The sequence below is a fragment of the Enterobacter cloacae complex sp. IR5412 genome, from assembly GCF_049237385.1.
GTDB classification, from domain to species: domain Bacteria; phylum Pseudomonadota; class Gammaproteobacteria; order Enterobacterales; family Enterobacteriaceae; genus Enterobacter; species Enterobacter intestinihominis.
Genome location: NZ_JBMKHQ010000005.1, coordinates 313,573 through 369,873, shown reverse-complemented (window position 1 = coordinate 369,873; position 56,301 = coordinate 313,573). Strand labels below are relative to the sequence as shown.

General features: G+C 57.6%; 55 protein-coding genes, 1 other RNA gene and 1 pseudogene (1 of these 57 only partly in view). 20 read left to right on the top strand and 37 right to left on the bottom strand.

Annotated features, from left to right (window positions below; translation table 11 throughout):
- Positions 1-154: 154 nt before the first annotated feature.
- Positions 155-814: a PAQR family membrane homeostasis protein TrhA gene (gene trhA / locus ACOTX2_RS12320; protein WP_022649307.1), complete on the bottom strand. Its 660-nt coding sequence runs from the start codon at positions 812-814 to the stop codon at positions 155-157.
- Between the two features lie 266 nt (positions 815-1,080).
- Here trhA and ACOTX2_RS12315 point away from each other — a divergent pair, with 266 nt between their 5' ends.
- The 6 genes from ACOTX2_RS12315 to ACOTX2_RS12290 all read left to right on the top strand — a co-directional run bounded on the left by ACOTX2_RS12315 (position 1,081) and on the right by ACOTX2_RS12290 (position 6,998).
- A complete protein-coding gene (locus ACOTX2_RS12315; protein ID WP_022649308.1) occupies positions 1,081-1,812 on the top strand; it encodes a MurR/RpiR family transcriptional regulator in 732 nt (243 codons plus the stop codon).
- A gap of 116 nt (positions 1,813-1,928) precedes the next feature.
- The gene (gene bglA / locus ACOTX2_RS12310) at positions 1,929-3,362 is read left to right on the top strand and encodes a 6-phospho-beta-glucosidase BglA (RefSeq protein WP_022649309.1); all 1,434 of its coding nucleotides are present in this window, start codon (positions 1,929-1,931) and stop codon (positions 3,360-3,362) included.
- 124 nt (positions 3,363-3,486) lie between these two features.
- Complete coding sequence (locus ACOTX2_RS12305) at positions 3,487-3,846, top strand: hypothetical protein (RefSeq protein ID WP_063147414.1); 360 nt, start codon at positions 3,487-3,489, stop codon at positions 3,844-3,846.
- Positions 3,847-3,894: 48 nt separating this feature from the next.
- Positions 3,895-5,904, top strand: coding sequence for a protein-disulfide reductase DsbD family protein (locus ACOTX2_RS12300; RefSeq protein ID WP_063147413.1), 2,010 nt, complete (start codon positions 3,895-3,897; stop codon positions 5,902-5,904).
- A gap of 1 nt (position 5,905) precedes the next feature.
- A complete protein-coding gene (locus ACOTX2_RS12295) occupies positions 5,906-6,508 on the top strand; it encodes a DsbA family protein (protein WP_045623005.1) in 603 nt (200 codons plus the stop codon).
- A complete protein-coding gene (locus tag ACOTX2_RS12290; protein WP_032626112.1) occupies positions 6,498-6,998 on the top strand; it encodes a protein disulfide oxidoreductase in 501 nt (166 codons plus the stop codon). The genes ACOTX2_RS12295 and ACOTX2_RS12290 overlap by 11 nt, the downstream gene beginning before the upstream one ends.
- A 2-nt stretch (positions 6,999-7,000) precedes the next feature.
- On the opposite strand, the gene ACOTX2_RS12285 is transcribed toward ACOTX2_RS12290, so the two are convergent.
- From ACOTX2_RS12285 to ACOTX2_RS12250, 8 genes are all read right to left on the bottom strand, one after another.
- The gene (locus ACOTX2_RS12285; protein ID WP_100148847.1) at positions 7,001-7,744 is read right to left on the bottom strand and encodes an SDR family oxidoreductase; all 744 of its coding nucleotides are present in this window, start codon (positions 7,742-7,744) and stop codon (positions 7,001-7,003) included.
- A 70-nt stretch (positions 7,745-7,814) separates the two neighbouring features.
- A complete protein-coding gene (gene gcvP / locus ACOTX2_RS12280) occupies positions 7,815-10,688 on the bottom strand; it encodes an aminomethyl-transferring glycine dehydrogenase (protein ID WP_045308801.1) in 2,874 nt (957 codons plus the stop codon).
- 127 nt (positions 10,689-10,815) lie between these two features.
- Positions 10,816-11,205, bottom strand: coding sequence for a glycine cleavage system protein GcvH (gcvH, locus tag ACOTX2_RS12275; protein WP_006811885.1), 390 nt, complete (start codon positions 11,203-11,205; stop codon positions 10,816-10,818).
- Between the two features lie 23 nt (positions 11,206-11,228).
- Positions 11,229-12,323, bottom strand: coding sequence for a glycine cleavage system aminomethyltransferase GcvT (gcvT, locus tag ACOTX2_RS12270; RefSeq protein WP_023298548.1), 1,095 nt, complete (start codon positions 12,321-12,323; stop codon positions 11,229-11,231).
- A gap of 397 nt (positions 12,324-12,720) precedes the next feature.
- A complete protein-coding gene (ubiI, locus tag ACOTX2_RS12265; RefSeq protein ID WP_022649317.1) occupies positions 12,721-13,923 on the bottom strand; it encodes an FAD-dependent 2-octaprenylphenol hydroxylase in 1,203 nt (400 codons plus the stop codon).
- A 12-nt stretch (positions 13,924-13,935) separates the two neighbouring features.
- Entirely contained in the window at positions 13,936-15,114 is a 1,179-nt protein-coding gene (ubiH, locus tag ACOTX2_RS12260) for a 2-octaprenyl-6-methoxyphenyl hydroxylase (RefSeq protein WP_063147412.1), read from the bottom strand.
- Complete coding sequence (gene pepP, locus ACOTX2_RS12255; RefSeq protein ID WP_100148849.1) at positions 15,111-16,424, bottom strand: Xaa-Pro aminopeptidase; 1,314 nt, start codon at positions 16,422-16,424, stop codon at positions 15,111-15,113. Before pepP ends, ubiH begins: the two co-directional genes overlap by 4 nt.
- 31 nt (positions 16,425-16,455) lie before the next feature.
- Positions 16,456-17,034 (bottom strand): YecA family protein, encoded by a 579-nt coding sequence (locus ACOTX2_RS12250; RefSeq protein ID WP_133118987.1) that lies wholly within the window; start codon positions 17,032-17,034, stop codon positions 16,456-16,458.
- Between the two features lie 167 nt (positions 17,035-17,201).
- Between ACOTX2_RS12250 and zapA the strand changes: the two genes are divergently transcribed.
- The 3 genes from zapA (at position 17,202) to ACOTX2_RS12235 (ending at position 18,377) form a co-directional block, all read left to right on the top strand.
- The gene (gene zapA / locus ACOTX2_RS12245; protein ID WP_003860096.1) at positions 17,202-17,531 is read left to right on the top strand and encodes a cell division protein ZapA; all 330 of its coding nucleotides are present in this window, start codon (positions 17,202-17,204) and stop codon (positions 17,529-17,531) included.
- 41 nt (positions 17,532-17,572) lie between these two features.
- A non-coding RNA gene (gene ssrS, locus ACOTX2_RS12240) (6S RNA) lies at positions 17,573-17,756 on the top strand.
- A 24-nt stretch (positions 17,757-17,780) separates the two neighbouring features.
- Positions 17,781-18,377 carry a 5-formyltetrahydrofolate cyclo-ligase gene (locus tag ACOTX2_RS12235; RefSeq protein WP_063147411.1) on the top strand — a complete coding sequence of 199 codons (597 nt, stop codon included), beginning with the start codon at positions 17,781-17,783 and terminating at the stop codon, positions 18,375-18,377.
- Between the two features lie 204 nt (positions 18,378-18,581).
- Here ACOTX2_RS12235 and serA read toward each other — a convergent pair whose 3' ends face one another.
- Together serA and rpiA are read right to left on the bottom strand one after the other, a co-directional pair.
- The gene (gene serA / locus ACOTX2_RS12230; protein ID WP_022649321.1) at positions 18,582-19,814 is read right to left on the bottom strand and encodes a phosphoglycerate dehydrogenase; all 1,233 of its coding nucleotides are present in this window, start codon (positions 19,812-19,814) and stop codon (positions 18,582-18,584) included.
- Between the two features lie 265 nt (positions 19,815-20,079).
- A complete protein-coding gene (rpiA, locus tag ACOTX2_RS12225) occupies positions 20,080-20,739 on the bottom strand; it encodes a ribose-5-phosphate isomerase RpiA (RefSeq protein WP_022649322.1) in 660 nt (219 codons plus the stop codon).
- 127 nt (positions 20,740-20,866) lie between these two features.
- On the opposite strand from rpiA, the gene argP reads away from it, so the two are divergent.
- Positions 20,867-21,760 (top strand): DNA-binding transcriptional regulator ArgP, encoded by an 894-nt coding sequence (gene argP / locus ACOTX2_RS12220; RefSeq protein ID WP_003860089.1) that lies wholly within the window; start codon positions 20,867-20,869, stop codon positions 21,758-21,760.
- A gap of 42 nt (positions 21,761-21,802) precedes the next feature.
- Here argP and ACOTX2_RS12215 read toward each other — a convergent pair whose 3' ends face one another.
- The 7 genes from ACOTX2_RS12215 to tkt all read right to left on the bottom strand — a co-directional run bounded on the left by ACOTX2_RS12215 (position 21,803) and on the right by tkt (position 30,191).
- Positions 21,803-22,525 carry an oxidative stress defense protein gene (locus ACOTX2_RS12215; RefSeq protein WP_022649323.1) on the bottom strand — a complete coding sequence of 241 codons (723 nt, stop codon included), beginning with the start codon at positions 22,523-22,525 and terminating at the stop codon, positions 21,803-21,805.
- Positions 22,526-22,617: 92 nt separating this feature from the next.
- Positions 22,618-23,253 (bottom strand): arginine exporter ArgO, encoded by a 636-nt coding sequence (gene argO / locus ACOTX2_RS12210; protein ID WP_003860085.1) that lies wholly within the window; start codon positions 23,251-23,253, stop codon positions 22,618-22,620.
- A 143-nt stretch (positions 23,254-23,396) separates the two neighbouring features.
- Positions 23,397-24,251, bottom strand: coding sequence for a small-conductance mechanosensitive channel MscS (locus ACOTX2_RS12205; protein ID WP_022649325.1), 855 nt, complete (start codon positions 24,249-24,251; stop codon positions 23,397-23,399).
- A gap of 188 nt (positions 24,252-24,439) precedes the next feature.
- Positions 24,440-25,519 (bottom strand): class II fructose-bisphosphate aldolase, encoded by a 1,080-nt coding sequence (gene fbaA, locus ACOTX2_RS12200; protein WP_063147410.1) that lies wholly within the window; start codon positions 25,517-25,519, stop codon positions 24,440-24,442.
- A gap of 92 nt (positions 25,520-25,611) precedes the next feature.
- Positions 25,612-26,775, bottom strand: coding sequence for a phosphoglycerate kinase (gene pgk / locus ACOTX2_RS12195; protein WP_023298554.1), 1,164 nt, complete (start codon positions 26,773-26,775; stop codon positions 25,612-25,614).
- Between the two features lie 49 nt (positions 26,776-26,824).
- The gene (gene epd, locus ACOTX2_RS12190) at positions 26,825-27,844 is read right to left on the bottom strand and encodes an erythrose-4-phosphate dehydrogenase (protein ID WP_022649326.1); all 1,020 of its coding nucleotides are present in this window, start codon (positions 27,842-27,844) and stop codon (positions 26,825-26,827) included.
- A gap of 355 nt (positions 27,845-28,199) precedes the next feature.
- Positions 28,200-30,191: a transketolase gene (gene tkt / locus ACOTX2_RS12185; RefSeq protein WP_041908344.1), complete on the bottom strand. Its 1,992-nt coding sequence runs from the start codon at positions 30,189-30,191 to the stop codon at positions 28,200-28,202.
- Between the two features lie 272 nt (positions 30,192-30,463).
- On the opposite strand from tkt, the gene ACOTX2_RS12180 reads away from it, so the two are divergent.
- Positions 30,464-31,222: a M48 family metallopeptidase gene (locus ACOTX2_RS12180; RefSeq protein WP_003860073.1), complete on the top strand. Its 759-nt coding sequence runs from the start codon at positions 30,464-30,466 to the stop codon at positions 31,220-31,222.
- 45 nt (positions 31,223-31,267) lie between these two features.
- On the opposite strand, the gene ACOTX2_RS12175 is transcribed toward ACOTX2_RS12180, so the two are convergent.
- The 14 genes from ACOTX2_RS12175 to ACOTX2_RS12110 form a co-directional block, all read right to left on the bottom strand.
- Complete coding sequence (locus ACOTX2_RS12175) at positions 31,268-32,908, bottom strand: thiamine pyrophosphate-binding protein (RefSeq protein WP_063147409.1); 1,641 nt, start codon at positions 32,906-32,908, stop codon at positions 31,268-31,270.
- A 13-nt stretch (positions 32,909-32,921) separates the two neighbouring features.
- Entirely contained in the window at positions 32,922-34,391 is a 1,470-nt protein-coding gene (locus ACOTX2_RS12170; RefSeq protein WP_063147408.1) for an aldehyde dehydrogenase, read from the bottom strand.
- A gap of 9 nt (positions 34,392-34,400) precedes the next feature.
- Positions 34,401-35,171: an aspartate dehydrogenase gene (locus ACOTX2_RS12165; protein WP_023306904.1), complete on the bottom strand. Its 771-nt coding sequence runs from the start codon at positions 35,169-35,171 to the stop codon at positions 34,401-34,403.
- Between the two features lie 9 nt (positions 35,172-35,180).
- Complete coding sequence (locus ACOTX2_RS12160) at positions 35,181-35,975, bottom strand: SDR family oxidoreductase (RefSeq protein WP_058646124.1); 795 nt, start codon at positions 35,973-35,975, stop codon at positions 35,181-35,183.
- The gene (locus ACOTX2_RS12155) at positions 35,959-36,729 is read right to left on the bottom strand and encodes an alpha/beta fold hydrolase (protein WP_063147407.1); all 771 of its coding nucleotides are present in this window, start codon (positions 36,727-36,729) and stop codon (positions 35,959-35,961) included. The genes ACOTX2_RS12160 and ACOTX2_RS12155 overlap by 17 nt, the downstream gene beginning before the upstream one ends.
- Positions 36,730-36,738: 9 nt before the next feature.
- Positions 36,739-37,269: a cupin domain-containing protein gene (locus tag ACOTX2_RS12150; protein ID WP_022649339.1), complete on the bottom strand. Its 531-nt coding sequence runs from the start codon at positions 37,267-37,269 to the stop codon at positions 36,739-36,741.
- A 10-nt stretch (positions 37,270-37,279) separates the two neighbouring features.
- A complete protein-coding gene (locus ACOTX2_RS12145) occupies positions 37,280-38,536 on the bottom strand; it encodes an MFS transporter (RefSeq protein WP_022649340.1) in 1,257 nt (418 codons plus the stop codon).
- A 25-nt stretch (positions 38,537-38,561) separates the two neighbouring features.
- Positions 38,562-39,749 (bottom strand): NAD(P)/FAD-dependent oxidoreductase, encoded by a 1,188-nt coding sequence (locus ACOTX2_RS12140; RefSeq protein ID WP_063147406.1) that lies wholly within the window; start codon positions 39,747-39,749, stop codon positions 38,562-38,564.
- On the bottom strand, positions 39,746-40,672 hold the full coding sequence (locus ACOTX2_RS12135) for a VOC family protein (protein WP_038416706.1): 927 nt from the start codon (positions 40,670-40,672) through the stop codon (positions 39,746-39,748). Before ACOTX2_RS12135 ends, ACOTX2_RS12140 begins: the two co-directional genes overlap by 4 nt.
- Positions 40,673-40,750: 78 nt before the next feature.
- Positions 40,751-41,539, bottom strand: coding sequence for an IclR family transcriptional regulator (locus tag ACOTX2_RS12130; RefSeq protein ID WP_032671673.1), 789 nt, complete (start codon positions 41,537-41,539; stop codon positions 40,751-40,753).
- A gap of 12 nt (positions 41,540-41,551) precedes the next feature.
- Positions 41,552-42,301, bottom strand: a complete 750-nt coding sequence (locus tag ACOTX2_RS12125) for an SDR family oxidoreductase (protein ID WP_063147405.1) — start codon at positions 42,299-42,301, stop codon at positions 41,552-41,554.
- Complete coding sequence (locus ACOTX2_RS12120; RefSeq protein ID WP_017692695.1) at positions 42,301-43,323, bottom strand: aromatic ring-hydroxylating oxygenase subunit alpha; 1,023 nt, start codon at positions 43,321-43,323, stop codon at positions 42,301-42,303. The genes ACOTX2_RS12125 and ACOTX2_RS12120 overlap by 1 nt, the downstream gene beginning before the upstream one ends.
- A gap of 10 nt (positions 43,324-43,333) precedes the next feature.
- A complete protein-coding gene (locus ACOTX2_RS12115) occupies positions 43,334-43,642 on the bottom strand; it encodes a recombinase-like helix-turn-helix domain-containing protein (RefSeq protein ID WP_022649346.1) in 309 nt (102 codons plus the stop codon).
- On the bottom strand, positions 43,639-43,962 hold the full coding sequence (locus ACOTX2_RS12110) for a Rieske (2Fe-2S) protein (RefSeq protein ID WP_003860044.1): 324 nt from the start codon (positions 43,960-43,962) through the stop codon (positions 43,639-43,641). The genes ACOTX2_RS12115 and ACOTX2_RS12110 overlap by 4 nt, the downstream gene beginning before the upstream one ends.
- 415 nt (positions 43,963-44,377) lie before the next feature.
- Between ACOTX2_RS12110 and ACOTX2_RS12105 the strand changes: the two are divergent.
- A pseudogene (locus ACOTX2_RS12105) lies at positions 44,378-44,710 on the top strand (MFS transporter); the annotation flags it as partial.
- Between the two features lie 76 nt (positions 44,711-44,786).
- On the opposite strand, the gene speB reads toward ACOTX2_RS12105, so the two are convergent.
- The 4 genes from speB to ACOTX2_RS12085 form a co-directional block, all read right to left on the bottom strand.
- Entirely contained in the window at positions 44,787-45,707 is a 921-nt protein-coding gene (gene speB / locus ACOTX2_RS12100; protein ID WP_017382921.1) for an agmatinase, read from the bottom strand.
- Positions 45,708-45,916: 209 nt separating this feature from the next.
- Positions 45,917-47,893: a biosynthetic arginine decarboxylase gene (gene speA / locus ACOTX2_RS12095; RefSeq protein WP_022649348.1), complete on the bottom strand. Its 1,977-nt coding sequence runs from the start codon at positions 47,891-47,893 to the stop codon at positions 45,917-45,919.
- 8 nt (positions 47,894-47,901) lie between these two features.
- Positions 47,902-48,033 carry an acid stress response protein YqgB gene (yqgB, locus tag ACOTX2_RS12090; RefSeq protein ID WP_057979949.1) on the bottom strand — a complete coding sequence of 44 codons (132 nt, stop codon included), beginning with the start codon at positions 48,031-48,033 and terminating at the stop codon, positions 47,902-47,904.
- Between the two features lie 94 nt (positions 48,034-48,127).
- Positions 48,128-48,268, bottom strand: a complete 141-nt coding sequence (locus ACOTX2_RS12085) for a hypothetical protein (protein WP_418251239.1) — start codon at positions 48,266-48,268, stop codon at positions 48,128-48,130.
- A gap of 425 nt (positions 48,269-48,693) precedes the next feature.
- Between ACOTX2_RS12085 and metK the strand changes: the two genes are divergently transcribed.
- The 8 genes from metK (at position 48,694) to ruvX (ending at position 55,834) form a co-directional block, all read left to right on the top strand.
- A complete protein-coding gene (gene metK / locus ACOTX2_RS12080; RefSeq protein ID WP_003860037.1) occupies positions 48,694-49,848 on the top strand; it encodes a methionine adenosyltransferase in 1,155 nt (384 codons plus the stop codon).
- Positions 49,849-50,264: 416 nt separating this feature from the next.
- The gene (gene galP, locus ACOTX2_RS12075; protein ID WP_023306911.1) at positions 50,265-51,662 is read left to right on the top strand and encodes a galactose/proton symporter; all 1,398 of its coding nucleotides are present in this window, start codon (positions 50,265-50,267) and stop codon (positions 51,660-51,662) included.
- 59 nt (positions 51,663-51,721) lie between these two features.
- The gene (locus ACOTX2_RS12070) at positions 51,722-52,219 is read left to right on the top strand and encodes a SprT family zinc-dependent metalloprotease (RefSeq protein ID WP_032621896.1); all 498 of its coding nucleotides are present in this window, start codon (positions 51,722-51,724) and stop codon (positions 52,217-52,219) included.
- 94 nt (positions 52,220-52,313) lie between these two features.
- The gene (gene endA, locus ACOTX2_RS12065; RefSeq protein WP_023306912.1) at positions 52,314-53,021 is read left to right on the top strand and encodes a deoxyribonuclease I; all 708 of its coding nucleotides are present in this window, start codon (positions 52,314-52,316) and stop codon (positions 53,019-53,021) included.
- Positions 53,022-53,072: 51 nt separating this feature from the next.
- The gene (gene rsmE, locus ACOTX2_RS12060) at positions 53,073-53,804 is read left to right on the top strand and encodes a 16S rRNA (uracil(1498)-N(3))-methyltransferase (protein ID WP_003860033.1); all 732 of its coding nucleotides are present in this window, start codon (positions 53,073-53,075) and stop codon (positions 53,802-53,804) included.
- A gap of 31 nt (positions 53,805-53,835) precedes the next feature.
- Positions 53,836-54,783: a glutathione synthase gene (gene gshB, locus ACOTX2_RS12055; RefSeq protein WP_003860032.1), complete on the top strand. Its 948-nt coding sequence runs from the start codon at positions 53,836-53,838 to the stop codon at positions 54,781-54,783.
- 74 nt (positions 54,784-54,857) lie between these two features.
- Entirely contained in the window at positions 54,858-55,418 is a 561-nt protein-coding gene (locus ACOTX2_RS12050; RefSeq protein ID WP_022649353.1) for a YqgE/AlgH family protein, read from the top strand.
- Positions 55,418-55,834: a Holliday junction resolvase RuvX gene (ruvX, locus tag ACOTX2_RS12045; RefSeq protein WP_006811925.1), complete on the top strand. Its 417-nt coding sequence runs from the start codon at positions 55,418-55,420 to the stop codon at positions 55,832-55,834. The genes ACOTX2_RS12050 and ruvX overlap by 1 nt, the downstream gene beginning before the upstream one ends.
- Before the next feature lie 10 nt (positions 55,835-55,844).
- Here the strand turns inward: ruvX and ACOTX2_RS12040 are convergent, their stop codons facing one another.
- Positions 55,845-56,301, bottom strand: the 3' portion of a protein-coding gene (locus ACOTX2_RS12040) for a type IV pilus twitching motility protein PilT (protein WP_032676501.1). Its footprint extends 524 nt past the window's final position; only the last 457 of its 981 coding nucleotides appear in the window; the start codon falls outside the window, past its right edge — the gene reads right to left on this strand; its stop codon occupies positions 55,845-55,847.

Sequence of the window (56,301 nt, the reverse complement as noted above, 5' to 3'; positions counted from 1 at the left end):
CGGAATGACCACCACCGCCGTATGTTCCCCTCACCCTAACCCTCTCCCCGGAGGGGCGAGGGGATTGCTCAGTGCTCGCATTAATTTGTGGGGAACCCTCAGCCCACCGGGAGAGGGTCGGGGTGAGGGCATCAGACCGCACCTTACAAAAAAACTACACCTGACCAACATACAGATAAATTGCCAGAAAGTGGCACACGCTGCCGCCCAGCACAAAGCCGTGCCAGATGGCATGGTTGTACGGGATACGCTTGCAGACGTAGAAAATCACTCCCAGCGAGTAGATCACTCCGCCCACCGCCAGAAGCGTCACGCCCCCCACCGCCAGCTTAATGGCTAACTGATACACCACAATCAGCGACAGCCAGCCCATTGTCAGATAGGTGACCAGCGACAACACTTTGAACCGGTGCGCGATGGTCAGCTTGAACAGGATCCCCAGCAGCGCCAGGCTCCAGATTACAATCATCAGGCCACGCGACAGCGGTGAGTTGAGCCCCACCAGCAAAAATGGCGTGTAAGTGCCTGCAATGAGAAGATAGATTGCGCAGTGGTCAAATTTCTTGAGCCATATCTTCGCCCGTTGATGCGGAATAGCGTGATACAGCGTTGAGGCAAGGAAAAGCAGGATCATACTCCCGCCATACAGGCTGTAGCTGGTAATGGCCATCGCGCTGGCGTTGGTATCTACCGCCTGCACCAACAGCAATACTAAGCCGACAATCCCAAACACCAGGCCAATGCCATGGCTTATACTGTTGGCTACTTCCTCAGCCAGCGAATATCCCTGTGCGATTAATGGTCTGCTCACCATACTTAACTCCGGGAAAACAAAAGATGATTATTCATCGCCAGTCTATGCTAACTGAGAATGATTCCAGTGAACACCTGTTAGCTAAAATAAATCCGCAATCAATATTTATCCTTACAAATCAGTATAATGAAAAATAAATCCACCGCACAGGTGTAAATGATTTCATTAACACCTGAGTAATCAAGGAGATAAATCCGTCTCTCACCCTTCGTCATCATGGTATGCTTCAGGGATAGTGTCCGACAGCGAGTTTAGCCATTGTGAGTATGTTCAGCCATTCCGCCATTGCCAGCCTCAACAATCTGGAAATGATGGTCTACAACTATGTCATTAAGAACCGTGACAAAGTGATGTACATGACCATCCGCGAGCTGGCGGATGCGGCGGGAGTCTCTACCACTACTATCCTGCGCTTCTGCCGAAAGCTCAACTGCGAAGGCTACTCGGAATTTCGGGTGCGCTTTAAACTCTATCTGGAGCAGAACGAGCCGCAGCAGGCGAATTTTGGTGCCAGTGAAATTATCAGCTTCTTTAAAAGCGTAAATAACGAAGAGTTCGATGCGTTATTAGATAAAGCCGTCGATATTATTTTATCATCTGAACGAATTATTTTTGTTGGCGCAGGCACGTCCGGATCGCTGGCAAAATATGGCGCACGTTTCTTTTCAAATATTGGGAAATTCAGCAACCATATCGACGATCCTTATTTCCCGGTCACTAACGATATGGCTAAAAATGCGCTGGCCATTGTACTTTCCGTCTCCGGAGAAACCGAGGAAATCCTGCGCTTCGCCAGCCAGTTCAGCCTGCATCGCTGCAAGGTGCTCTCTGTCACCAGCCACGAACATTCTCGTCTCGCGAAGCTGGCGGACTTTAATCTCTCCTGGCATGTCCCCCAAACGCGCATAGGCGGCGTTTACGATATAACCACCCAAATTCCCGTCATCTATATTCTGGAATCATTAGGCCGGAAACTGGCGAAGAAATTAACAGAATAAAACATCCTGTTTTTTTGATGTGACAAATTACAATTTCCGCAAAATGTTATATCGTGACATTTATTTCCGCTTTGCTAGACTCGAAATCAATAAGTCCTGAATTGAGAATAGCAAAGATGAAAAAACTCACTTTACCGAAAGATTTTTTATGGGGCGGCGCGGTGGCGGCGCACCAGGTTGAAGGCGGCTGGAACAAAGGCGGCAAAGGGCCAAGCATTTGCGACGTGCTCACCGGCGGCGCACACGGCGTTCCGCGTGAAATCACGCAGGAAGTGATTGAAGGCAAATATTACCCGAACCACGAAGCCGTCGACTTTTACGGCCATTACAAAGAAGACATCAAGCTGTTTGCCGAGATGGGCTTCAAATGTTTCCGTACCTCTATCGCCTGGACGCGCATCTTCCCGAAAGGCGACGAAACTCAGCCAAACGAAGAGGGGCTGAAGTTTTACGACGACATGTTCGATGAACTGCTCAAGTACAACATCGAGCCGGTGATTACCCTCTCCCACTTTGAAATGCCGCTGCACCTCGTTCAGGAATACGGCGGATGGACCAACCGTAAAGTAGTCGATTTCTTTGTACGCTTCTCGGAAGTGGTATTTGAGCGCTACAAAAATAAGGTCAAATACTGGATGACCTTCAACGAAATCAACAACCAGCGCAACTGGCGTGCGCCGCTGTTCGGCTACTGCTGCTCTGGCGTGGTCTATACCGAGCACGACAACCCGGAAGAGACCATGTACCAGGTGCTGCACCACCAGTTCGTGGCCAGCGCGTTGGCGGTGAAAGCCGCCCGCCGCATTAACCCGGAGATGAAAGTCGGCTGCATGCTGGCGATGGTGGCGCTCTATCCGTACTCCTGCAAGCCAGAAGATGTGATGTTCGCTCAGGAATCCATGCGCGAGCGCTACGTCTTTACCGACGTACAGCTGCGCGGCTACTACCCGTCTTACGTGCTGAACGAGTGGGAACGCCGTGGCTTCTCCATCAAAATGGAAGCAGGCGACGAGCAGATCCTGCGTGAAGGCACCTGCGATTACTTAGGTTTCAGCTACTACATGACCAACGCGGTCAAAGCGGAAGGCGGCACCGGTGACGCCATTTCCGGCTTCGAGGGCAGCGTGCCGAACCCACACGTCAAGGCGTCCGACTGGGGCTGGCAGATTGACCCTGTGGGCCTGCGTTATTCGCTGTGTGAACTGTACGAGCGCTACCAGAAGCCACTGTTTATCGTGGAAAATGGTTTCGGCGCCTACGACAAGGTGGAAGAGGACGGCAGCATCAACGATGACTACCGCATCGACTACCTGCGCGCCCATGTGGAAGAGATGATGAAGGCGGTGACCTGGGACGGTGTGGATCTGATGGGCTACACCCCGTGGGGCTGCATCGACTGCGTCTCCTTCACCACCGGCCAGTACAGCAAGCGCTACGGCTTTATCTACGTCAACAAGCACGACGACGGCACCGGTGACATGTCCCGCTCCCGTAAGAAGAGCTTTGAGTGGTATAAAACCGTCATTGCCAGTAACGGCGAAACGCTGTAATGGCTTGCCCTCTCTGCAAGCGGAGAGGGCAAACTGCTTATCTTCCAGACACTTCTTTACAGCTTTTGCATTGCCAAAATATGTTCGCCCGATAATATAGGCATCCTGAATATTTGAGGCGAACATGATTAAGCGACAACGCAACGCTATCCTGCTTGTAGCCCTGGCCTGCCTGGTGGTGCTGATATGTACCGCCCAGCGGATGGCCGGGATGCACGCGCTTGTCATGAACGTCACCGCCACGAGCCAGTCTGTTCAGCAGGGGCAGGAGAGTGCCGACGCACCGGTAACCCCGTGTGAGCTAAGCGCCAAGACGCTGATGTCGGTCCCGCCTGTTTTGTTTGAAGGCGCCCTGATTGCCGTCACCCTGCTGCTGGCGTTGCTGGCAGCCAGTCCACCGCGCCGCGAACGGCAGTGGCCTCCCCGCGTTATCTCCCCGCCCCGGTTAAGGGTGCATCTGCGATTATGCGTCTTCCGTGAATGAGCCTTCGCCTGTTACTTCAGGTTAATTCATCATTTACGGAGAAAATTTATGTTTACTGTATTCAGGCGACTGCTGGTCTGCCTGCTTTGGCTATGGCTGCCCCTCAGCCAGGCTGCCGACAGCGGCTGGCTGCGCGCCGCCGATAATCAGCACGCCAGCGTCAGGCTGCGTGCGCAACCTGAAAGCACTGGCGAAACCCGCCTGCTGCTGGACGTCGCCCTGCAAAAAGGCTGGAAAACCTACTGGCGCTCGCCGGGTGAAGGCGGCGTCGCACCCGCGATTAAATGGCATCAGCCCGTCGAGGCGATCTGGCGCTGGCCTGTGCCGCAGCGTTTCGACGTCGCGGGCATCACCACGCAGGGCTATCACGGCGATGTCAGCTTTCCCCTCACTCTGCGGGGCGACGTCCCGACGATCCTGAGCGGCGTGCTGACGCTCTCCACCTGTAGCAACGTCTGTATTCTTACCGACTACCCGTTTTCGCTGAACATGACCGCATCCGCAGGCGCCAGTTTTGATTACGATTTCAGTCGGGCCATGGGCACCCTTCCCCTCAGCGGCGGGTTGACCTCAACGCTTAACGCCACCTATGCCCCCGGCAAGCTGACCGTAACGGCGCAGCGTGACGCAGGCTGGCAGGCGCCGTCGCTGTTTATCGACGGTATGGATGATGTTGATTTCGGCAAACCGGCCCTCACCGTGCGCGGTGATTCGCTGGTCGCCACCGTGCCCGTGACGGACAGCTGGGGCGAGGCCGCGCCCAACCTCAGCGGCAAAACCCTGTCGCTGGTTCTGGCCGATAGCGGGCAGGCGCAGGAGTCCAGCCTGAGCATTCAGCCGGGGAACGCCGCGCCGACGCTCCCGTTAGGCTGGGTGCTGCTGATGGCGCTTGCTGGCGGTCTGATCCTTAACGTCATGCCCTGCGTACTGCCCGTGCTGGCCATGAAGCTGGGCACGCTGATGCAAACCGAACGGCAGGCGCGCGGTCAGGTACGCCGACAGTTTCTTGCATCGGTAGCCGGGATCGTGATCTCATTCCTCGCACTGGCGCTGATGATGACGGTATTACGTTTAGGCAATCAGGCGCTCGGCTGGGGGATCCAGTTCCAGAACCCGTGGTTTATTGCCGCGATGGCGCTGGTAATGGTGCTCTTCAGCGCCAGCCTGCTGGGGTTGTTTGAAATCCGTCTCCCTTCCGGCGCCAGCACCTTCCTCGCCACGCGCGGCGGCAACGGGCTTGCGGGTCATTTCTGGCAAGGCGCGTTTGCCACGCTGCTGGCGACACCCTGCACCGCGCCGTTCCTGGGGACGGCGGTCTCGGTCGCGCTGGCGGCACCGCTTCCCCTGCTGTGGGGGATCTTCCTGGCGATGGGTATCGGCATGAGCCTGCCGTGGCTGCTGGTGGCGGCCTGGCCGGGGCTGGCCCAGCGGTTGCCGCGTCCGGGGCGCTGGATGAACGTTGTACGCGTAGTGCTGGGGATGATGATGCTCGGCTCATCGCTGTGGCTGCTGAGCCTGCTGACGGTGCACATTGGCAGCCTGCCGGTCATTACGCTGGGCGTGCTGCTGATCCTTGCGCTGCTGCTGGTCACCGCCTGGCGCTACCGCTGGCAAACGGCACTGCGCGCCGGGGTATTAGCTGTACTGGTGGCCGGGGCGGTCGCGTTTGTTTCCGGCTCCGGCGGCGAGGGCTCCCGCCGCGATCGTATTCACTGGCAGCCGCTCAGCGAGCAGGCCATTGCCCGCGCGCTGGCGGAGAACAAACGGGTGTTCGTCGACGTGACCGCCGACTGGTGCGTGACCTGTAAAGCCAATAAATACAACGTTCTGCTGCGCGACGACGTGCAGGATGCGCTCTCCGCCCCGGACGTTGTCGCCCTGCGCGGCGACTGGAGCCGCCCCTCAGATACCATCAGCCAGTTTTTAACCACGCGCGGCAGCGCCGCCGTGCCGTTTAACCAGATCTACGGACCGGGATTACCGCAGGGCCACGTGCTGCCTGCGTTGTTAAGCCGCGAAGCGGTGCTGAGCACCCTGTCCGATGCAAAAGGAAAATAACATGAGAGCCTTTGTTGCCTTACTTCTGCTGTCGTTATCAACGTTCGGTTTCGCCGCACCGTCAGATGACGCTTCCAACGACCAGCTGGCAAAACTGCTGTTTAACGACCCCAACAGCCCGCGAACCGGCGCGACATCGCCGAAGCTCACCATCGTCTCCTTCACGGACTACAACTGCCCGTATTGCAAGCAGTTCGACCCAATGCTGGAGAAAATCGTGCAGGAAAATCCCGACGTGCAGCTCATCATCAAACTGCTGCCGTTCAAGGGGCAAAGCTCGGTAAATGCCGCGAAAGCGGCGCTCTCAACGTGGCAGCAGGCGCCGGATCAATTCTGGGCACTACACCAGCGGCTGATGATGAAAAAGGGCTATCACGATGACGCCAGCATCGCCGCCGCGCAGGTGAAGACCGGGACGGACAGCATTAAAACCGATGATAAAACTATGGACAGCGTAAAGATGAACCTGATCCTGGCGCAGGTGCTGAATATTCAGGGCACCCCGGCGACCATCATCGGTGACCAGATGGTGGCGGGCGCAATCCCGTATGACGATCTGGAGGGGCTGGTCAAAGAACAGCTGGCAAACGCCCGTGGCAAGTAAGCTTCCGCGCCTGCTGCGCGAGCTGGCCGTGTGGCTGCTGATTGGCGTAGCCGTGAGCCTGGCGGTGGACTATTTCCGCCAGCCCGCGCTGCCGCAGAATTTCTCCGCGACGGCACTGCACACCCTCGATGGTCAGCCCGTCGATCTTATCGCCATGAGTAAGGAGCGACCGCTGCTGGTCTACGTCTGGGCGACATGGTGCGGCGTCTGCCGCTACACCACGCCGTCGGTGGCGGCGATTGCCGCGGACGGGGGTAACGTGATGTCGGTTGCGCTGCGCTCGGGCGATAACGCGACGCTCGAAACATGGATGAGAAAGAAGAAGGCGATGATGCCCACGGTCAACGACGCCAGCGGAGAACTGGCGCGTCAGTGGGACGTTCAGGTGACGCCAACGCTTGTGGTGATCTCTCACGGTGAAGTGAAGTCGATCACCACCGGCTGGACCAGCGGCTGGGGAATGCGCCTGCGGCTGTGGCTGGCGTCGTAGCGTTACTTCCCGCCAGCCAGCTCCAGGAAGCTACCGGTGACATAGGAGGCTTTGTCGCTCAGCAGCCAGGTAATGGCCTGGGCGACCTCCTTCGGCTGACCGCCACGCTGCATCGGTAACATCGACTTCACCCGATCCACACGCCCCGGCTCGCCGCCGGAGGCGTGAATATCGGTATAAATCAGGCCTGGCCGCACGCAGTTAACGCGAATGCCCTGCGCCGCCACCTCCAGCGCGAGGCCGGTTGTCAGGGAATCCACGGCCCCTTTGGAGGCAGCATAATCCACATACTCCCCCGGTGCGCCCAGTCGTGAGGCCGCCGAGGAGACATTCACAATCGCGCCGCCCTTGCCGCCGTGTTTATGCGACATGCGCTTCACCGCCTCACGGCAGCAGAGAAAATAGCCAGTGACGTTGGTGGACAGCACGCGGTTAATACGTTCAGCTGAGAGGTTTTCGATGGAGGATTGTTCAAACAAAATCCCGGCGTTGTTCACCAGCGCGGCGAGCGGCTCACCTTCGCGATCGATGCTGTCGAACATCGCCATCACCTGCGATTCATCGCTGATATCCGCGCGCACGGCAAAGGCCTTACCGCCCGCGTCCACGATCTGATTAATGACCTCTGTCGCGGCTTTGATGTTGTGATGAAAATTCACCGCAACGGTGTAGCCTTCGCTTGCCAGCTGTAGCGCGGTGGCTTTACCAATACCCCGGCTGGCGCCGGTGACCAATGCAATTGCCATTCTTTTCTCCCAATAAAAAAGCCGGGTGGCGGCTTCGCCTTACCCGGCCTACGTTACTACAGGAACAACGTTACTGGTATTCGCTCATCGGTACGCAGGAGCAGAACAGGTTACGGTCGCCGTAAACATCATCAAGACGTTTCACGGTTGGCCAGTATTTGTTTGCTACACCTGCCGGGAAGACAGCCAGCTCGCGGGTATAACCGTGGTTCCACTCTGCCACCAGTTCGTTCTGGGTATGCGGCGCGTTGACCAGCGGGTTATCTTCCAGCGTCCATTCCCCGCCTTTCACGCGGTCGATTTCGCTGCGGATCGCCAGCATCGCGTCGATAAAGCGATCCAGCTCCACCTTGCTTTCAGACTCGGTCGGCTCAACCATCAGCGTTCCTGCAACCGGGAAGGACATGGTTGGCGCGTGGAAGCCGTAGTCGATCAGACGCTTGGCAATATCCAGCTCGCTGATGCCCGTCTCTTCTTTCAGAGGACGAATATCGAGGATGCATTCGTGCGCCACGCGACCATCGCGGCCGGTGTAGAGCACCGGATAGGCGTCTTTCAGACGTGTTGCGATGTAGTTGGCGTTGAGGATCGCCACCTGGCTGGCCTGCTTGAGCCCTTCCGCGCCCATCATGCGGATGTACATCCAGCTGATTGGCAGGATAGAGGCGCTGCCGAACGGTGCCGCGGAGACCGCGCCCTGACGGGTCAGCATGCCTTCAATCTGCACCACGCTATGGCCTGGCACAAACGGTGCCAGGTGCGCTTTGACGCCGATTGGGCCCATGCCCGGGCCGCCGCCGCCGTGCGGAATGCAGAACGTTTTATGCAGGTTGAGGTGCGACACGTCCGCGCCAATAAAGCCCGGAGAGGTAATGCCCACCTGGGCGTTCATGTTCGCGCCGTCGAGGTAAACCTGGCCGCCGAACTGATGCACCACTTCACACACTTCACGGATCGTTTCTTCGTACACGCCGTGGGTGGACGGGTAGGTCACCATGATGCAGGAGAGTTTGTCGCCTGCCTGCTCGGCTTTCGCGCGCAGGTCGGCCAGATCGATGTTGCCGTTTTTGTCGCACGCCACGACCACCACTTCCATCCCTGCCATCTGGGCAGAGGCCGGGTTGGTGCCGTGGGCAGAGCTTGGGATCAGACAGATATCGCGGTGGCCTTCGTTGCGGCTTTCGTGATAGTGACGGATCGCCAGCAGACCGGCGTATTCACCCTGCGCACCGGAGTTCGGCTGCATGCAGAGCGCGTCGTACCCGGTCAGCTTCACCAGCCAGTCGGAGAGCTGGTTGATCATCATGTGATAACCTTCCGCCTGCTCAGCCGGGCAGAACGGGTGCAGCTCGGAGAATTCAGGCCAGGTGATTGGGATCATCTCAGCCGCGGCGTTCAGCTTCATGGTGCAGGAGCCCAGCGGGATCATCGCCTGGTTCAGCGCCAGATCTTTACGTTCCAGAGAGTGCATGTAACGCATCATCTCGGTTTCGCTGTGATAGCGGTTGAACACCGGGTGAGTCAGGATCGCGTCGTCGCGCAGCATGCTTTCCTGAATGGAGCGGCTGTCGAGCGCAACCTCTTTGTCGAGCGTATCAACGTCCAGACCCTGTGCGTCACCCAGCAATACGTTGAACAGGGTCAGGATATCGTCACGGGTGGTGCTTTCGTCCAGCGTAATGCCGACCGCATTGTGAATGTCGCTGCGCAGGTTGATTTGTGCTGCCTCGGCGCGCGCCAGCACGGCCGCTTTGTCTGCCACCTCGACGCACAGGGTGTCGAAGTAGTGCTCATGACGCAGTCTGAGACCTTTCTGTTGCAGACCGCAGGCCAGGATATCGGCCAGACGGTGGATGCGGCTGGCAATGCGTTTCAGACCTGCCGGACCGTGGAACACCGCGTATAAGCTGGCAATGTTAGCCAGCAGCACCTGCGAGGTACAGATGTTGGAGTTCGCTTTCTCGCGGCGGATATGCTGCTCGCGGGTCTGCATCGCCATGCGCAGCGCGGTGTTACCGGCGGCATCTTTCGATACGCCGATAATACGGCCTGGCATGGAACGTTTAAATTCATCTTTCGCGCCAAAGAACGCCGCGTGCGGGCCGCCGTAGCCCATCGGCACGCCGAAGCGTTGCGCTGAGCCGAAGACAATATCCGCGCCCTGTTTACCTGGCGCCGTCAGCAGCACCAGCGCCATAAAATCAGCGGCGACGCTAACAATAACCTTACGGGATTTGAGCTCGGCGATCAGCGCGCTGTAATCATGCACTTCCCCGGTGGTGCCCACCTGCTGTAACAGCACGCCGAAGACGTCCTGGTGATCCAGCACTTTGTCAGCGTCGTCGACAATCACCTCAAAGCCGAAGGTTTCCGCACGGGTGCGCACCACGTCCAGCGTCTGGGGATGCACGTCCGCCGCGACGAAGAAGCGGTTGGCGTTTTTCAGCTTGCTCACGCGCTTCGCCATCGCCATCGCTTCAGCGGCGGCAGTGGCTTCATCCAGCAGCGAGGCAGAGGCGATATCCATACCGGTCAGATCCAGCGTCACCTGCTGGAAGTTCAGCAGCGCTTCCAGACGGCCCTGGGAGACTTCTGGCTGATACGGGGTGTAAGCGGTGTACCAGCCCGGATTTTCCAGCATATTACGCAGGATCACCGGCGGTAATTGCACGTTGGTGTAGCCCATGCCGATGTAAGACTTATAGCGCTTGTTAAGGCCGGCGATGGCCTTCAGCTCCGCCAGCGCGGCGAACTCCGTCGTGGACTCGCCTACCTGCGGCGGTGTGGCAAGCTGGATGTCTTTTGGCACGATCTGGCCGATCAGTGCGTTTAATGAATCCGCGCCAACTGTCTTCAGCATCTCCTGCTGTTGCTGAGCATCCGGCCCAATGTGACGTTCAATGAAGGCGCCACGGTTTTCAAGCTGGCTTAAAGTCTGTGTCATGAGCGATGGTTCCTGAAACGTGCAGTGAATCGTAATTATCTGTAACGCTGTTGCCCGGTGGCGCTAACGCTTACCGGGCCTACGTAGATCTGTAGGCCGGATAAGCGCAGCGCCATCCGGCACAACGTTATTCGTCTTCCAGTAGTGCTTCGTACGCGGTCGCATCCAGCAGCGCGGCAACCTGCGCTTCGTCGCTGGCTTTGATCTTAAAGATCCAGCCGCCTTCATAAGGCTCGCTGTTCACCAGCTCCGGGGAGTCGCTCAGCGCGTCGTTCACGGCAACAATTTCACCGCTCACCGGAGCGTAGATGTCAGAGGCCGCTTTAACGGATTCCGCCACCGCACAGTCGTCGCCTGCGCTCACGGTTGCGCCCACTTCCGGCAGGTCAACAAACACCATGTCGCCCAGCAGTTCCTGCGCGTGCTCGGTGATCCCAACGGTGTAAGTGCCGTCCGCCTCTTTGCGCAGCCACTCGTGTTCTTTGCTGTATTTCAGTTCTGCTGGCACATTGCTCATTGAAGTTCTCCTGATAAAAATAGTTAGGCGACCGGCTTACCGGCGCGAACAAAAATCGGTTTGGTCACGTTGACCGGCATTTCGCGGTTGCGGATCTGCACCACCGCCGTTTCGCCAATCCCCGCTGGCACGCGTGCCAGTGCAATACTGTAGCCGAGCGTCGGGGAGAACGTTCCGCTGGTGATCACGCCTTCGCGATGATTGCCATCGGCATCGGTGAAGCGCACCGGCAGCTCGCCGCGCAGAACGCCTTTTTCTTTCATCACCAGGCCAACCAGCTGTTCAGTGCCCTTCTCGCGCTGCATCTCCAGCGCTTCACGGCCAATAAAATCACGGTCAGCCGGTTCCCACGCGATGGTCCAGCCCATGTTGGCCGCCAGCGGTGAGACGCCTTCGTCCATCTCCTGACCGTAGAGGTTCATCCCCGCTTCCAGACGCAGCGTATCGCGCGCGCCCAGGCCCGCAGGCTTCACACCCGCCTCCACCAGCGCACGCCAGAAATCGGCGGCCTTTTCGTTTGGCATTGCAATTTCGTAGCCCGCTTCACCGGTGTAGCCGGTGGTGGCGATAAACAGATCCCCCGCCTGCACGCCGAAGAACGGCTTCATGCCTTCGGTTGCTTTGCGCTGCTCGTCGCTGAACAGAGACGCGGATTTCGCCTGGGCGTTTGGCCCCTGCACCGCAATCAGCGACAGATCGTCACGAACGGTGATGTCGATGGCGTAAGGTTCAGCGTGTTGGGAAATCCAGGAGAGGTCTTTTTCGCGGGTGGCGGAGTTTACAACGAGGCGGAAGAAATCTTCGGTGAAGTAGTAGACGATGAGGTCGTCAATCACGCCGCCAGAGGCATTAAGCATGCCGGTATAGAGCGCTTTGCCCGGCGTTTTTAGTTTGGCGACGTCGTTTGCCAGCAGATAACGCAAAAACTCCCGGGTGCGGCTTCCGCGCAGGTCGACAATCGTCATATGAGACACGTCGAACATACCGGCATCGGTGCGCACCGCGTGGTGCTCATCAATCTGCGAGCCGTAGTGCAGCGGCATCATCCAGCCGTGGAAGTCCACCATGCGGGCGCCGCATAACACGTGCTGTTCGTACAAAGGAGTCTGTTGAGCCATCTTTTCCTCGTTGAAAAATTCACCGTGAAACCCGGTGTCGACCTCGCGATCGGGGGCCGACGCAAACGTTCTCTTTTACCTGAACTTACCACCGAAACCGGCGGTTAACCATAAGGTAAAACGGGTCATCACATTAGCTTATGACCAAAAATCGCTGAAAAGCCTACAGAGTTATTCACTGGTAAAATGCGATTAAACCCGCATAAAATTAACATCGAGCTAACAGGATTTAGCAGATGGTGATATTTCGTGCGGAAAAACGGGCCGAATTTCCGTAACATAAAAATAGTAAGATTAGATTTTCTAATGCGAAAAATGACGTGAAATTAGATTATTTCAAACGAGGAGATTTCCCCGGCGCGAAGGCCGGGAAAATAAAGTGTGACGGGGATCGAGATTAACGTAACCAGTCGGGAAGATCGTTAAGGCCCATTGCCTGACGAAGAAGCTGCGGTTTGACGCCGGGAAGGGTGTCGGCCAGTTTGAGGCCGATATCGCGCAGCAGTTTTTTCGCCGGGTTCGCTCCGGCAAATAGCTCGCGGAAGCCCTGCATACCCGCCAGCATCATCGCCGCACTGTGTTTGCGGCTGCGCTCGTAGCGACGCAGATACAGATGCTGACCAATATCTTTACCTTCCCGATGCAGACGACGCAGCTCTTCAACCAGCTCGGCCGCGTCCATAAAGCCGAGGTTCACCCCCTGCCCGGCCAGCGGATGAATCGTATGCGCCGCATCCCCCACCAACGCCAGACGGTGCGCCGCAAACTGACGCGCGTAGCGACCGGTTAACGGAAACGCCTGGCGTTCGCTTTCAAGCGTGCACAGGCCCAGACGGTTATCAAACGCCACGCATAGCGCCTGATTAAAGGCGTCCGGCGTCGCCTCCTGCATCTGCTGCGCTTTCTCCGGCTCTAAAGACCAGACGATGGAGCAGAGATGCGGATCGGCAAGCGGCAGGAAGGCCAGAATGCCATCATTGTGGAAAATCTGGCGCGCCACGCCGCCATGCGGCTCTTCGGTGCGGATTGTGGCAACCAGGGCGTGATGACGGTAATCCCAGAAGGTCAGCGGAATATCCGCTTTGTTACGCAGCCAGGAATTGGCGCCGTCGGCACCCACTACCAGCCGCGCGGTCAGCATGTCGCCGCTTTCAAGAGTGATAAACGCGTCGTTTTCGCCCCACGCCACCTGCTGAAGTTTCGCCGGTGCGATCAGCGTGACGTCACTGCACTGCTGCGCTTTTTGCCACAGCGCGTGGTGGATCACCGCGTTTTCAACGATGTGCCCAAGGTGGCTGTAGCCCATGCTTTCATCGTCAAACGCGATATGGCCGAAGCTGTCTTTATCCCACACTTCCATGCCATGGTAACAGCTGGCACGCAGCGCCACGATTTCAGACCAGACGCCAAGGTGCGTCAGTAGCTTTTCGCTGGCGGCATTGATCGCCGAGACGCGCAGCTCCGGCGGTGCATCCTGCGCCACGGGCTGCGGCGCGTTTTGCTCAAGCACCGCCACGCGTAGGCCGCTGCCCTGTAAACCACAGGCCAGCGCCAGTCCTACCATTCCGCCGCCGACAATGGCGACATCAACATTTTGCACGGTGATTACTCCTTAACGCGCGACCCAACCCAGGGTCCGCTGCGCCAGCACGTCACGTGCCGGAATGAACAGTTCCATCGCCATCAGCCCAAGGTTGCGACCCGCAACCAGCGGTGCCCAGCGATTGGCAAACAGGTGGACTAAACCGTCGGTAACGCCAATGGTCGCCGCTTTGTCCGCCTGACGTCGTTTCTGGTAATGGCTCAGCACTGAGTATGCGCCACAATCCTGTTGTTCGCTCCACGTCTGCGCCAGTAGCTCAGCCAGGCTCATCACGTCGCGCAGGCCAAGGTTAAAGCCTTGCCCGGCGATGGGGTGCAGCGTCTGCGCGGCGTTGCCGACCAGGGCGACGCGATGGGAGACAGTCTGCGATGCGGTCGTCAGCGCGAGCGGATAGGCCACGCGTTTTCCGGCCTGGGTGATACGCCCAAGCCGCCAGCCGAAGGCTTTTTGCAGCTCGGAACTAAAACGTTCGTCGGACCAGGAGAGAACCTCATCGGCCCGGTCCTGCGCATGGCACCACACCAGCGAGCAGCGCCCGTTCGACATCGGCAGCATGGCCAGCGGGCCGTGCTCCGTGAAGCGCTCAAATGCCCTGCCGTTATGCGTGCCAGCCGTAGAGACGTTAGCGATGACCGCCACCTGCCCATAGGGTTCAGAGCGCAATTCGACGCCGCACTGCGTGGCGATCGCGGAGCGTGAACCATCCGCCGCCACCAGCAGTTCCCCCTCCAGCATGGTGCCGTTGTCCAGCGTCACGCTGACGGCTTCGTCACGGCGGCTAAAGCTGGCGACGCGCGCCGGACAGTGCAGCGTGACGCCAGGCGCGTCCTGTAACAGACGGAACAGCCGCAGCCCTACGTCATGCAGCTCGACAACCTGCCCCAGCGCCTCGATCCGGTAATCGTGGGCATCCAGCGTCACAAACCCGGCGTGCCCGCGATCGCTGACGTGAACGGTGCCGATCGCCGTTGCGCAATCCGCTATCACCTGCCAGATCCCAATACGCGCAAGCTGCTGACAGGTTCCCTGCGCCAGCGCGATAGCGCGGGCGTCGAAACCGGGATGATCGGTCGCCTGCGGCGCGACCGCCTCAACCAGATGCACCGGAAGCTGGCCCTGGGTTAACCGCGAAATAGCCAGCGCCAGAGTAGCGCCGGTCATGCCTCCGCCAACGATGATTACGCTCATCCGCGTGCCGCCGCCATCAGCGCCTCGATGTCATCGGCTTTTTTCACCACGGTCGCGGTCAGGTTTTCGTTACCGGTTTCGGTGATGACGATGTCATCTTCAATACGAATGCCGATCCCGCGGTACTGTTCCGGCACGTCGGCATCCGGCGCGATGTACAGCCCCGGCTCAACGGTCAGCACCATGCCAGGCTCCAGCACGCGCGAACGTTCCGGACCGTATGCCCCCACGTCATGCACATCCAGCCCCAGCCAGTGGCTCAGGCCATGCATAAAGTACGGGCGATGGGCGTTTTCGGTTATAAGGGTGTCCACATCGCCTTTCAGAATGCCAACCTTCACCAGCCCGGTAATCATGATGCGCACCACCTCGCCCGTAACCTCCTGGATGGAGGTGCCAGGGCGGAACAGCGTCAGCGCGGTCTCCAGAGACTCAAGCACGATGTCATAGATTTCACGCTGCGCTGGGGTGAATTTACCGTTCACCGGGAAGGTACGGGTGATGTCGCCCGCGTAACCCTGATATTCACAGCCGGCGTCAATCAGCACCAGATCGCCGTCGCGCAGTGCACTTTCGTTTTCGGTGTAGTGCAGAATGCAGCCGTTTTCCCCGCCGCCTACGATGGTGTTATAGGACGGGAAGCGCGCGCCGTGACGGTTAAATTCATGGTGAATTTCCCCTTCAAGCTGGTACTCGAACATACCGGGACGGCACTTTTCCATGGCGCGGGTATGCGCCAGGGCGCTGATTTCGCCCGCGCGGCGCATCACGTTCAGCTCTTCTTCAGACTTAAACAGGCGCATCTCATGCACCACCGGTCGCCAGTCTGTCAGGGTTGCGGGTGCAGACAAATTCTGACGTGAGCCTTTACGCAGCTTATCCAGCGCAGTGAAAACAATCTCATCCGCATACGCGTATTCACCCTGCGCGTGATAGAGCACGTCCAGGCCGTTGAGCAATTGATAGAGCTGCTGGTTGATTTCGCTGTAGGCCAGCGCGCGGTCCACGCCCAGTTTTTCCGGCGCCGCCTCCTGCCCTAAGCGGCGACCAAACCAGATTTCCGCGGTCAGATCGCGCACGCGGTTAAAAATCACGCTGTGGTTGTGGGTGTCATTGCTTTTAATCAGCACCAGTACCGCTTCCGGCTCGTTAAACCCGGTGAAGTACCAGAAATCGCTGCTCTGGCGATAGGGGTATTCGCTGTCGGCGCTGCGCGTCACTTCCGGCGCGGCGAAAATCAGGGCAGCGCTTCCCGGCTGCATTTTTGCCAGCAGCGCCTGACGACGGCGAGAATACTCTTGACTGGAGATAACCATGACACCCTCCTGTGCGTTATTTTTCTTAGTGTAATGTTGGCTTGCGAACTTCCGGCGCGGTCGGCTGCGAGCGCGTAAAATTGTCGTGGCACAGCAGAGACGCCACGCGCACGTACTCGATAATCTCTTCGAGAGACATCTCCAGCTCTTCCTGGTCTTCGTCTTCATCGTAGCCGAGCTGGGCGATGTTGCGCAGATCGTCGATGGCTTCACCCGCTTCGCCGGTCACTTTATCCAGTTTAGGCTGGGTTACGCCCAGGCCAAGAAGATAGTGGTTTACCCAACCCGCGAGCGCATCAGCGCGATCGAAGACGCTGACATCGTCGCCTTCAGGCAGATAAAGCTGAAAAAGAAAGCCATCGTCTTCCAGGGAATCGCTGGTTGCGGCGTGTATTTTACGCAGCGCTTCCGCCAGTTCGTGGCCAAACGCCAGCCCTTCGTTGGTGAGGTCGTGGATCAGCGGCTGCCATGAGCTGTCACTGTTTCCGCCGCACAGTATGCCGCTGATCAGACCGTGCATTTCGGCAGGGGTTAGACCGACTCCCTGCTGGTTCAGTAACTGGTTTAAATCCTTGTAACCAGGCATTTCGTTCTGTATAGACATACGCATTCGTCATCAAAGGGAGGATATTCATGATATGCTACCACTTTGGACCCTGGTGATACCAGAAAAGGGCTTGTATCTTCACATCAGGGTAGCTATAGTGTCGCCCCTTCGCAGCCCCCGGGGCAGTAAGCGAAGGCAGCGCAGTCAATCAGCAGGAAGGTGGCATGTCTGCACAACCCGTCGATCTCCAGATTTTTGGCCGTTCACTGCGAGTGAATTGTCCGCCTGAACAAAGGGATGCTTTGAATCAGGCTGCGGACGATTTGAATCAGCGGTTGCAAGATCTAAAAGAACGCACTAGAGTCACAAATACTGAGCAGCTGGTTTTCATCGCCGCGTTGAACATCAGCTATGAACTGACTCAGGAAAAAGCGAAGACCCGCGATTACGCGGCAAGCATGGAGCAGCGCATTAAAATGCTCCAGCAGACCATTGAACAGGCATTGCTTGATCAAGGTCGCAGTCCTGAAAGACCGGGACCAAAGTTTGAATAACACTTCTCAGTTGACTATGGTAGAGTAACTGTGAAGACAAAATTTCTCTGAGATGTTTGCAAGCGGGCCAGTCCCCTGAGCCGATATTTCATACCACAAGAATGTGGCGCTCCATGGTTGGTGAGCATGCTCGGTCCGTCCGAGAAGCCTTAAAACTATGACGACACATTCACCTTGAACCAAGGGTTCAAGGGTTACAGCCTGCGGCGGCATCTCGGAGATTCCCTCTCTCTTCTTCTACCAACAACCATGACTCAATTCCCTGAAGTTTCTGCTTCACGCCAGGATATCCGTCAGCTCATTCGCCAGCGTCGTCGTGCCTTAAGCGCCGAACAACAGGCACAGTTTGCCCAGCAGGCCGCCGCCCGTATGATGGCCTATCCGCCTGTGGTGATGGCAAACACCGTCGCCCTGTTTCTTTCGTTTGATGGTGAGCTGGATACCCAACCACTTATCGACCAGCTCTGGCGCGCCGGGAAAAAAGTTTATCTGCCGGTGCTGCATCCCTTTAGCCGGGGCAATCTGCTGTTTCTGCACTACCATCCGCACAGCGAGCTGGTGGTGAATCGTCTGAAAATCACCGAACCCAAACTCGACGTGCGCGATGTGCTGCCGCTATCTGAACTGGATGTGCTGATTACGCCGCTGGTGGCGTTTGACGAGCAGGGACAGCGCCTGGGAATGGGCGGTGGTTTTTACGACAGAACGCTACAAAACTGGCAGCAGTACGGATTGCAGCCGGTGGGCTATGGGCATGATTGTCAGGGCGTGGAGGCATTACCCGTGGAGAAATGGGATGTGCCGTTGCCGGCGGTGGTGACGCCCAGTAAAACCTGGACCTGGTAGAACAAAGCCGGGTGGCGGCTACGCCTTACCCGGCCTACATAAATCCTCGAACATTGTAGGTCGGGTAAGCGTGAGCGCCACCCGACACACAGACCGCACGAACATTGTAGGTCGGGTAAGCGTGAGCGCTACCCGACACACAGACCGCACGAACATTGTAGGTCGGGTAAGCGTAAGCGCCACCCGACACCACAGACCGCACTATCAGTACAGCAGACGCGCGCGAATCGTCCCCGGAATGGCCTTCATGCTCTGCAATGCTTTCTCGGCAATGTCTTCATCCGCTTCAATATCAATCACCACATAACCCATCTGCGCGTTCGTTTGCAGATACTGCGCGGCAATGTTGACGCCCTGTTCGGCAAAGATCTGGTTGATAGCAGTCAGCACGCCCGGACGGTTTTCGTGAATGTGCAGCAGACGACGCCCGCCGTGTAGCGGCAGAGACACTTCCGGGAAGTTCACCGCAGAGAGCGTTGAACCGTTGTCGGAATATTTGCTCAGCTTGCCCGCCACTTCCAGGCCGATATTCTCCTGCGCTTCCTGAGTAGAACCCCCGATATGCGGCGTCAGGATCACGTTGTCGAACTCGCACAGTGGAGAGGTGAACGGATCGCTGTTGGTGGCCGGTTCCGTCGGGAACACGTCAATCGCCGCACCCGCCAGATGCTTACGCTTCAGCGCATCGCACAGCGCAGGAATATCGACCACTGTACCGCGCGCGGCGTTGATCAGCAGTGAGCCCGGCTTCATCAGCGCCAGCTCTTCCGCTCCCATCATGTTTTTGGTGGACGCATTTTCCGGCACGTGCAGGCTGACCACGTCGCTCATGTTCAGCAGGTCAGAAAGATGCTGCACCTGCGTCGCGTTACCCAGCGGCAGTTTGTTTTCGATATCGTAGAAAAACACGTGCATGCCAAGGGATTCCGCCAGAATACCGAGCTGCGTACCGATGTGGCCGTAACCAATAATCCCGAGTTTTTTACCACGCGCTTCGTAGGAGCCCGCGGCCAGTTTATTCCACACGCCGCGGTGCGCTTTGGCGTTAGCTTCCGGAATACCGCGAAGGAGTAGCAGCAGCTCGCCAATCACCAGCTCCGCCACGGAACGGGTGTTGGAGAACGGGGCGTTAAAGACCGGGATACCGCGTTTTGCGGCGGCATTCAGATCAACCTGGTTGGTACCGATACAGAAACAGCCAATCGCCACCAGCTTTTCCGCCGCAGCAATAACGTCTTCAGTCAGTTGGGTACGGGATCGCAGGCCAATGAAATGGGCATCACGGATGGACGCTTTCAGCTCTTCAGTATCCAGCGCGCCTTTGTGAAATTCGATGTTGGTGTAACCTGCAGCGCGAAGGCTATCGAGCGCTTTCTGGTGCACGCCTTCAACCAGCAGGAATTTAATCTTGTCTTTCTCCAGTGATACCTTTGCCATTTACCCGACCCTGTTTTTATCTGAACTGATGTTGTGCTGGATATAAATCCCGTGCAGCCAACATATCAAAAAAAACTATTGCAGCAATATGAACGTTTGCGTCGGCACTCTGAAGAAAAGTCATACAGAGCAAAATGACAGAGGAAAATGCTATGGAAATTTACAAACGCGGAAGGATCGGCAAAAGAGGCGGAAAAACGTGACACAAGTCACCGAATTTAGCTTTTCAAAATTTTTTAGCGGGGGGAGCGCTCCCCCCGTCAGATCATTTTACGATGGTTTTTACACCGTCAGCCGTGCCGATCAGCGCCACATCCGCGCCACGGTTGGCAAATAACCCTACTGTAACGACGCCCGGAATGCCGTTGATCGCATTTTCCAGCGCAATGGCATCGAGGATCTCAAGGCCGTGAACGTCGAGGATCACGTTGCCGTTGTCGGTCACCACACCCTGACGGTATTCCGGACGACCACCCAGCTTCACCAGTTGACGTGCCACGGCACTGCGCGCCATCGGGATCACTTCGACCGGCAGCGGGAAACTCCCCAGAATGTCGACCTGCTTGGAGGCGTCCGCGATGCAGATGAACTTATCCGCCACGGAGGCAATGATTTTTTCACGGGTCAGCGCCGCGCCACCGCCTTTGATCATCTGCATGTGGCCGTTGATTTCATCCGCGCCATCAACGTAAATGCCCAGACGGTCCACTTCGTTGAGGTCGAAAACAGTGATGCCGAGGCTTTTCAGCTTTTCCGTGGAAGCATCGGAGCTCGAAACCGCGCCCTCGATTTGCCCCTTCATCGTGCCCAGCGCATCGATAAAGTGCGCCGCCGTCGACCCCGTACCAACACCGACAATGGTACCCGGCTGTACGTACTGGAGAGCGGCCCATCCTACTGCTTTTTTCAGTTCATCCTGCGTCATGATCGTTTTGCCTGTGGTGTGAAAACTCAGGGCGCATTATAGAACACGTCGAATGGATTTCGTCTGCCACGAAGGGAAAATTGTGTCATAGTGCAGATTAAGCAAAATTAAGGAGTCAGCCAGAGCAATGAAACGTCCGGACTACAGAACACTACAGGCACTTGATGCAGTTATTCGTGAACGCGGTTTTGAGCGCGCGGCGCAAAAGCTGTGCATCACCCAGTCCGCCGTATCACAGCGTATCAAACAGCTTGAAAATATGTTCGGGCAGCCGCTGCTGGTGCGTACCGTACCGCCGCGTCCAACGGAGCAAGGACAAAAGCTCCTCGCCCTGCTACGTCAGGTTGAACTGCTGGAAGATGAGTGGCTGGGCGATGAACAGACCGGCTCCACGCCGCTGCTGCTGTCGCTGGCGGTGAACGCCGACAGTCTGGCAACCTGGCTGCTGCCGGCCCTTGCGCCGGTGCTGGCCGACTCCCCTATCCGCCTGAATCTCCAGGTTGAAGATGAAACCCGCACCCAGGAACGTCTGCGTCGCGGCGAAGTGGTTGGTGCCGTCAGTATTCAGCCTCAGGCGCTGCCAAGCTGTCTGGTGGATCAGTTGGGCGCGCTGGATTACCTCTTCGTCGGTTCAAAAGCCTTTGCCGAGCGCTATTTCCCGAACGGTGTGACCCGCGCCGCGCTGCTAAAAGCCCCTGCCGTCGCGTTCGACCATCTGGACGATATGCATCAGGCCTTCCTGCAGCAAAACTTCGATCTGCCGCCGGGCAGCGTGCCGTGTCATATCGTTAACTCGTCCGAAGCCTTCGTGCAGCTTGCACGTCAGGGAACCACCTGCTGCATGATCCCGCATCTGCAGATTGAGAAAGAGTTGAAAAGCGGTGAGCTGATTGATTTAACTCCGGGGCTGTATCAGCGCCGGATGTTGTACTGGCACCGTTTTGCGCCTGAAAGCCGCATGATGCGCAACGTCACCGACGCGCTGCTGGCGTTTGGGCATAAGGTGTTAAGACAGGATTGAAAAACAAGCCGGGTGGCGGCTTCGCCTTACCCGGCCTACGGGTTACTGAGCTGGCTTTTCAGTCGGCTCCAGCTGGAACACCACATCAACCTGATCGTCGAACTGAATGGTTGGCTGCTCGTAGGTTTCCTGAGCAGAAACCGGCGCGGCATCCGCTTTCATCATCCGCACCATCGGGCTTGGCTGGTAGTTTGAGACGTGGTAACGCACGCTGTAAACCGGACCGAGCTTGCTCTTGAAGCCGGATGCCAGCTGCTGTGCCTGATGAATGGCATCATCAATCGCCGCTTTACGCGCTTCGTCTTTATACTTCTCCGGTTGCGCAACGCCCAGCGAGACGGAGCGAATTTCGTTCAGCCCTGCCTTCAGCGCACCATCCAGCAATCCGTTGAGCTTATCAAGCTGGCGCACGGTCACTTCTACAGTACGCACGGCGCGATAGCCTTTCAGGATGCTTTTGCCGTTCTGGTAATCGTAATCCGGTTGAGTACGCAGGTTCGCAGAGCTGATGTCTTTTTTCGCGACACCGTTCTGTTCCAGGAAAGAGAGGTATTGCGCAACACGATCGTCTGCCTGTTTCTTGGCGGAAGCAGCATCTTTCGCCGCCACGTTCACTTCAATTGCCAGGGTTGCAACATCCGGTACCGCATCCACGCTTGCCGTACCTGAAGTGACAATGTGCGGGCCGTTTGGCAGTTCATTCGCCTGCACCGACACCGCACCTAAACTTACTAATGCCGCCAGGGCCATCACCTTAAACTTCACTGTCATTCCTCCATGTTGCGAAGAGTGCCCTGTTAACAGGGCTCATGCCAGCAAGCTTAGCGGGTCTTGTTCAGATGTCCATAAGACAACGCTTAGTTGAACAATCCCTGTACGTGATGAATGCCCTCTTTCGCCAGCTGGAAGGCAATAAACCACATCACCAGCCCCACCAGGGTATTGATAATGCGCTGCGCTTTGGCGGTACGCAGTCGTGGCGCCAGCCACGCCGCCAGGATCGCAAGACCAAAGAACCAGAGGAAGGAGGCGCTGACCGTACCGAGCGCAAACCAGCGTTTGGGCTCAACGTCCAGCTGTCCACCCAGGCTGCCGAGCACCACGAACGTATCAAGATAAACGTGCGGGTTAAGCCATGTCACGGCGAGCATGGTGACGATAATCTTCCAGCGCCCTTGCTTCATCACTTCGGCGCTCGCCAGCTCAAGATTGCTGCTCATGGCCGTTTTCAGGGCGCCAAACCCGTACCACAGCAGAAACGCTACGCCGCCCCAGGTAACCAGCGCCAGCAGCCACGGCGACTGCATCAACAGGGCGCTGCCGCCAAAAATCCCGGCGCAAATCAGCAGCAGATCGCTCACGGCGCACAGCAAGGCAATCATCAGATGGTACTGACGGCGGATGCCCTGATTCATCACGAACGCATTTTGTGGACCAAGGGGAAGGATCATGGCCGCACCTAACGCAAGCCCTTGAAAATAGTAAGATAACATAACGTAATTCTCGCAGAGTTGTCCTGGGGCAGACTATACTGCGGGAACGACATTAGAGGAAATGGATAATATTAATTGGGGATTAGCGGGGCTAATAAAAGAAAAGCCCGGTGTCGCTGATGCTTACCGGGCCTACGGAGACGTTACTCTGCTTCTTTGACTTTTTTGACGTTTACATCCATCTGCGGGTACGGGAAGCTGATGCCGTTGGCATCGAAGTCACGCTTAATGCGCTCCAGCACATCCCAGTATACGTTTTGCAGATCGCTGCTTTTGCTCCAGATGCGCACCACAAAATTAATGGATGATGCGCCCAGTTCATTCAGACGAACGGTCTGCTCGCGGTCCTTCAGAATACGGTCATCTGAAGCAATGATGTTGGTAATCAGAGACTTCACCTGATCGATATCGGAATCGTACGCCACGCTGATGATCAGCTCGTTACGACGCACCGGCTCGCGGGAGAAGTTAATGATATTGCCGGCAATGATTTTCCCGTTCGGTACCACCACAATACGACCGTCGACAGTACGCAGAGTGGTAGAGAAAATCTGTACCTGCAACACGGTACCCGCGATCCCGCCTAAATCCACGTATTCACCGGAACGGAACGGACGGAAGGTTACCAGCAGTACGCCCGCCGCCAGGTTCGACAGCGAACCCTGTAATGCCAGACCAATGGCCAGACCGGCAGCACCGAGCACAGCGATGACGGATGCCGTCTGCACGCCGACACGCCCCAGCGCCGCAATCAGCGTAAAGGCGATGATGCCGTAACGCACCAGCGCGGAGAGGAAATCGGCGACCGTGGCGTCAATGTGACGTGCAACCATCACCCGGTTGACCGCGTTCGATACGATACGCGCCACGATCATCCCGACAATGATGATGGCAATAGCGGCAACAATATTCACAGCGTAGCTCAGCAGTAGCGCCTGGTTGCGCACCAGCCAGTTACCCGCGTGATTGATGCTGTCTACAACATCAAGTTGTTCCATTTATTCTTCCTTTTGCTAAACCAAAACACAAAATCTATCCCTTAAGGGGACAGGCAGGTCAGTAAAGGGTAAACAAAAAGAGCGGGTAATGCCAAACAGATCACAAAATCAGGTATTGCAGGATATTGAAAAAGCATAAAAAAAGGCCCGCATTTGCGGGCCTTCTGATGTGCTGTCAGCAGTACAAATTACAGAACGTCAACCGCGTTCAGTTCTTTGAAAGCCTGCTCCAGACGAGTAATCATAGAAGTCTGGGCAGCGCGCAGCCATACGCGTGGATCGTAGTATTTCTTGTTCGGCTGGTCTTCGCCTTTCGGGTTGCCCAGCTGACCTTGCAGGTAAGCTTCGTTGGTTTTGTAGTATTGCAGGATACCGTCCCAGGTTGCCCACTGGGTGTCGGTATCGATGTTCATTTTCACTACGCCGTAGCTTACGGAATCTTTGATTTCCTGAGCAGAAGAACCGGAACCGCCGTGGAAGACGAAGTTCAGGCTGTTGTGCGGCAGGTTGTGTTTCTTAGACACATATTCCTGAGAATCACGCAGGATGGTCGGGGTCAGAACCACGTTACCTGGCTTGTACACGCCATGCACGTTACCGAAGGATGCTGCGATGGTGAAGCGTGGGCTGATTTTGCTCAGCTCGGTGTAAGCGTAATCAACGTCTTCTGGCTGAGTGTACAGAGCAGAAGCGTCCATGTGGCTGTTGTCCACACCGTCTTCTTCACCGCCGGTGCAACCCAGTTCGATTTCCAGGGTCATGCCCATTTTGGACATACGCGCCAGGTACTTAGAGCAGATCTCGATGTTTTCTTCCAGAGACTCTTCGGACAGGTCGATCATGTGAGAAGAGAACAGTGGCTTACCGGTTGCTGCGAAGTGTTTTTCACCTGCGTCCAGCAGACCGTCGATCCATGGCAGCAGTTTTTTCGCGCAGTGGTCAGTGTGCAGGATAACCGGAACACCGTAGTGATCAGCCATCTGGTGAACATGATGTGCGCCAGAGATAGCACCCAGGATAGCAGCGCCCTGAGGAACGTCAGTTTTCACGCCTTTACCTGCGATGAACGCAGCGCCGCCGTTAGAGAACTGAACGATAACCGGTGCTTTAACTTTTGCAGCGGTTTCCAGTACGGCATTGATGGAGTCGGTACCTACGCAGTTAACTGCTGGCAGAGCGAAGTTGTTTTCTTTAGCTACCTGGAACACTTTCTGTACGTCATCACCAGTGATAACGCCAGGTTTTACGAAATCAAAAATTTTAGACATGTTGCTTAGTCCTGTATCTTCGGCCGTTAGAAAAGGTGCGAGCTCTGATAAGCGCGCTGAAAATTGGGCAGGTTTCCCTGCCCCTGAATGGCTTACTTCTTAGCGCGCTCTTCGAGCATTGCTACTGCTGGCAGGACTTTGCCTTCCACGAATTCGAGGAATGCGCCGCCACCAGTGGAGATGTAGGAGATCTTGTCAGCGATACCGAACAGGTCGATAGCTGCCAGGGTGTCACCACCGCCTGCGATAGAGAACGCTTCGCTGTCTGCGATAGCGTTAGCCACGATTTCAGTCCCTTTGCGGAAGTTCGGGAATTCGAACACGCCGACAGGACCGTTCCACAGGATAGTTTTTGCGTTTTTCAGGATTTCAGCCAGTTTCTGTGCAGAAACGTCGCCCAGGTCCAGAATCTGCTCTTCATCTTTGATGTCATTAACAGATTTAAGGGTTGCGGTAGCAGTTTCGGAGAACTCGGTCGCCACGCGAACGTCAGTTGGAACCGGGATATCACAGGTGCTCAGCAGGCGTTTGGCTTCGTCAACCAGATCCGCTTCGTAAAGGGATTTACCCACGTTGTGGCCTTGCGCAGCAACGAAGGTGTTCGCGATACCACCGCCAACGATCAGCTGGTCAGCGATTTTGGACAGGGAATCCAGAACGGTCAGTTTGGTAGAAACTTTAGAACCACCAACGATAGCGACCATAGGACGAGCAGGTTCTTTCAGTGCTTTACCCAGCGCTTCCAGTTCATCAGCCAGCAGTGGACCTGCACAGGCGACGTCTGCGAATTTACCGATACCGTGGGTAGAAGCCTGCGCACGGTGAGCCGTACCGAATGCATCCATCACGAATACGTCGCACAGCGCAGCGTATTTTTTGGACAGGGTTTCGTCGTCTTTCTTTTCGCCTTTGTTGAAGCGAACGTTTTCCAGAACAACCAGCTCACCTTCGGCAACTTCCACGCCGTCCAGGTAATCTTTCACCAGGCGAACCGGGTTGGACAGTTTGTCTTTCAGGTAATTAACAACCGGCAGCAGAGAGAACTCTTCGTTGTACTCGCCTTCAGTTGGACGGCCCAGGTGGGAGGTGACCATCACTTTAGCGCCCTGCTTCAGAGCCAGTTCAATGGTTGGCAGAGATGCACGGATACGCGCGTCGCTGGTCACTTTGCCATCTTTAACCGGTACGTTCAGATCGGCACGGATGAAAACGCGTTTACCTGCCAGATCCAGATCGGTCATCTTAATTACAGACATGGTGAATCCTCTCGTTGATTCTTAAAGTTTTGCAAGCGCAAGGTGCGCTCTACCTGAAACCTTTTGCGGCCATGGCTAACGTGGTGTCGAGCATTCGGTTAGCAAAGCCCCATTCGTTATCACACCAGACCAGCGTCTTGATGAGGTGCGCACCACTGACTCGCGTCTGCGTGCCATCCACGATGGCGCTGTGCGGGTCGTGGTTAAAATCTACTGAGACTAACGGTAATTCCGTATAGTCAACTATACCATGAAATGCTCCCTGTGCCGCTTTTTGCAGCAACAGGTTGACTTCACAGGCTTTTACCGGTTTTTTCACCGTCACGCTAAGATCGATTGCGGTGACGTTTATCGTCGGGACGCGCACGGCAATCGCTTCGAAACGGTCGTTAAACTGCGGGAAAATACGCGTGATCCCTGCAGCCAGTTTCGTATCCACCGGAATGATGGACTGGCTCGCCGCGCGAGTGCGTCGTAAATCCGGATGGTAGGCGTCGATAACCTGCTGATCATGCATGGCGGAGTGAATCGTGGTCACGGTACCGGATTCAATGCCATACGCATCGTCTAACAGTTTAATGACCGGAATAATGCAGTTGGTGGTACAGGAGGCGTTGGAGACAATGCGGTGTTCAGCCTGCAGCTCGTGCTGGTTGACACCAAACACGACGGTGGCGTCGAGGTCGTGACTGCCGGGATGGGAGAACAGCACTTTTTTCGCGCCAGCATTCAGATGCGCTTCGCCATGTTCACGGTTACCGTACACGCCGGTACAGTCCAGCACCACATCCACACCCAGTTCGCGCCAGGGCAGCTCTTCAATACTGTTCTCATGCAGCACGCGGATGGCATCGTCACCGACGAACAGCTGTTCCCTTTCCTGGCGAACGTCCCAGGCGAAGCGACCGTGGCTGGTGTCATATTTCAACAAATGCGCCATGCCCGCAGCATCCGCCAGTTCATTGATTGCCACCACGGTGATTTCCGCACGACGCCCGGATTCATATAAAGCACGAACCACGTTGCGCCCGATGCGACCGAAGCCATTAATCGCTACGCGTACGGTCATAGATCTCCTGCAAAGCTATCCCTGAGTTTGAGGTGGCTGAAAGAGTAATCCAGCGACGCCCGAAGGGGAATCCTTGCTGTCACAAACTGCGATTGATTGGTCAATTGTCGAACATTTAATCGACTGAAACGCTTCAGCAAGAATAAGCGAATCGGGGAATAAAAGGAATCTCTGTCCAGATGAATAAGCGAGCTATATGACTTGCATCACATTTTCGGTGGAATAATTTACAGAGCAGTTACATGTCTGAGGAATCGTGCATACAAAAAGCCGGGCGGCGCTAACGCTTACCCGGCCTACATTTTATGCCATTTGTAGGCCCGGTAAGCGTTAGCGCCACCGGGCAAAACGGCAGTTACAGCAGTTCTTTCGCCTTAGCGACAACGTTCTCAACGGTGAAGCCGAACTCTTCAAACAGCTGTTCAGCTGGCGCAGACTCACCAAACGTGGTCATACCGACGATAGCGCCGTTCAGACCCACGTATTTGAACCAGTAATCAGCGATACCCGCTTCCACTGCCACGCGAGCGGAGACCGCTTTAGGCAGTACAGATTCGCGGTACGCGGCATCCTGCTTGTCGAACGCATCGGTAGACGGCATGGAAACCACGCGCGCTTTCACGCCTTCAGCAGTCAGTTTTTCCCATGCGGCAACGGCCAGTTCAACTTCAGAACCGGTCGCGATAAAGATCAGCTCAGGCTGGCCCGCGCAATCTTTCAGCACGTAACCACCGCGGGCGATGTTTGCCAGCTGCTCTGGGGTACGTTCCTGCTGCGCCAGGTTCTGACGGGAGAGGATCAGCGCGGTCGGGCCGTCCTGACGCTCAACGCCGTATTTCCACGCCACCGCAGATTCAACCTGGTCACATGGACGCCATGTGCTCATGTTCGGGGTCACGCGCAGGGAAGCCACCTGCTCTACCGGCTGGTGAGTTGGACCATCTTCGCCCAGACCGATGGAGTCGTGGGTGTAGACCATCACCTGACGCTGTTTCATCAGCGCAGCCATACGCACGGCGTTACGTGCATATTCTACGAACATCAGGAAGGTAGAGGTGTACGGCAGGAAACCACCGTGCAGAGCGATACCGTTGGCAATCGCAGTCATACCGAATTCACGTACACCATAATGGATGTAGTTACCGGCAGTGTCTTCGTTGATTGGCTTAGAGCCAGACCACAGGGTCAGGTTAGATGGCGCCAGGTCAGCGGAGCCGCCGAGGAATTCTGGAAGCAGAGGACCAAACGCTTCGATCGCATTCTGAGACGCTTTACGGCTGGCGATTTTAGACGGGTTCGCCTGCAACTTCGCGATGAACTCGTTCGCTTTCGCGTCGAAGTCAGACGGCATGTCGCCTTTCATACGACGGGTGAATTCAGCCGCTTCCTGTGGGAAGGCTTTCGCGTAAGCCGCGAACTTCTCGTTCCAGGCTGCTTCTTTCGCCTGGCCCACTTCTTTCGCATCCCACTGCGCGTAGATTTCTGATGGGATTTCGAAGGCAGGGTGTTTCCAGCCAAGCGCTTCACGGGTCAGTGCGATTTCCGCGTCGCCCAGTGGTGCGCCGTGGGAGTCGTGAGTGCCCGCTTTGTTCGGAGAACCGAAGCCGATGATGGTTTTGCACATCAGCAGGGACGGTTTGTCGGTCACGGCGCGCGCTTCTTCTACGGCACGTTTAATCGAGTCAGCATCGTGGCCATCAACGCCGCGCACAACGTGCCAGCCGTAGGCTTCGAAACGTGCGGCGGTGTCGTCAGTGAACCAGCCTTCAACGTGACCGTCGATGGAGATGCCGTTGTCGTCGTAGAACGCAACCAGTTTACCCAGCTTCAGGGTGCCTGCCAGGGAGCACACTTCGTGAGAAATGCCTTCCATCATGCAGCCGTCGCCCAGGAACGCATAGGTGAAGTGGTCAACGATGTCGTGGCCAGGACGGTTGAACTGTGCCGCCAGGGTCTTCTCAGCAATCGCCATACCCACGGCATTCGCAATGCCCTGACCCAGCGGACCGGTAGTGGTTTCAACGCCAGCGGTGTAGCCCACTTCCGGGTGACCTGGAGTTTTGGAGTGCAGCTGACGGAAGTTTTTCAGCTCTTCGATTGGCAGATCGTAGCCAGTGAGGTGCAGCAGGCTGTAGATCAGCATAGAGCCATGGCCGTTAGACAGCACGAAACGGTCGCGGTCTGCCCATGCCGGGTTCTGCGGGTTGTGGTTAAGGAAATCACGCCACAGGACTTCGGCGATGTCAGCCATGCCCATAGGGGCGCCCGGGTGGCCGGATTTGGCTTTCTGTACTGCGTCCATGCTCAGCGCACGAATAGCATTAGCAAGCTCTTTACGTGAGGACATTTTAACTCCAGATCGGACTGTTAAAGGCCATGCCCTTGACGACAGCGCGTTTTGGGCTACGCCGGAAAAAAGTGCCAACAATGTAACCCAAGCCGCAGGGCATGTACATGGACCATTCTTTTGCAGCTTAAGAAATCTCTGGATCATGCTCGCATGTTGCGCAATCTACTCGCCCGCCCCTGTAGATATTCCTTATACTTAGCCCGACACCGGCTTCGTTGACGGTGCATTTTTCGGAATTAATTCAGATTAACGAGTACGGAAGCAACATCATGAAAATGCGTGCAATTGGGCTGGCTGTGGGAACAACGCTCCTGCTAAGCGGCTGTCAGAATATGGATTCTAACGGCCTGATGACCTCAGGCGCAGAAGCTTTTCAGGCCTACTCATTGAGCGATGCGCAGGTGAAAGCGCTGAGCGACGAGGCCTGTAAGGATATGGATGGAAAAGCTACGCTTGCCCCGGCAAACAGCACCTACACGCAGCGTCTGAACAAGATTGCTTCCGCGCTGGGCGACAACATTAACGGTCAGCCGGTGAACTACAAGGTGTATATGGCGAAAGACGTAAACGCCTTCGCGATGGCTAACGGCTGTATCCGCGTTTACAGCGGCCTGATGGACATGATGACCGACAACGAAGTGGAAGCGGTGATCGGCCATGAAATGGGTCACGTTGCTCTCGGTCACGTGAAGAAAGGGATGCAGGTTGCGCTGGGCACCAATGCCGTGCGTGCTGCGGCGGCCTCTGCGGGCGGCATTGTCGGCAGCCTGTCCCAGTCGCAGCTGGGCGACGTGGGTGAGAAACTGGTTAACTCCCAGTTCTCCCAACGTCAGGAGTCGGAAGCGGATGACTACTCTTACGATCTGTTGCGCAAACGCGGCATCAATCCATCGGGTTTAGCCACCAGCTTCGAAAAACTGGCGAAACTGGAGGAAGGCCGTCAAAGCTCCATGTTTGACGATCACCCGGCCTCCGTTGAACGCGCGCAGCATATCCGTGACCGCATGGCGGCAGACGGAATTAAATAAAACTTCGGCCCGGTGCGCGCCGCGCTACCGGGCAACAAGGCTCAATCAGTACAGCGTTTTCTGTGGCGGCCCGGCAAACTTAAGGGCGCCAATCTGCCCCATCCGCACCTCAACCACCGACGGCCCCGGCATCGCCAGCGCTTCCGTCATCACCGCATCAAAATCCTCGGCCCGCTCAACGCTCCAGGCCTGTAGCCCAATCGCCTGCGCCAGCAGGGTAAAGTCCGGTGTATGCAGTTCGTTATAATACTGACGCCCGCCAAAATATTTATCCTGAATACCGCGCATTACGCCGTAGCCCCCGTCGTTCATGATGAGCAGCGTCACGTTGGCTTTCTCCTGCGCCAGCGTCGCCAGCTCGCCTAAATTCAGGCTCAGGCCGCCGTCGCCCACCAGTCCCACCACCCTGCGCTGCGGGTTAGCAATCGCGGTGCCGATGGCCATCGGCAGTCCCATACCAATCGCCCCGGCGAGGGAGTGAATGTTCAGCAGCGGACCGTTAGCCCTGAACAGGCGGCTACCCCACAGGCTGCCGGACACGGTGATATCGCGCACCAGCAGGCCGTCTTTCGGCAGGGCTTTTTCTATGGCGTCGTTAAGCTTCGCATAGGCGCCGCACTGCTCGCGCAGCCCCTGCTCAGCTTGCCCGACCGCCTGCTGCACCTGCATATCCCACTGCGCGTTGCCCCACTCGCGGCCCTGCACTTTTTCAGCCAGCGCGCCAAGCACCGCGGAACAATCGGCTATCAACGTGCTATCCATCAAGTAGTTACGGCTGGCTGCCGCCGGGTCGATATCAATCTGCACGCGCGGGGACGGCAGCTCAAGCGTCCAGGAGCGGGTTTCGTTGCTGCGCAGACGTGAACCGGCGACCAGCGTAAAATCACACTGCGCAATCAGCGCCTCCACCGACGGCGAGTTGTGGAACGCCCGCAGGCTGGCGCGGTGGTCGTCCGGCAGCACGCCGCGCGCGTGGGTGCTGGAAATCACGGTGATGCCCGCATCCGCCAGTTTTTTCACCGCCTCAGCGCTTCCCAGCGCCCCGCCGCCCAGCCACAGCAGCGGCTGTTTCGCCTGTTTGAGCTGCGCCCACAGCGCGTCAACCATCCCGGTATCCACGGCTGGAACCGATGCCGGTTTTACCGGGGCGGTTACCAGCGACAGCGGAATTTTGGCGCCCTGAATATCAATCGGGATTTCCACCGAGACCGGTCCGCACGGCGGGGTCTGCGCGTCCTGGATGGCTTTATGCAGAATGGCTATCGCCTGATTCGTATTGCTGATACGGTACGCCCGTTTTGAGCTGGCCTTCAGGAAGGTCAGCTGGTCGCGGGTTTCATGGATAAACCCGGTGTCGGCGTCCAGCCAGGCTTTCTCTACCTGCCCGGTTAAATGCAGCAGCGGCGTGCAGGCATTCATCGCTTCCACCAGCGCGCCTACCGCGTTCCCGGCCCCCGCGCCGGTGCTGGTCAGCGCCACGCCGAGGCCGGAAAAGCGCCCGTGAGCATCGGCCATGGTGACGGAACCGGCTTCACCGCGCGCGGGTACAAAGCGGATATTGCCCCGCTGCCCAACCGCATCCGCTATCGGCAGGTTGTGAATGGAGATGACGCCGTAGATAGCCTCAACCTGATACTGCTCCAGCGTTCTGGCGATGGCGTCGCCGACGGTTATCATTTCGCTCATTGCTCACCCTTTCTCAGTCGCACCAGTGGTTGACGCTGTTACCCGTCGCCAGATAAATGCTCTTTTGTTGCATCCAGGCTTTCAGCCCCTGGATACCCTTCTCACGGCCCAGACCGCTCTCTTTAAAGCCCCCGAACGGGGTCGAAATCGCAAAAACTTTGTAGGTGTTGATCCACACCGTGCCTGCCTCCAGCTGCTCGCTGAGACGCAGGGCGCGCCCGGTATCGCGCGTCCAGATCCCCGCCGCCAGGCCGTAAACCGAGTCGTTCGCCTCGCGAATAAGCGCCGCTTCATCGCGAAACGGCATCGCCACCAGCACCGGGCCGAAGATCTCTTCCTGACATGCGCGGGCGCTGTTGTGTAGCCCTTCGATAATGGTTGGCTGGAAGAAGCTGCCGTTTGCCAGAGCGGGATCGGCGGGGATCTCGCCGCCGCACAGCACGCGGCCCCCTTCCCGCTTCGCCAGTTCGACGTACTCGATCACGCTCTGGCGATGTTTTTCGCCGATCAGCGGTCCTACATGGACGCCGTCGGTAAACGGATGCCCGACGCGCAGCCCGCGAGTTAATTCCAGCAGCCTCGCCATCAGCGGGGCATAAATACTCTCGTGGATAAACAGCCGCGATCCGGCGATGCACGCCTGCCCCGCCGAGCTGAAAATGCCGTAGCAGATCCCGCGCGCCGCCTGTTCGATATCGGCATCCTCCAGCACGATAGTCGGCGATTTGCCGCCCAGCTCCAGCGAGGCCGGGATCAGTTTTTCCGCCGCCACGTGCGCCAGATGACGGCCCGTTGTGGTTCCGCCGGTAAAGGAAATTTTGCGCACGCGAGGATGACGCGCCAGCGCATCGCCAATCACCGAGCCTTTGCCCGGCAGCACGCTCAGCAGCCCGGCGGGCAGCCCGGCCTGTTCAAAAATCCGCGCCAACTCCAGCGCCATCAGCGGCGTGGCTTCGGCGGGCTTGAGGATCACCGCGTTCCCGGCGGCAATCGCCGGTGCGACCTTCTGCATTTCGCTGGCAATCGGCGAGTTCCACGGCGTGATGGCCGCCACCACGCCAAGGGGCTCGTAGCGGCTCAGCGTCAGCAGATCCGGCTGGCGCGGTGTCGGAAGTTCACCCTCCAGCAGCTCGCAGGCGGCGGCAAAGTAGCGCGCCGTTCCCGCCGCGCTCATCACCAGCCCGCACGCTTCCGCCAGCGGCTTGCCGTTATCCCGGCTCTGCATCTGCGCCAGTTCATCCACACGGGATTCAATAAGATCCGCCACCTTGTGCAGGATCTTCGCCCGCACGTGCGGCAGGCTGTTACGCCAGGCGGGATCGCGCCAGGCGCGCTCTCCGGCGTCTACCGCCTCCTCCAGGTCATCCAGACTGGCGGCGTTCAGCGTCGCATTGAGCGACCCGTCTGCCGGGAAGTGGCTCTGCATCGGGTTACCTCCGCCGTGTCGCCACTGGCCGCCGATAAAAATCTTCAGATCGTCCATCGTCACTCCTCAGCTCAGGGCCAGTTCGCGGCAGGCGCGCACCGCGCTCAGTGCCGCCAGGGTGGAGGTTTTAGGGTTAGACGCCAGCGGCAGCCCGCTCAGCTCCAGATGGAATTCGCCAAACAGCCCTTCGACGTGCAGCGTGTGGGTGTTACGTTTCGTTGCCGGGTCAACCATCAGCTGCACGCGGGTGTCATCCATCCCGACGCCGCCGAGCGCCACGGTCGCCGCTACGTTGGCGTTCGCCGGGAACAGCCGCGCCGCCTCGCGAGCGCTGCCTTCAAAAAAGACCTTTGCCTCAGCCACTGAATTCAGATCGATAAGCTGCTCGGCATAGCTGCCGCGCCAGCTGGCCGGGCTTTTGCGCGACTGATAGGTGACGCGTTCAAGCCCACCCTCTTTCGCTGCCGCCAGCCCGTCGATACCGGCCACTGCACCGGAAAGCAGAGTCAGTTTTCCGCCCGCGGCGAGCAGACGCTGCTCCAGCGCGCTGTCCGCCAGCGCGCCGGTGGAAATGACGGCCAGATGCCAGCCGCGACGCAGGATCTCTTCCCCGTACTGGGCCACCGCCTGCTGGCTGGCGCATTCCAGCACCAGATCCGGCGTTTGCGCGCACGCCATTGGCGACGTCAGCGCCTCGACCGCATCGCCAAACTGGTCGTGAATGGCGGCATGGTGAGACGCGCGCGCCACGATCCAGCCGATAGCCACACCGGCAGGCAGGCGCTCAATCACCGCCTGCGCCATGGCACCAAAACCAATCAACATTACCTTTTTCATGATGCGTCCTTACAGATGACGACAGAAGCCGCCGGAAACGTCCAGCGCGGCGCCGGTGGTAAACGAGGCCAGCGGCGAGGCGAGGAACAGCAGCGCCTGCGCGGGCTCCTGCGGCTTGCCGAGGCGCGCCATTGGAATGCCGCGCTTGCGCGCGATATTCGCCGTCCACTCCTGCCAGCTCTGGCTTTTGTCCGCCCGGTTTTCAAAGCGGCGCTGCCACTGGCCGGACTCCACCATGCCGAGCAAAATGGAATTGACGCGAATGCCTTTACCCACCAGCTCTTTCGAGAGCGTCAGCGTCATGTTCAGCAGCGCGGCACGAGCAGCGGAGGTAGCGATCATGTGCTCCTCCGGCTGTAGCGCCAGCAGGGAGTTGACGCAGGTAACAGAGGCAATGTCTGACTGCTCCAGCAGCGGCTGAAACGCCTGCACCGGATTGATGACGCCAAACAGCTTCAGCTCTGCCTCGTGCAGCCACGCCTCGCGCGGGGTGTCATGGAAGTGCGCCACGTAGCCCTGCCCGGCGTTGTTGATCAGCAGATCAGCCGCGCCAAAGCGCGCCTGCACCGCATCCGCAAAGGCCTGAACCTCGTCGGCGTTCAGCACGTCGCAGCGGTAAGAAAAAATCTCCCCGTGGGGGAATTCGTTTTGCAGCGTCGCATGGGCGCTGGCGAGCCGATCCGGGTCACGGCCGCAGAAGGCGACTTTCGCCCCTTCACCCAGCAGCAGGCGCAGCGTTTCAAAGCCAATGCCAGAAGAACCGCCGGTGACTACCGCTACGCGCCCGTCAATTTGTGCATTCATCGCGCACCTCTTCGTTAATGCGTAAAAGCTGTTGGTTGAAAAACACGTCGTTATCGAGATAGCTGGCGTGCCCGGCCTGCGGAATGGCGGTAAACGGCATGCCGTAGCGCAGCGCCAGCCCCTGCACCAGTTCGGGCTGCGTTATCGCGTCCTGCTCGCCGCACCAGACTTCAAACGTGCCGGAGTATCGTTTAAGCCAGCCGTGAATGTCGTCATTCGCCAGCATCCACGCGGCGGCAAGGTAGCCTTCCGGGCGCAGCGTGCGCATGCCCGCCGCGACGGTGGCGATATCTTCCGCGCGCGCGCCGGGGCGCAGCAGCTTCGCGGCACGGGTCTGGGCGAGGATTTCGCCGCCCAATGCCATCTGCTGCTCGCGGTTGCGCCAGACCTGCTCCCGCTGCTCCGGCGCGGCATTGCCGTAGCCCTGCGCAGCGTCGGCCAGTACAAGATGAATGACGCGATCCGGGAACTTCGCCGCAAAGGCACTTGCGACCAGTGCCCCCAGGGAATGGCCAACCAGCACTGCCTGCCAGACACCGGCGCGGTCGAGCATCGCCGCCAGCGCGTCGGCGTAATCCCCCGCGTTTGCCCGCGCGACGGCCAGCATCGGGCTTTCGCCATAACCGGGCATGTCCCACGCCAGCACGCGAAAACCGTTCAGCGCCATCTGCTTGTGCCAGGACGCAGCGCCAGAGCTGATCCCGTGTAGCAGCATCAGCGGAATGCCGCTTCCCTGTTCACGAAAACCCGTCATGGCGCCCCCTTAGTTCCGCTTCACTTTCGAGAGCGGATGGTCGGACGGATAGGTCGGGATTTCCGGCTTGTTGGTCCCCAGCATGACGCACATCAGCGCTTCCTCTTCCCCGTGGTTAAACAGGCCGCGATAGATGCCCGGCGGGACGGAGATCAGGTCACGCTCGCGCAGCACCGTTTCGGTGTAGTTGTCGCCATCCTGGATCATCAGCGTGATTTGCCCCTTGAGCATGAAGAACACCTCTTCCACGTCGTCGTGCAGGTGCAGCGGCCCTTCGCACTTCGACGGCAGTACCATGGTGGAGAAGGTGAAATGGTCCGCCTGCACGGTATTGGTGTCGTTCGCCACGCCGGTTGCGCCGGTGCCGATGTAGCGCATCTGCGCCCGGCGGTATTTCGGGTCAAAATCGGCCTGGAACTTCAGCGCGTTCCAGTCGTATTTACGGCCTTCGAAGCGCGCGATGCGCGACTCGACCCACTCTTCCATCGTCAGATGGTCAGGTTTGATGCCCGTTTTGTGGGTTACGGTTGAATCAGTCATGACACTCTCCTCAGTAACGTCTCAGCAGCGGCAGTAACAGGACGCAGCCCACCGCCGCCATCACCGCCAGAAAAATCAGCCCGGAATCCATGCTGTGGGTGAAGGCGATAAGCGCGCCCATCACCGCCGGCGACAGCGCGCCTGCAAAGTTTCCCAGCCCGTTGAAAATGCCGCCCGCCGTGGCGCTCACCCGGGGATGGGTGGCCTTCGCCAGCAGGGCGAAAATGTTGGGCGCGCCGGTGCCCCACATAAAGGTGCTGAAGCTCATCGCCGCGATGACGGCGAGCGGGGTATCGAGGTGCATCACCGCCGCCAGCCCCACCGCCGCCCCCGCCATCGAGATAAAGCAGGCCGCCGCGCGCTTATCGACCCTGTCCGAGAGCCACGCGCCAATCACTTCCCCCGCCAGCATGGCGATGAACGGCATCGACGACAGCCAGCCTGCATGCTCCAGGTGGATGCCTTTGCCCTTAATTAAGTAGCCAGGCAGCCAGCCGTTGATGCCCCACAGGTAGGTCAGGAACGCGATGTTAAAGATGCAGATGATCCAGAAATGCGGGCTGACGAACAGCTCGCGCCGCGCCGCGCGCCGCTCGTCCTGAGACGCCTGCGAGGTGCCGGGTTTAGCCTCCAGACGGATCCCGCGCAGGCCGATGCGTACAAAGATAAGCACCGGCACGGTAAGCATGGCCATGACAAAGAAGGTGCTCTGCCAGCCGAAGGTGTTCAGCAGCCAGAGGGAGAGCGGGAAGCCAATTGCCGCCCCTACCGGTGTGCCCAGCAGCCACAGCATGGTGGCGCGCGCCTGCAGATGCTGCGGGAAGTTGTGGCGCACGATGGCGAAAGCCAGCGGGAACAGCGGCCCTTCCGCCACGCCCAGCAGGATGCGCAGGACGATCATCAGCGTGTAGTTATGGGTAAAGCCCATCGCCACCATCAGCACGCACCACACAGCCATCATCCCGGTGAGCAGGCGCAGCGGCGCGATTTTGTCGCCTAAACCGCTCAAAAATACCGACGAAAAGCCGTAGCTCAGCAGGAAGGCGCTCATCAATATGCCGAGGCGCGTGGTGTCGAAATCAATGCCCATCGCCTGCTGGAAATGGGTATCCGAAAAGAGCGCCGCGATGCTGATTTTGTCGAAAAACGCCAGCAGCACGCAGGCCAGCAGCGACAACGGGATGGCCCAGCGCACCGCTTTTTCGGGCGTGCGGGTCCCCTCACCGCTCGCCTCAACCGGCGCGGTGTTCGTCTCTAGTGTGGTCATCTCTCCCCCTACGGGTGCGGGTTAGCTATCGCAGTGACATCAGTGAAAATGTCGGGTCGGCAAGCGGTACGTTCGACAGATCCCGCCCCGCCGCCATCCAGCGCTTCGCCAGCTTGACGGTGCGCGCATCGTTGAACGCCACCAGCTGCGTCAGCCGCCCGTTTTCATCCAGCGAGAAGAACAGCGCATCTTCACGCACTATCGTTTTACTCTCCGGCTGCGGAATACCGAGGATCTGAATATTGTGCTGATATTGATCCGACCACAGCCACGGCGCGTCGTCATAACCTGGCGCATCGCGGTTGAGCATCGCTTTCGCCGTCGCCACTGCCTGATTCTGGGCGAAGGCCCAGGACTGGATGCACAGGCCGTAGTGATGGTGCTGGGCCACATCGCCAGCGGCAAAGATGAATGGATCCGAGGTGCGTCCCTGGGCATCCACCACGATCCCGCGCCCGGTTTTCAGCCCCGCATCAAGCGCCAGCTCCAGATTGAGATCGACGCCGATCCCGACCACGACCGTATCAAAGTTTTCACGGTTGCCTTCGCAGTGGATAACCGGCAGGCCGTTATCGTCCTCCAGCTCCAGCGCGCCGCAGCCGGTACGGATCTCCACCCCCTGCTCGCGGTGGATGGCCTCCAGGCGCTGCGACACCTCGCCGCTCACCGAGCGCATGCAGAGCGCAGGCTGCTGCTCGAACAGGGTGACCGCCATGCCGCTTTTCCGCGCGGAAGCGGCAATCTCAAGGCCAATCCAGCCGCCGCCGATAATCGCCAGTTTGTGACTTTCCGACAGGCGACTTTTCAGGCGCTGCGCGTCCTGCCAGTGGCGCAGGGTATAAACCTGCGGATGGCTGGCCCACGCCTGCGAAGGCAGGCGCGCCCGACCGCCGGTAGCGATTAAAAGGATGTTGTAACTAAGACATTCGTCGTTGCTTAAACGCACGATTTTCTCTTCACGATCGACTGATTCAGCACGCAGCGGGCGGTACCAGATCAGGTTCAGCGCCTGCTGCGCTTCTTCGCTAAACAGCCGCGGAAGCGCGGAGTCCGGCTCCAGCAGAGACGCTTTTGACAGCGGCGGCCGCTCGTAGAAATCCCATTCCTCTTCCGCCACCACGCAAATCTCGCCGTCGAAGCCCTCGTCACGCAGGGTTTTCGCCGCCCAGCCGCCCGCCTGGCCGCCGCCGATAATGACAATGCGCGATGTCATACCGCCTCCGGCTTTTTCTGCTGACGGCGCGTGTCGTGGTCAATCCCGCCCTCCACCGCCCATTCGGTAAAGGAGACCAGGGAGTGCTCCAGCTCACGCGGCTGCCAGTTTTCGGTCAGGTAGTCGTCGTTGGTGTAATACTCAAACGCGCCGCCGGTCGGGCTGTTGACGTACCAGAAGTACGCCGACGACACCGGATGACGGCCCGGCCCGATAAAGGTGCTCCAGTCATGTTTATTCATCGCGATACCGCCGCCGATCACCTCGTGGATGTCGCGCACGGTGAAGGCCACGTGGTTAAGGCCGCGCTTGCGGTTCGGCAGTTGCAGCAGGAACAGGTTGTGATGGCCGCCACGCGCCCCGCAGCGCAGGAACACGGCGCGGTTGATATAGCGATCCGAGACCTGGAAGCCGAGCACCTCGCGGTAGAATTTCTCCACTGCCGCCAGCTCTTCCACGAAGAACACCACATGCCCCACGTTGATCGGCTGGGCGCGATCGTAAACCGGGCTGGGCGTGTCGATACGGCGGGCGTCGCCCCACTGGTTTATTGGCTCGACGTTAAGCTCCACGTCGGTCTGCTGGGTCACCTGCACGCGCAGCGTCATGCCGTTCGGATCCAGGCATTCCAGCGCGTCGCCCACTTCACGAAAACCTGGCTGTTGCGCCAGCTTCGGGCGCAGCGCATCCAGCTCAGACTGGCTGGCAACCGCCCAGGTCATGCGGCGCAGGGTGTTGCCCGCTTCAAACGCGGGCGGCAGGTCGGGGCTGTCGATCGGGTTAAGCTCCACGCGCGCGCCGCTCAGGGTGGTGAAACGCTGGCCGCTGGCATCGCCCGTCAGGCCAAAATCACGCATAAATTTGGCGCAGTGCGTCAGGTCTTCCACACCAAATTCCAGCTTTTCAATTCCGGTTATACTCATCGTTCGTTGCCTCATCTGGCCCAGATTGGGCGTAAAACATGCCCGACGCAGTCAAGCGCCTGACGTTAACTCACTGATTTAACTGGCCTGTGACAGATACCCTAAGAAGCCAGAAATTTTATCCGCCGCAAGGCGAACCTCGTTTTGCAGGCGCTCGCGGTCGCTCAGTGGGATCTCCTCCGACGGCACCAGAATGCTGACCACCGCCGCCACGCGGCCGCTTCGGTCATACACCGGGTAGACGATGGAAGAGATGCCGTGGCGGAAGAAGGATTCGCCAATGACATACCCGCGGGCTTTGTCCTGCTGCACCATCTGCCACAGGGCTTCGCGGTCGTGAAGCTGCCCCGGCGTGTTGCCCGGCAGGCGCTCATGCGGGAACAGCTGTTCGAAATCAGCGCGGGAAATATCGGTCAACAGCATGCGGCCCAGCGAGGTGCAGTGCACCGGCAGACGGGTACCAATGCTGACCTGGTTGATACGCGACCCGGCGGCGCTGACGCGGGCGATATAGATAATGTCGCGCCCGTCGCGGATCGCCAGATGGCTGCTGCACTGGCTCACGTCGCGCAATTGCTCGATCACCGGCTGGCCGACCTGCGCCACGTCCAGCGAGGCGATGTACTCAAAGCCAAGACGCAGCACGTTCATGCCCAGCGAAAAGGTATTGGTGCGCGTGTTGCGCTCCAGAAATCCCATGTACTCCAGCGTCTGTACCACGCGATAGGCGGTGGCCTTCGGCATATCCACCAGCCGATGCAGTTCGGCAAAGGTCAGATCGCGATGCTGCTCGCCAAAGGCCAACAGCAGCTGTAAACCGCGCTCCAGCCCCGGCACCAGATACTTCACTTCCTGATCGTTTGCCATCATCGCCCTACCTTAGTTAAATACAAAACCGCCGTTGACCGGGATCAGCTGTCCGGTGATGAACCGCGACAGATCGCTTAACAGCCAGACCACGCTGCCGGTGACGTCTTCCGGCTGCTGTGCCCCGGTTAACGCGCGGCCGTTTTCGTAGAGCTGATGCCGTTCGGCGGGGACATATTCCGTCGCCTCGACGCGGGTTAGCCCCGGAGCGATGGCGTTAATGCGTATACGCTTTTCACCCAGTTCGCGCGCCATTGAGCGGGTCATGGCAATCACGGCGCCCTTGCTGGCGACGTAGGCCATCAGGCGCGGCGCGCCCCACAGCGCGGTGTCGGACGCGACGTTCACGATGCCCGCCCCCTCGCGTAGCAGCGGTACGGCGGCGCGCGTTACCAGCCAGGTGCCTTTGACGTTGACGCTCATCACCCGATCCCAGAGATCCGGATCGTAATCGAGCATATTTTTGCCGCCGACGCCCGTCGCCATCGCCGCGTTGTTCACCAGGCCGTCAATCAGCCCCTGCTCGCCAATCGCGCTGAACACCTGCTCAATGGACTGCGGATCGGCCAGATCGATAACGTGCGATTCGATCGCATATCCCCGCTCGCTCAGCCGGTGGGCGCTCTCGGCCAGCTCGCCTTTGAGGATGTCGCACATCACCACCGCCGCGCCCTGCTCCGCGCAGGCCTGGGAAAAGTGGTAGCCCAGCCCGCGCGCGGCGCCGGTTATGACGATGCGCTTACCGCTCAGCAGCCCGTTCATCAGGCGGCCCCCTGCTGTGCTTCACGCATCGCCAGCTGCTCTTTGGCGGCCTTTTGCATCATGCGACGCAGGCGCGAGAGGCCAACGTCGTGCTGATACAGGTATTCATGATCGCGGGCGTTTGGCGCCAGGCTCTCCAGCACCACGCGGTCCTGCTCCAGCACTTCCCAGTGCAGTTTTTCCAGCCGGTTGCGGTACATGAAGCGCCACATATCGCGCTGCCAGCCCTGCACCCGGCGAATGCGCCAGAAGAAGACGCGGCAGTTGTCGTTATCTTCCGGCACCACCATGCCGACGATAAAGAAGTGGCCGCCCGGCCCGAAACGCTTCTTGTACGGAATGGAGAGACGCATCCAGCAGGTGCCGCTGTTGCCCAGCTCCACCCAGTCGAAGTTGACGCCGCTCTGCCCTTTCTTCTCAAAGATAAAGCCGGTTTTGGTCGGCTGGAGCACCATGTCGGCCTTGCGATCCCCTTCCGCCATCGAGTGCGAGGAGGAGTGCAGATAGGTGCCGTGCATCGGGTCCATCACGTTTTCCAGCGCGTACTGGTAATTGCATTTCCACGCGGCGGTGCAGAGGAAGTTGCTGAAGTTTTCCGTGTCGGCGAGTTCATCCGGGAAGGTCAGTTCGTCCGGCTGCTGATCCGCGGTGACGCCAAACCAGAGGAAGATGGCGCCGTGCGCCTCCTGCACGTTATAGCTGCGCACGCACTGCTGGCCGACCAGCGGACATTTATCCACAGCGGGCACGTCTTTCACCTCGCCGTTGCCCGCCACCTCTACGCCGTGATACCAGCAGGCGATGCGGTCGCCGAGGTTCCAGCCCATAGACAGGCGCGCGCCGCGGTGCGGACAACGGTCCTCCAGCGCCTGCACCTGGCCGTCTTTGTTGCGCCAGACCACAATCTGCTCGCCCAGGCGGGTGATGCCCACAGGAGCAGACTGCACTTCCCAGCTCGCCAGCACCGGATACCAGAGGCCGCGCAGGCCTTTATCCAGATAGTGTTGTACGGTCGTTGTCATCGCATTGCCCTCAGTAGCCGTTAACCTGTAAGAATGCCTGGAAGCTGGCGTCGCTCCACGGCTCGCCCTGCTGGTCGTGCATGCGCACCGCGTTCAGCCCGTTTACCAGCTCCGGCAGGGTTTCAACGCCCTGTTCGAAAAGCTCTTCCAGCGTCGCAATCAGCTTCACCTCCCAGCTTTCCGGCTCACGGCTGCGGGTCTGCCAGATCAGGTTCTGGTACTCGCCCGGCTTGTGAATGGCGCCATTACCGCCCTCTGCCGGCGGGGTAAACTGGCGGCTTTCCGGCAGCGCCGGGTTGTAGTTCAGCGTGTCGCTCATGCCACGGTCTCCTCAACAAAGGTAATCTGAATCTGGTTTTCAAAGACCCGAACCGGGTAACGGTTGAGGTTGCGTCCTCCGGGGCCGTGCAGACACTGGCCGGTTTTGACGTCGAACACCGCCTCGTGCAGCGGGCATTCCACCTTGCCGTCTTCTACGAAGCCCTGACTCAGCAGGGCATAGGCGTGGGGGCATACGTCTTCCAGCGCGTAATATTCACCGTCGATCAGGTAAACGCCGATCTCTTTCCCGTCGACGTTGCCGCTAAAAGGGAAATCTTCCTGTACTTGTTCTGCGTCACATACGCCTATCCAGCTCATCACGATCCTCCAGGCTTTTGTTTCATATATGAAACTCTGTTTCTTATTTAATACGGTCAATATAAAAGCGATGAATGTTTCGTCAAGCGACAATGTGACGAATTTGTTAATCGATCGGCAATTAATTAACTAAGTGTGCAAGGGATCACGAAAAAATGCAGCGATATGAAATTTTCATTATTACAGCGTGAGAAATACGTTTTTTTAATGGTCTCTTATTTTGAATAAAAGATATTGACTTCCTTTCTTTTTACTCTTTAAAAATAAATTAACGTCACCTCTTTCGCGTTTCACCGGTGAAACTGATTTTTAATTTATCTTTAATAAACAATGAGTTTCACAGGCGAATCATTTTAGCTCCGTGACAATCACATTGATGAAAAATATAAGTTACAAAAAACGTAAGGCGGACATGATGACGGCAAGATGGCAAGGCACGATTGCGCTTTTATTACTCATTATTATTTCGTACGTCGATCGGGTAAATATCTCGGTAATGATTTTAAACCCGGAATTTGCCGAACATTTTCAGTTAAATGAAAACAGAATGTTACAGGATCTACTCATGACCTGCTTTCTTCTGGGTTATGGTTTTTCCGCTCTATTATTAACGCCGGTTATTGAAAGCAAACTTCATTATCGGCAGGGATTATTAAGCAGCATTGCGATTTGGGCCGCGGTCTGCGCGGTTTCGCCTTTGTTAGGCTCGCTGACGGGAATGGTCATCGCCCGCGAAATAACCGGGGTTTGTCCACACCTTCACGCTGGCCTGGGGAATGTTGCTGCTGCGCATGCGGCGCGCAGCAGCAATCAGCGCGTAAGGCTTATTCGCCTTTTTTCGCTGCCTGGATGTAGAGCATTTCCAGCGCCAGGGTCGCCGCGGCCAGCGCGGTGATCTCGGACTGGTCATAGGCCGGAGCCACTTCCACCACGTCCATCCCGACAATGTTCAGATCCTTCAGGCCGCGCACCAGCTTGATGGCGCGATCTGAGGTCAGGCCGCCGATCACCGGCGTACCGGTACCCGGTGCGAATGCCGGATCCAGGCAGTCAATGTCGAAGGTCAGGTAGACAGGCATATCGCCGACGATCTGCTTAACCTGAGCCAGAATATCGTCCACGCCGCGATCGTTCACCTGGCCCGCGTCGAGTACGGTGAAGCCGTTGTCTTTGTCGAACTCGGTGCGGATGCCGATCTGCACGGAGTGGTTCGGATCGATCAGGCCTTCTTTCGGCGCGGTGTAGAACATGGTGCCGTGGTCGAATTCGCAGCCGTTCGCGTAGGTGTCGGTATGCGCGTCAAAGTGCACCAGCGCCATTTTACCGAAGTGCTTCGCGTGGGCGCGCAGCAGCGGCAGTGTCACGAAGTGGTCACCGCCGAAGGAGAGCATGCGTTTACCGGCCGCCAGCAGCTTCTCGGCGTGCGCCTGCAATTTTTCGCTCATTTCGCGCGCGTCACCGAAGGCGTACACCAGATCACCGCAGTCCACCACGTTCAGGCGCTCGCGCATGTCGAAGTTCCACGGGAAGCGGTTGTGCTCCCAGGCCAGGTTGGTGGAAACCTGACGGATTGCCGCCGGGCCATGACGTCCACCCGCACGACCGGACGTTGCCATGTCGAACGGTACGCCGGTGATCACCCAGTCAGCATCGCTGTCGTAAGGCTGGAAGTTCATCGGAAGGCGTAAAAAACCAAACGCGTTAGATACCAGAGAGTTATCGTACTGATGACCTAAAGTGCTCATGTCCTGACCTCTTATAAAGTCGATACATTAAAACAGATGAAAAAAAATCCCCTCCGCGTCGTTAAACCCGACGAGGAAGGGATTGATTCGTAAATCGCATAGTGGGGCGAATTATCGCCGTTAATTCATACGGGTTCAAGTGAGTATAGGGCATCGTGCGGTCTGATGCCCTCACCCCAACCCTCTCCCACCGGGAGAGGGAGGTTTTACTACTCGTCTTCCAGATACGTATACCCGTACAGACCCGCTTCAAACTCTTCCAGGAACTGCTGCTGCAAGGCATCGTCCAGACCGGTGTTTTTGACCTGATCGCGGAACTGGGTGAGCAGTTTTTTCGGATCCAGCTGAACGTATTCGAGCATATCCGCCACGGTGTCCCCTTCGTCGGACAGCTCAACCTCCACGCTGCCGTCAGGGAAGACAAACACGTCAACCGCTTCGGTATCACCGAACAGGTTGTGCATGTTGCCGAGGATCTCCTGATACGCACCCACCATAAAGAAGCCCAGCATTGGCGGGTTCTCCGGATCGTACTCCGGCATTGGCATGGTCGTAGCGATACCGTCACCGTCGACGTAGTGGTCAATCGCGCCGTCGGAGTCACAGGTAATGTCCAGCAGCACCGCGCGGCGTTCCGGCGCATGATTCAACCCTTCCAGCGGCAGAACCGGGAACAGCTGGTCGATACCCCAGGCATCCGGCATCGACTGGAACAGGGAGAAGTTGACGTACATTTTGTCCGCCATACGTTCCTGCAACTCGTCGATAATCGGACGGTGTGCGCGGTTGCTCGGATCGAGCTGCTTCTGCACTTCATGGCACATGTTCAGATAGAGCTGCTCCGCCCACGCGCGTTCCTGCAGGCTAAAGGTGCCTGAAGAATAACCGACGTGAATGTCGTGCAGATCCATCTGGCTATCGTGCAGCCATTCGCGCAGAGAACGACGCGTGCCCGGCTCGTGCATCTCCTGCCAGGTTTCCCACATGCTTTGCAGGGAACGTGGAGCATCGTCTGCCGGAGGCGTGGCTTCAGTGATTTCGCTGCGCTCAACGCCGATGATGTTAGAGACCAGCACCGTATGGTGCGCAGTGACCGCGCGGCCGGATTCGGTGATCACCGTCGGGTGCGGCAGGCCGTGCTCTTCGCAGGCATCGCCAATCGCCCAGATAATGTTGTTGGCGTATTCGTTCAGGCCGTAGTTGACCGAGCAGTCAGACTGCGAGCGTGTCCCTTCGTAATCCACGCCCAGGCCACCGCCCACGTCAAAGCACTGAATATTTACGCCAAGCTTGTGCAGCTCAACGTAGAAACGTGCCGATTCACGCACGCCGGTGGCAATGTCGCGAATGTTGGCCATCTGCGAGCCAAGGTGGAAGTGCAGCAGCTGAATGCTGTCCAGACGACCGCGCTCGCGCAGAATTTCCACCAGCTGAAGCACCTGGTTCGCCGCGAGGCCGAACTTGGATTTTTCACCGCCGGAAGACTGCCATTTACCGGAACCCTGCGACGCCAGTCGCGCACGCACGCCAAGCCGTGGGATCACGTTCAGACGCTCGGCCTCTTCCAGCACGATCGCGATTTCGGTCATCTTCTCGATCACCAGATAGACCTTGTGGCCCATCTTCTCGCCAATCAGCGCCAGACGAATGTATTCGCGGTCTTTATAGCCGTTACAGACGATCACCGACCGTGTCATGCCCGCGTGCGCCAGAACCGCCATCAGCTCCGCTTTGGAGCCAGCTTCCAGGCCCAGCGGTTCGCCGGAGTGGATCAGGGACTCAATCACGCGACGGTGCTGGTTTACCTTGATCGGGTAAACGAGGAAATAGTCGCCGTTATAACCATACGATTCCCGCGCGCGTTTGAACGCGGCGTTAATAGAACGCAGGCGATGTTGCAGGATCTGCGGGAAGCAGAACAGTGCAGGCAAGCGCTGACCCTGGGCTTCACGGGCTTTCACCAGCTTAGCGAGATCCACGCGCGCTTCCGGGACGTCCGGATCCGGGCAGACACTGATGTGGCCCAGCTCGTTAACGTCGTAGTAGTTATTGCCCCACCAGGCAATATTGTAAGTGCGCAGCATCTTGCTGGCTTCCTGGGAGCTCATCGCAACCTCCTGCATAGAACGTAGTACACCCTGTTCGCCTGCTGACGAAGGCGAAAGCGAAGACATGTCGTCAGACATAGCGAACCTCAACTCTTTGTATTAAGTGTAAAACAGTTGACTACTATCGCAGCGTTATACGGCGATAACAACCCATTAACGGCTCCATTTCCCAGCAGAGTATGCTGAAATCCAGACCGTGCGACCGGTTTCTTATTCATATCATTGTAAAACACGTATCCGAACTCTGTATGACAAGGTTCGGCGAAACCACGAGAAAACTCCTGTATTAACAAGAGCGCCCTTGTTCAGTTTTCACAAAGCGTGACCGGCTCTGGAATCCTGAGAAGCACCGAGATGGGTATAACATCGGCAGGTGTTTAGACCAGAAGTGCGGGTGGGAATCAAATGCGCGCCAGAACGACTGCGCTGAATGAGCGGAAAACAATGGTTCATTATCTCGTATCACCTCCACGGCCGCCTCTGCTGAAACGGACCACAAGCCAAAGCTAAAAGTTCACTGCTTAACCCGGCTGGAAGTGGCGACACGATGTGTTCATCGAGCGCTTATTTTATATGAGCCGCGCGCCGCGTTTTATACCGAGAAGGTCGCTAAAAAGCAAAACAAAAATGCGCAGGTTGCCAGCGCCGTCAGGAAAAATTTCCAGCCGTGTTTTCAACGCAGTGAGAGGTGAGTCAAAAAAAACTGGAAATCGGGTGAAGAAGTGACCTAAAATAGACGTCCAGATGTTAATCCATCCATACCGATTAACACTCAGACTGCCAGTGTCAAAATCCTGCAGGCCTTGGTAGAATTATCTCCTTTGGCTATTCCACACAGCAGTTCGAGCTAACCAAATTCCTTTTAGGTGAAATAAAACATGGCAAAACACCTGTTTACGTCCGAGTCCGTATCAGAAGGACATCCTGATAAAATTGCTGACCAAATCTCCGATGCGGTGCTGGATGCGATCCTCGCGCAGGATCCAAAGGCGCGCGTAGCGTGTGAAACCTATGTCAAAACCGGCATGGTTCTGGTTGGCGGTGAGATCACCACCAGCGCATGGGTTGATATCGAAGAGATCACCCGTAACACGGTGCGTGAGATCGGTTATGTACATTCTGATATGGGCTTTGATGCCAACTCCTGCGCCGTACTGAGCGCTATCGGCAAACAGTCCCCGGACATCAACCAGGGCGTTGACCGTGCCGATCCGCTGGAACAGGGCGCGGGCGACCAGGGCCTGATGTTCGGCTACGCGACCAACGAAACCGACGTGCTGATGCCAGCGCCGGTGACTTACGCACACCGTCTGGTGCAGCGTCAGGCTGAAGTGCGTAAAAACGGCACCCTGCCGTGGCTGCGTCCGGATGCGAAAAGCCAGGTGACCTTCCAGTATGACGACGGGAAAATCGTCGGCATTGATGCCGTGGTTCTTTCCACGCAGCATGCTGAAGAGATTGACCAGAAATCCCTGCAGGAAGCGGTGATGGAAGAGATCATTAAGCCGGTTCTGCCAACTGAATGGCTGAGCTCTGCGACCAAATTCTTCATCAACCCAACCGGACGCTTCGTTATCGGCGGCCCAATGGGTGACTGCGGTCTGACCGGTCGTAAAATCATCGTAGATACCTACGGCGGCATGGCGCGCCACGGTGGCGGCGCGTTCTCCGGTAAAGACCCGTCTAAAGTGGACCGTTCTGCGGCGTACGCTGCACGTTATGTGGCGAAAAACATCGTTGCTGCGGGCCTGGCTGACCGCTGTGAAATTCAGGTTTCCTACGCCATCGGCGTGGCTGAGCCAACCTCCATCATGGTGGAAACCTTCGGTACTGAAAAAGTGCCTTCTGAACAGCTGACCCTGCTGGTGCGTGAGTTCTTCGACCTGCGTCCATACGGTCTGATTCAGATGCTGGATCTGCTGCACCCAATCTACCAGGAAACCGCAGCGTACGGTCACTTTGGTCGCGAACATTTCCCTTGGGAAAAAACCGACAAAGCCGCCCTGCTGCGTGATGCTGCCGGTCTGAAATAAACGACTGCCAGCAGCTTAAACAGGCCAGCCTTTGTGCTGGCCTTTTTTATGTCGGGTGGCGGCTATGCCTTACCCGACCTACGGGTAGTGAATTTTTGTAGGCCGGGTAAGGCGCAGCCGCCACCCGGCAATGTTTGGAACCGTTTACACCTCACTCTCTATACCCCGCTTTCAGAATATTCTCTTTGCATGATCGCATTTCTTCTGCTGTTACATTCTCTTTCAGTTAAGTCTGAAATTTGTGCAAACGCGATGCATATCAATTAATTTACCTCTATATTTTCAAAGCTTTAATTATTTTTACGGTTACAAACTAGTGTAACCGATTACACCGTTGTGATTTGACTCACATATTTTTATGAGCCGCTCACCTACTCTTAATATCGTAAAAACTGATAACCCAACTGGAGGGCATAATGCCTGACAATAATAAACAGGGGCGTACGTCCAATAAGGCAATGACGTTCTTCGTCTGCTTCCTCGCCGCTCTGGCAGGATTACTCTTTGGCCTGGATATTGGCGTAATTGCCGGTGCATTACCTTTCATCACCGATGAGTTCCAGATTAGCGCACACACTCAGGAATGGGTGGTCAGCTCCATGATGTTCGGTGCCGCCGTCGGCGCGGTCGGCAGCGGCTGGCTCTCCTTTAAGCTCGGGCGTAAAAAGAGCCTGATGATCGGCGCGATCCTGTTCGTTGCCGGCTCACTGTTCTCTGCCGCTGCGCCTAACGTTGAAGTGCTGATCCTCTCCCGCGTGCTGCTCGGTCTGGCAGTGGGCGTGGCGTCTTATACTGCCCCGCTGTACCTGTCTGAAATCGCACCGGAAAAAATCCGCGGCAGCATGATTTCAATGTATCAGCTGATGATCACCATCGGTATTCTGGGGGCTTATCTTTCCGATACCGCCTTCAGCTACAGCGGCGCATGGCGCTGGATGCTGGGCGTCATCATCATTCCGGCCATTCTGCTGCTGATTGGTGTCTTCTTCCTGCCGGACAGCCCGCGCTGGTTCGCCGCCAAACGCCGCTTCCACGATGCCGAACGCGTGCTCTTACGCCTGCGTGATACCAGCGCCGAAGCCAAAAACGAGCTGGAAGAGATCCGCGAAAGCCTTAAGGTCAAACAGTCCGGCTGGGCGCTGTTCAAAGAGAACAGCAACTTCCGCCGCGCGGTGTTCCTCGGTGTGCTGTTACAGATCATGCAACAGTTCACCGGGATGAACGTCATCATGTATTACGCGCCGAAAATCTTCGAACTGGCGGGCTACACCAACACCACCGAACAGATGTGGGGCACCGTGATCGTCGGCCTGACCAACGTGCTGGCGACCTTTATTGCTATCGGTCTGGTGGACCGCTGGGGGCGTAAGCCAACCCTGACGCTGGGCTTCCTGGTGATGGCCATCGGGATGGGCGTGCTGGGTACCATGATGCACATGGGCATTCACTCCCCAACGGCACAGTACTTCGCCGTGGCGATGCTGCTGATGTTTATTATTGGGTTTGCGATGAGCGCCGGTCCGCTGATTTGGGTACTGTGTTCTGAGATCCAGCCGCTGAAAGGGCGTGATTTTGGTATCACCTGCTCTACCGCAACCAACTGGATTGCCAACATGATCGTCGGCGCAACGTTCCTGACCATGCTCAATACCCTGGGTAATGCCAATACCTTCTGGGTCTACGCCGGTCTTAACCTGTTCTTTATTGTTCTCACGATCTGGCTGGTTCCTGAAACCAAACATGTTTCACTGGAACACATTGAACGTAACCTGATGAAAGGTCGTCCTCTGCGCGAAATCGGCGCACACGACTGATCCTCCTGCGGGGAGGCGCCTCTTGCGCCTCCCCGCTTCCCGCTTTATGCTCTGCCCCTATGAAATCTCCCCGTCTCCCCATCGCCATTCAGCAAGCCGTTATGCGCAGCCTGCGGGAAAAACTCGCCCAGGCCAACCTGAAGCTCGGCCGCGATTATCCTGAACCGAAGCTGGTCTATCAGCAGCGTGGCACCGCGGCAGGCACCGCGTGGCTGGAATCGTATGAGATCCGCCTGAATCCGGTGTTGATGATGGAAAATCAGCAGGCGTTTATCGAAGAAGTGGTGCCGCACGAGCTGGCCCACCTTCTGGTGTGGAAACACTTTGGCCGCGTCGCGCCGCACGGCAAAGAGTGGAAATGGATGATGGAGGCGGTGCTCGGCGTTCCGGCTCGCCGCACCCACCAGTTCGAGCTGGAATCGGTACGCCGCAATACATTTCCCTACCGCTGCCAGTGCCAGCAGCACCAGCTTACCGTGCGCCGTCACAACCGCGTGGTGCGCGGCGAGGCGACCTATCGCTGCGTAAAGTGCGGCGAACCACTGGTGGCGGAATAATCACTCGAACTTTCAGGAACTTTCCTGATCTGACTGATTGCATACGGGAACAACATTCGTTACGTTGCGGGCTCGTTTTGACACGGAGTGTAAGATGTCCCGTAATGTTTCTCTCGCAGTCGCTTTTCTGGCGGCGGCGCTCTCCGGCCATGCTCTGGCCGACGGTATTCACAGTTTCTCACAGGCAAAAACCGCAGGCGTAAAGATTAACGCCGACGTACCGGGTGATTTCTACTGCGGCTGTAAAATTAACTGGCAGGGTAAGAAAGGGGTCGTGGATCTGGGATCCTGCGGCTATAAGGTGCGCAAGAACGAGAACCGCGCCAGCCGAATCGAATGGGAACACGTTGTTCCGGCCTGGCAGTTTGGCCACCAGCGCCAGTGCTGGCAGGACGGTGGACGTAAAAATTGCGCAAAAGATCCGGTCTACCGCCAGATGGAAAGCGATATGCACAACCTGCAACCCGCCGTGGGTGAAGTCAATGGCGACCGCGGAAACTTCATGTACAGCCAGTGGAACGGTGGCGAAGGCCAGTACGGTCAGTGCGCCATGAAGGTCGATTTCAAAGAGAAACTCGCCGAACCGCCTGCCCGCGCGCGCGGCAGCATCGCCCGCACTTACTTCTATATGCGCGACCGCTACGATCTCAACCTTTCCCGCCAGCAGACGCAGCTCTTCAATGCCTGGGACAAGCTCTACCCGGTGACGGACTGGGAATGCCAGCGCGACGAACGTATCGCCAAAGTCCAGGGGAATCACAACCCTTACGTCCAGCGGGCTTGCCAGGCGCAAAAGAGCTAACCTACACTACGGCAATTCGCTTATATCGCATGACACATGGAATTTCTGACTATGCGCATCCCTCGCATCTATCACCCTGAACTGATTACCCCAGGCGGCGAAATCGCCCTGTCTGATGATGCCGCAAACCACGTAGGCCGCGTGCTGCGCATGGGCGCAGGCCAGGCGATTCAGCTCTTTGACGGCTCTAATCAGATTTTTGACGCTGAAATTACGCGCGCCGATAAAAAAAGCGTGCACGTGAAGGTGCTGCGTGGCGACGTGGACGACCGGGAATCCCCGCTGCACATTCACCTTGGCCAGGTGATGTCGCGCGGGGAAAAGATGGAGTTCACCATTCAGAAATCCATTGAACTGGGTGTAAGCCTCATTACGCCACTTTTTTCTGAGCGCTGCGGCGTTAAACTGGATGCGGAACGTCTCAACAAAAAGATCCAGCAGTGGCAGAAAATTGCCATTGCAGCCTGTGAACAGAGTGGCCGCAACCGCATCCCGGAGATCCGCCCGGCGATGGATCTGGAGGACTGGTGTGCAGAAGAGGAAAGCGGGCTTAAGCTTAATCTTCATCCGCGCGCCAGCGCCAGCATCAATACGCTGCCGCTGCCCGTTGAGCGTGTACGCCTGCTGATTGGCCCGGAAGGCGGCCTGTCGGCTGACGAAATCGCCATGACGGCGCGTTACCAGTTTACTGATATTCTGTTGGGACCTCGCGTTCTGCGCACTGAGACAACGGCACTCACCGCCATTACCGCCCTACAGGTGCGATTTGGCGATCTGGGTTGAAGCAAAGCCTGACCCATAACCGGAGAAGAACATGATTAAGCTCGGCATCGTGATGGACCCCATCGCAAACATTAACATTAAGAAAGATTCCAGCTTCGCTATGCTGCTGGAAGCGCAGCGTCGCGGCTATGAACTCCACTATATGGAGATGAACGATCTGTACCTGATCAACGGTGAAGCCCGCGCACGTACCCGCATCGTTAACGTCGAGCAGAACTACGAAAAATGGTACGAATTCGGCACCGAGCAGGATATTGCCCTGGCCGACCTTAACGTCATCCTGATGCGTAAAGATCCGCCGTTCGACACCGAATACATTTACTCCACCTATATCCTTGAGCGTGCCGAAGAGAAAGGCACGCTGATCGTCAACAAGCCGCAGAGCCTGCGCGACTGCAACGAGAAGCTCTATACCGCATGGTTCTCTGACCTGACGCCGGAAACGCTGGTCACCCGCAGCAAAACGCAGCTGAAAGAATTCTGGCAGAAGCACGGCGACATCATCATGAAGCCGCTGGACGGCATGGGCGGCGCATCGATCTTCCGCGTGAAAGAGGGCGACCCGAACATTGGCGTAATTGCCGAAACGCTGACCGAGCTGGGAACCCGCTACTGCATGGCGCAAAACTATCTGCCGGCCATTAAAGACGGCGACAAGCGTGTGCTGGTTGTAGACGGCGAGCCGGTGCCTTACTGCCTGGCGCGTATCCCGCAGGGTGGTGAAACCCGTGGCAACCTGGCGGCCGGAGGCCGTGGCGAACCGCGTCCGTTAAGCGAAAGCGACTGGGAAATTGCCCGCCGCGTCGGCCCTACGCTGAAAGCCAAAGGCCTGATCTTCGTTGGCCTCGATATTATCGGCGATCGTCTGACCGAAGTGAACGTCACCAGCCCGACCTGCATTCGTGAGATCGAAGCGGAATTCCCGATCTCGATCACCGGAATGCTGATGGACGCTATCGAAAAACGTTTACAGAAATAACCTGTGACAGCGCCTGTGTTTATCCCCATACTGGGCGCTGTCGCTTTTTAAACCAGGAAACAGTACCTCTGACAATGAATTTACAGCATCACTTTCTTATTGCCATGCCTGCTCTCCAGGATCCGATTTTCCGCCGCGCCGTGGTCTATATTTGCGAATACAACGAAGACGGCGCAATGGGGATTATCATCAATAAGCCGCTGGAAAACCTTCAGGTTGAAGGCATTCTGGACAAGCTGAAAATCCCTGCTGAAGCGCGGCTGCCGGAAATCCGTCTTGATAAACCGGTGATGCTCGGCGGACCGCTTGCAGAAGATCGTGGCTTTATCCTGCATACCCCGCCGGTTTTCTCGTCCAGCATTCGTATCTCCGATAACACCGTCGTCACCACCTCTCGCGATGTGCTCGAAACACTGGGCACGGCAAATCAGCCTTCTGAGGTGCTGGTTGCGCTCGGCTACGCTTCCTGGGAAAAAGGGCAGCTGGAACAAGAAATTCTGGACAACGCCTGGCTGACGGCCCCTGCGGATATGAATATCCTGTTTAAAACCCCTATCGCCGATCGCTGGCGTGACGCGGCAAAACTGATTGGCATTGATATTCTGACCATGCCTGGCGTTGCGGGGCACGCGTAATGAGCGGCACCCTTCTCGCCTTTGACTTCGGCACCAAAAGCATCGGCGTCGCTGTGGGTCAACGGATCACCGGCACCGCCCGCCCGCTCACGGCGCTGAAAGCTAACGACGGCACGCCGGACTGGAACCTTATTGAGCGCTTGCTCAAAGAGTGGCAGCCGGACGACGTGATTGTCGGTCTGCCGTTGAACATGGACGGCACCGAGCAGCCGCTTACCGCCCGCGCACGCAAGTTCGCGAACAAAATTCATGGCCGATTTGGCGTCTCCGTTAAGCTGCACGATGAACGTTTGAGCACCGTCGAGGCACGCGCTGGCCTGTTCGAGCACGGTGGCTTCCGGGCGTTGAACAAAGGCAGCGTGGATTCAGCTTCAGCCGTCATTATCCTCGAAAGCTATTTCGAACAGGGTTACTGAGCGCCGGGGCCTACAGCCGCCCCTGCGCCCGTCGCTCCGCCAGACTCTGCTCAAAGTTCTGCATCCCCGCCTGCTGCCCCGTTTGAATAATGCCCGGCAGTTGCCAGGTTTTACCTTCGCGGATCAGGTTTGCCGCCGCCGACGTATTCACCAGTAGCTCATACAGCGCCACGCGCCCGCCCTGGACATCCTGACGCAGCTTCTGCGCCAGTACCGCACGCAGGCTTCCCGCCAGCTGATTACGAACCGGATCTTTCTCCTGCGCCGGGAAGGTATCGACCAGGCGCTCGATCGCCTGCGCCGCACCGCGCGTGTGCAGCGTGGCCAACACCAGATGGCCAGTCTCAGCCGCCGTCAGCGCCAGGCGTATCGTCTCGCTGTCGCGCAGCTCACCAAGCAGAATCACATCCGGATCTTCACGCAGCGCACTGCGCAGGGCCTCGGCAAAGGACGGGCTATGCTGGCCT

Excerpts from the sequence above, each read along its gene's own strand:
- trhA (WP_022649307.1), bottom strand. The coding sequence starts at position 814 with ATGGTGAGCAGACCATTAATCGCACAGGGATATTCGCTGGCTGAGGAA.
- ACOTX2_RS12315 (WP_022649308.1), top strand. The coding sequence starts at position 1,081 with ATGTTCAGCCATTCCGCCATTGCCAGCCTCAACAATCTGGAAATGATG.
- bglA (WP_022649309.1), top strand. The coding sequence starts at position 1,929 with ATGAAAAAACTCACTTTACCGAAAGATTTTTTATGGGGCGGCGCGGTG.
- ACOTX2_RS12305 (WP_063147414.1), top strand. The coding sequence starts at position 3,487 with ATGATTAAGCGACAACGCAACGCTATCCTGCTTGTAGCCCTGGCCTGC.
- ACOTX2_RS12300 (WP_063147413.1), top strand. The coding sequence starts at position 3,895 with ATGTTTACTGTATTCAGGCGACTGCTGGTCTGCCTGCTTTGGCTATGG.
- ACOTX2_RS12295 (WP_045623005.1), top strand. The coding sequence starts at position 5,906 with ATGAGAGCCTTTGTTGCCTTACTTCTGCTGTCGTTATCAACGTTCGGT.
- ACOTX2_RS12285 (WP_100148847.1), bottom strand. The coding sequence starts at position 7,744 with ATGGCAATTGCATTGGTCACCGGCGCCAGCCGGGGTATTGGTAAAGCC.
- gcvP (WP_045308801.1), bottom strand. The coding sequence starts at position 10,688 with ATGACACAGACTTTAAGCCAGCTTGAAAACCGTGGCGCCTTCATTGAA.
- gcvH (WP_006811885.1), bottom strand. The coding sequence starts at position 11,205 with ATGAGCAATGTGCCAGCAGAACTGAAATACAGCAAAGAACACGAGTGG.
- gcvT (WP_023298548.1), bottom strand. The coding sequence starts at position 12,323 with ATGGCTCAACAGACTCCTTTGTACGAACAGCACGTGTTATGCGGCGCC.
- ubiH (WP_063147412.1), bottom strand. The coding sequence starts at position 15,114 with ATGAGCGTAATCATCGTTGGCGGAGGCATGACCGGCGCTACTCTGGCG.
- ACOTX2_RS12250 (WP_133118987.1), bottom strand. The coding sequence starts at position 17,034 with ATGTCTATACAGAACGAAATGCCTGGTTACAAGGATTTAAACCAGTTA.
- zapA (WP_003860096.1), top strand. The coding sequence starts at position 17,202 with ATGTCTGCACAACCCGTCGATCTCCAGATTTTTGGCCGTTCACTGCGA.
- ACOTX2_RS12235 (WP_063147411.1), top strand. The coding sequence starts at position 17,781 with ATGACTCAATTCCCTGAAGTTTCTGCTTCACGCCAGGATATCCGTCAG.
- serA (WP_022649321.1), bottom strand. The coding sequence starts at position 19,814 with ATGGCAAAGGTATCACTGGAGAAAGACAAGATTAAATTCCTGCTGGTT.
- rpiA (WP_022649322.1), bottom strand. The coding sequence starts at position 20,739 with ATGACGCAGGATGAACTGAAAAAAGCAGTAGGATGGGCCGCTCTCCAG.
- argP (WP_003860089.1), top strand. The coding sequence starts at position 20,867 with ATGAAACGTCCGGACTACAGAACACTACAGGCACTTGATGCAGTTATT.
- argO (WP_003860085.1), bottom strand. The coding sequence starts at position 23,253 with ATGTTATCTTACTATTTTCAAGGGCTTGCGTTAGGTGCGGCCATGATC.
- ACOTX2_RS12205 (WP_022649325.1), bottom strand. The coding sequence starts at position 24,251 with ATGGAACAACTTGATGTTGTAGACAGCATCAATCACGCGGGTAACTGG.
- fbaA (WP_063147410.1), bottom strand. The coding sequence starts at position 25,519 with ATGTCTAAAATTTTTGATTTCGTAAAACCTGGCGTTATCACTGGTGAT.
- pgk (WP_023298554.1), bottom strand. The coding sequence starts at position 26,775 with ATGTCTGTAATTAAGATGACCGATCTGGATCTGGCAGGTAAACGCGTT.
- epd (WP_022649326.1), bottom strand. The coding sequence starts at position 27,844 with ATGACCGTACGCGTAGCGATTAATGGCTTCGGTCGCATCGGGCGCAAC.
- tkt (WP_041908344.1), bottom strand. The coding sequence starts at position 30,191 with ATGTCCTCACGTAAAGAGCTTGCTAATGCTATTCGTGCGCTGAGCATG.
- ACOTX2_RS12180 (WP_003860073.1), top strand. The coding sequence starts at position 30,464 with ATGAAAATGCGTGCAATTGGGCTGGCTGTGGGAACAACGCTCCTGCTA.
- ACOTX2_RS12175 (WP_063147409.1), bottom strand. The coding sequence starts at position 32,908 with ATGAGCGAAATGATAACCGTCGGCGACGCCATCGCCAGAACGCTGGAG.
- ACOTX2_RS12170 (WP_063147408.1), bottom strand. The coding sequence starts at position 34,391 with ATGGACGATCTGAAGATTTTTATCGGCGGCCAGTGGCGACACGGCGGA.
- ACOTX2_RS12165 (WP_023306904.1), bottom strand. The coding sequence starts at position 35,171 with ATGAAAAAGGTAATGTTGATTGGTTTTGGTGCCATGGCGCAGGCGGTG.
- ACOTX2_RS12160 (WP_058646124.1), bottom strand. The coding sequence starts at position 35,975 with ATGAATGCACAAATTGACGGGCGCGTAGCGGTAGTCACCGGCGGTTCT.
- ACOTX2_RS12155 (WP_063147407.1), bottom strand. The coding sequence starts at position 36,729 with ATGACGGGTTTTCGTGAACAGGGAAGCGGCATTCCGCTGATGCTGCTA.
- ACOTX2_RS12150 (WP_022649339.1), bottom strand. The coding sequence starts at position 37,269 with ATGACTGATTCAACCGTAACCCACAAAACGGGCATCAAACCTGACCAT.
- ACOTX2_RS12145 (WP_022649340.1), bottom strand. The coding sequence starts at position 38,536 with ATGACCACACTAGAGACGAACACCGCGCCGGTTGAGGCGAGCGGTGAG.
- ACOTX2_RS12140 (WP_063147406.1), bottom strand. The coding sequence starts at position 39,749 with ATGACATCGCGCATTGTCATTATCGGCGGCGGCCAGGCGGGCGGCTGG.
- ACOTX2_RS12135 (WP_038416706.1), bottom strand. The coding sequence starts at position 40,672 with ATGAGTATAACCGGAATTGAAAAGCTGGAATTTGGTGTGGAAGACCTG.
- ACOTX2_RS12130 (WP_032671673.1), bottom strand. The coding sequence starts at position 41,539 with ATGGCAAACGATCAGGAAGTGAAGTATCTGGTGCCGGGGCTGGAGCGC.
- ACOTX2_RS12125 (WP_063147405.1), bottom strand. The coding sequence starts at position 42,301 with ATGAACGGGCTGCTGAGCGGTAAGCGCATCGTCATAACCGGCGCCGCG.
- ACOTX2_RS12120 (WP_017692695.1), bottom strand. The coding sequence starts at position 43,323 with ATGACAACGACCGTACAACACTATCTGGATAAAGGCCTGCGCGGCCTC.
- ACOTX2_RS12115 (WP_022649346.1), bottom strand. The coding sequence starts at position 43,642 with ATGAGCGACACGCTGAACTACAACCCGGCGCTGCCGGAAAGCCGCCAG.
- ACOTX2_RS12110 (WP_003860044.1), bottom strand. The coding sequence starts at position 43,962 with ATGAGCTGGATAGGCGTATGTGACGCAGAACAAGTACAGGAAGATTTC.
- speB (WP_017382921.1), bottom strand. The coding sequence starts at position 45,707 with ATGAGCACTTTAGGTCATCAGTACGATAACTCTCTGGTATCTAACGCG.
- speA (WP_022649348.1), bottom strand. The coding sequence starts at position 47,893 with ATGTCTGACGACATGTCTTCGCTTTCGCCTTCGTCAGCAGGCGAACAG.
- yqgB (WP_057979949.1), bottom strand. The coding sequence starts at position 48,033 with ATGAATAAGAAACCGGTCGCACGGTCTGGATTTCAGCATACTCTGCTG.
- ACOTX2_RS12085 (WP_418251239.1), bottom strand. The coding sequence starts at position 48,268 with ATGAACCATTGTTTTCCGCTCATTCAGCGCAGTCGTTCTGGCGCGCAT.
- metK (WP_003860037.1), top strand. The coding sequence starts at position 48,694 with ATGGCAAAACACCTGTTTACGTCCGAGTCCGTATCAGAAGGACATCCT.
- galP (WP_023306911.1), top strand. The coding sequence starts at position 50,265 with ATGCCTGACAATAATAAACAGGGGCGTACGTCCAATAAGGCAATGACG.
- ACOTX2_RS12070 (WP_032621896.1), top strand. The coding sequence starts at position 51,722 with ATGAAATCTCCCCGTCTCCCCATCGCCATTCAGCAAGCCGTTATGCGC.
- endA (WP_023306912.1), top strand. The coding sequence starts at position 52,314 with ATGTCCCGTAATGTTTCTCTCGCAGTCGCTTTTCTGGCGGCGGCGCTC.
- rsmE (WP_003860033.1), top strand. The coding sequence starts at position 53,073 with ATGCGCATCCCTCGCATCTATCACCCTGAACTGATTACCCCAGGCGGC.
- gshB (WP_003860032.1), top strand. The coding sequence starts at position 53,836 with ATGATTAAGCTCGGCATCGTGATGGACCCCATCGCAAACATTAACATT.
- ACOTX2_RS12050 (WP_022649353.1), top strand. The coding sequence starts at position 54,858 with ATGAATTTACAGCATCACTTTCTTATTGCCATGCCTGCTCTCCAGGAT.
- ruvX (WP_006811925.1), top strand. The coding sequence starts at position 55,418 with ATGAGCGGCACCCTTCTCGCCTTTGACTTCGGCACCAAAAGCATCGGC.